Source organism: Salinimicrobium soli, assembly GCF_048323655.1.
GTDB lineage: Bacteria > Bacteroidota > Bacteroidia > Flavobacteriales > Flavobacteriaceae > Salinimicrobium > Salinimicrobium soli.
The window spans coordinates 1-49,567 of sequence record NZ_JBLUWW010000005.1 but is presented as its reverse complement, the minus strand read 5'-3'; the positions used below and the strand labels follow the sequence as shown (position 1 = coordinate 49,567).

Annotated in this window: 40 protein-coding genes and 2 tRNA genes; 17 read left to right on the top strand and 25 right to left on the bottom strand. The window is 42.9% G+C overall.

Going from position 1 to position 49,567, the window contains the following annotated elements; all coding sequences use genetic code 11:
* The 3 genes from ACNORC_RS13575 to ACNORC_RS13565 form a co-directional block, all read left to right on the top strand.
* On the top strand, positions 1 to 1,942 hold a 1,942-nt coding region (locus ACNORC_RS13575), incomplete at its 5' end, for a T9SS type B sorting domain-containing protein (protein ID WP_418336210.1).
* A 20-nt stretch (positions 1,943 to 1,962) separates the two neighbouring features.
* Positions 1,963 to 2,907, top strand: coding sequence for a PorP/SprF family type IX secretion system membrane protein (locus tag ACNORC_RS13570; protein WP_418336209.1), 945 nt, complete (start codon positions 1,963 to 1,965; stop codon positions 2,905 to 2,907).
* An 11-nt stretch (positions 2,908 to 2,918) separates the two neighbouring features.
* A complete protein-coding gene (locus ACNORC_RS13565) occupies positions 2,919 to 4,604 on the top strand; it encodes an OmpA family protein (protein ID WP_418336208.1) in 1,686 nt (561 codons plus the stop codon).
* Positions 4,605 to 4,711: 107 nt separating this feature from the next.
* Here ACNORC_RS13565 and ACNORC_RS13560 read toward each other — a convergent pair whose 3' ends face one another.
* Genes ACNORC_RS13560 through ACNORC_RS13550 form a run of 3 tightly spaced genes read right to left on the bottom strand, consistent with a single transcriptional unit; the run spans position 4,712 to position 7,453 of the window.
* Positions 4,712 to 5,233: a DUF4136 domain-containing protein gene (locus ACNORC_RS13560; RefSeq protein ID WP_418336207.1), complete on the bottom strand. Its 522-nt coding sequence runs from the start codon at positions 5,231 to 5,233 to the stop codon at positions 4,712 to 4,714.
* A gap of 60 nt (positions 5,234 to 5,293) precedes the next feature.
* Positions 5,294 to 6,301 (bottom strand): GTPase ObgE, encoded by a 1,008-nt coding sequence (gene obgE, locus ACNORC_RS13555; RefSeq protein WP_418336206.1) that lies wholly within the window; start codon positions 6,299 to 6,301, stop codon positions 5,294 to 5,296.
* A gap of 27 nt (positions 6,302 to 6,328) precedes the next feature.
* Positions 6,329 to 7,453 (bottom strand): adenylate kinase, encoded by a 1,125-nt coding sequence (locus ACNORC_RS13550; protein WP_418336205.1) that lies wholly within the window; start codon positions 7,451 to 7,453, stop codon positions 6,329 to 6,331.
* A 128-nt stretch (positions 7,454 to 7,581) separates the two neighbouring features.
* Between ACNORC_RS13550 and ACNORC_RS13545 the strand changes: the two genes are divergently transcribed.
* The 5 genes from ACNORC_RS13545 to ACNORC_RS13525 all read left to right on the top strand — a co-directional run bounded on the left by ACNORC_RS13545 (position 7,582) and on the right by ACNORC_RS13525 (position 12,445).
* A complete protein-coding gene (locus tag ACNORC_RS13545; RefSeq protein WP_418336204.1) occupies positions 7,582 to 8,754 on the top strand; it encodes a 5-(carboxyamino)imidazole ribonucleotide synthase in 1,173 nt (390 codons plus the stop codon).
* An 11-nt stretch (positions 8,755 to 8,765) separates the two neighbouring features.
* Positions 8,766 to 9,251, top strand: a complete 486-nt coding sequence (purE, locus tag ACNORC_RS13540; protein ID WP_418336203.1) for a 5-(carboxyamino)imidazole ribonucleotide mutase — start codon at positions 8,766 to 8,768, stop codon at positions 9,249 to 9,251.
* A gap of 212 nt (positions 9,252 to 9,463) precedes the next feature.
* A complete protein-coding gene (locus ACNORC_RS13535) occupies positions 9,464 to 11,500 on the top strand; it encodes a M3 family metallopeptidase (protein ID WP_418336202.1) in 2,037 nt (678 codons plus the stop codon).
* Between the two features lie 113 nt (positions 11,501 to 11,613).
* Positions 11,614 to 12,165, top strand: a complete 552-nt coding sequence (locus ACNORC_RS13530; RefSeq protein WP_418336201.1) for a sigma-70 family RNA polymerase sigma factor — start codon at positions 11,614 to 11,616, stop codon at positions 12,163 to 12,165.
* A 1-nt stretch (position 12,166) separates the two neighbouring features.
* Positions 12,167 to 12,445, top strand: coding sequence for a hypothetical protein (locus tag ACNORC_RS13525; RefSeq protein WP_418336200.1), 279 nt, complete (start codon positions 12,167 to 12,169; stop codon positions 12,443 to 12,445).
* On the opposite strand, the gene ACNORC_RS13520 is transcribed toward ACNORC_RS13525, so the two are convergent.
* Complete coding sequence (locus ACNORC_RS13520; RefSeq protein ID WP_418336199.1) at positions 12,416 to 13,273, bottom strand: UbiA prenyltransferase family protein; 858 nt, start codon at positions 13,271 to 13,273, stop codon at positions 12,416 to 12,418. The two genes, ACNORC_RS13525 and ACNORC_RS13520, sit on opposite strands and share 30 nt — an antisense overlap.
* A gap of 89 nt (positions 13,274 to 13,362) precedes the next feature.
* Between ACNORC_RS13520 and gcvP the strand changes: the two genes are divergently transcribed.
* The 4 genes from gcvP to ACNORC_RS13500 all read left to right on the top strand — a co-directional run bounded on the left by gcvP (position 13,363) and on the right by ACNORC_RS13500 (position 18,952).
* Positions 13,363 to 16,212, top strand: coding sequence for an aminomethyl-transferring glycine dehydrogenase (gene gcvP, locus ACNORC_RS13515; protein WP_418336198.1), 2,850 nt, complete (start codon positions 13,363 to 13,365; stop codon positions 16,210 to 16,212).
* A 226-nt stretch (positions 16,213 to 16,438) separates the two neighbouring features.
* Positions 16,439 to 17,497 carry a 3-oxoacyl-ACP synthase III family protein gene (locus ACNORC_RS13510; protein ID WP_418336212.1) on the top strand — a complete coding sequence of 353 codons (1,059 nt, stop codon included), beginning with the start codon at positions 16,439 to 16,441 and terminating at the stop codon, positions 17,495 to 17,497.
* On the top strand, positions 17,498 to 18,022 hold the full coding sequence (locus tag ACNORC_RS13505; protein WP_418336197.1) for a class I SAM-dependent methyltransferase: 525 nt from the start codon (positions 17,498 to 17,500) through the stop codon (positions 18,020 to 18,022).
* A gap of 81 nt (positions 18,023 to 18,103) precedes the next feature.
* Positions 18,104 to 18,952: a glycosyltransferase family 2 protein gene (locus ACNORC_RS13500; RefSeq protein ID WP_418336196.1), complete on the top strand. Its 849-nt coding sequence runs from the start codon at positions 18,104 to 18,106 to the stop codon at positions 18,950 to 18,952.
* 3 nt (positions 18,953 to 18,955) lie between these two features.
* Here ACNORC_RS13500 and pafA read toward each other — a convergent pair whose 3' ends face one another.
* Positions 18,956 to 20,617: an alkaline phosphatase PafA gene (gene pafA, locus ACNORC_RS13495; RefSeq protein WP_418336195.1), complete on the bottom strand. Its 1,662-nt coding sequence runs from the start codon at positions 20,615 to 20,617 to the stop codon at positions 18,956 to 18,958.
* Between the two features lie 113 nt (positions 20,618 to 20,730).
* Between pafA and ACNORC_RS13490 the strand changes: the two genes are divergently transcribed.
* The gene (locus tag ACNORC_RS13490) at positions 20,731 to 21,471 is read left to right on the top strand and encodes an MlaE family ABC transporter permease (protein WP_418336194.1); all 741 of its coding nucleotides are present in this window, start codon (positions 20,731 to 20,733) and stop codon (positions 21,469 to 21,471) included.
* A complete protein-coding gene (locus tag ACNORC_RS13485) occupies positions 21,468 to 22,235 on the top strand; it encodes an ABC transporter ATP-binding protein (protein ID WP_418336193.1) in 768 nt (255 codons plus the stop codon). The genes ACNORC_RS13490 and ACNORC_RS13485 overlap by 4 nt, the downstream gene beginning before the upstream one ends.
* On the opposite strand, the gene ACNORC_RS13480 is transcribed toward ACNORC_RS13485, so the two are convergent.
* The 9 genes from ACNORC_RS13480 to porV all read right to left on the bottom strand — a co-directional run bounded on the left by ACNORC_RS13480 (position 22,232) and on the right by porV (position 31,635).
* A complete protein-coding gene (locus ACNORC_RS13480; protein ID WP_418336192.1) occupies positions 22,232 to 23,647 on the bottom strand; it encodes a DUF389 domain-containing protein in 1,416 nt (471 codons plus the stop codon). The two genes, ACNORC_RS13485 and ACNORC_RS13480, sit on opposite strands and share 4 nt — an antisense overlap.
* Before the next feature lie 4 nt (positions 23,648 to 23,651).
* Positions 23,652 to 24,737, bottom strand: coding sequence for a mannose-1-phosphate guanylyltransferase (locus ACNORC_RS13475; protein WP_418336191.1), 1,086 nt, complete (start codon positions 24,735 to 24,737; stop codon positions 23,652 to 23,654).
* A complete protein-coding gene (locus ACNORC_RS13470) occupies positions 24,737 to 25,342 on the bottom strand; it encodes a SprT-like domain-containing protein (protein WP_418336190.1) in 606 nt (201 codons plus the stop codon). The genes ACNORC_RS13475 and ACNORC_RS13470 overlap by 1 nt, the downstream gene beginning before the upstream one ends.
* A 1-nt stretch (position 25,343) precedes the next feature.
* Entirely contained in the window at positions 25,344 to 26,024 is a 681-nt protein-coding gene (locus tag ACNORC_RS13465) for an SDR family NAD(P)-dependent oxidoreductase (RefSeq protein WP_418336189.1), read from the bottom strand.
* The gene (locus ACNORC_RS13460) at positions 26,021 to 27,028 is read right to left on the bottom strand and encodes a M28 family peptidase (RefSeq protein ID WP_418336188.1); all 1,008 of its coding nucleotides are present in this window, start codon (positions 27,026 to 27,028) and stop codon (positions 26,021 to 26,023) included. Before ACNORC_RS13460 ends, ACNORC_RS13465 begins: the two co-directional genes overlap by 4 nt.
* A gap of 67 nt (positions 27,029 to 27,095) precedes the next feature.
* Positions 27,096 to 28,760 (bottom strand): pyruvate dehydrogenase complex dihydrolipoamide acetyltransferase, encoded by a 1,665-nt coding sequence (locus ACNORC_RS13455; protein WP_418336187.1) that lies wholly within the window; start codon positions 28,758 to 28,760, stop codon positions 27,096 to 27,098.
* A gap of 3 nt (positions 28,761 to 28,763) precedes the next feature.
* Positions 28,764 to 29,765 carry a pyruvate dehydrogenase (acetyl-transferring) E1 component subunit alpha gene (pdhA, locus tag ACNORC_RS13450; protein ID WP_418336186.1) on the bottom strand — a complete coding sequence of 334 codons (1,002 nt, stop codon included), beginning with the start codon at positions 29,763 to 29,765 and terminating at the stop codon, positions 28,764 to 28,766.
* A 108-nt stretch (positions 29,766 to 29,873) separates the two neighbouring features.
* A complete protein-coding gene (gene cdd / locus ACNORC_RS13445; RefSeq protein ID WP_418336185.1) occupies positions 29,874 to 30,356 on the bottom strand; it encodes a cytidine deaminase in 483 nt (160 codons plus the stop codon).
* A gap of 115 nt (positions 30,357 to 30,471) precedes the next feature.
* Positions 30,472 to 31,635 carry a type IX secretion system outer membrane channel protein PorV gene (porV, locus tag ACNORC_RS13440; protein WP_418336184.1) on the bottom strand — a complete coding sequence of 388 codons (1,164 nt, stop codon included), beginning with the start codon at positions 31,633 to 31,635 and terminating at the stop codon, positions 30,472 to 30,474.
* Positions 31,636 to 32,113: 478 nt separating this feature from the next.
* On the opposite strand from porV, the gene gldJ reads away from it, so the two are divergent.
* Both gldJ and ACNORC_RS13430 read left to right on the top strand, forming a co-directional pair.
* Positions 32,114 to 33,769, top strand: a complete 1,656-nt coding sequence (gene gldJ, locus ACNORC_RS13435) for a gliding motility lipoprotein GldJ (protein WP_418336183.1) — start codon at positions 32,114 to 32,116, stop codon at positions 33,767 to 33,769.
* Between the two features lie 63 nt (positions 33,770 to 33,832).
* Entirely contained in the window at positions 33,833 to 35,110 is a 1,278-nt protein-coding gene (locus ACNORC_RS13430; RefSeq protein ID WP_418336182.1) for a UDP-N-acetylmuramoyl-tripeptide--D-alanyl-D-alanine ligase, read from the top strand.
* Between the two features lie 193 nt (positions 35,111 to 35,303).
* Here ACNORC_RS13430 and ACNORC_RS13425 read toward each other — a convergent pair.
* From ACNORC_RS13425 to ACNORC_RS13385, 9 genes are all read right to left on the bottom strand, one after another.
* Positions 35,304 to 35,378 (bottom strand) — tRNA-Val (locus tag ACNORC_RS13425).
* A 54-nt stretch (positions 35,379 to 35,432) separates the two neighbouring features.
* Positions 35,433 to 35,507: transfer RNA gene (locus tag ACNORC_RS13420), tRNA-Val, on the bottom strand.
* A 105-nt stretch (positions 35,508 to 35,612) separates the two neighbouring features.
* On the bottom strand, positions 35,613 to 36,830 hold the full coding sequence (locus ACNORC_RS13415) for a bifunctional folylpolyglutamate synthase/dihydrofolate synthase (protein WP_418336181.1): 1,218 nt from the start codon (positions 36,828 to 36,830) through the stop codon (positions 35,613 to 35,615).
* A 6-nt stretch (positions 36,831 to 36,836) separates the two neighbouring features.
* Entirely contained in the window at positions 36,837 to 37,658 is an 822-nt protein-coding gene (locus tag ACNORC_RS13410; RefSeq protein ID WP_418336179.1) for an energy transducer TonB, read from the bottom strand.
* A gap of 71 nt (positions 37,659 to 37,729) precedes the next feature.
* Positions 37,730 to 38,122 carry an ExbD/TolR family protein gene (locus tag ACNORC_RS13405; RefSeq protein ID WP_418336178.1) on the bottom strand — a complete coding sequence of 131 codons (393 nt, stop codon included), beginning with the start codon at positions 38,120 to 38,122 and terminating at the stop codon, positions 37,730 to 37,732.
* A 1-nt stretch (position 38,123) separates the two neighbouring features.
* Positions 38,124 to 38,825, bottom strand: a complete 702-nt coding sequence (locus ACNORC_RS13400; protein ID WP_418336177.1) for a MotA/TolQ/ExbB proton channel family protein — start codon at positions 38,823 to 38,825, stop codon at positions 38,124 to 38,126.
* 112 nt (positions 38,826 to 38,937) lie between these two features.
* Positions 38,938 to 40,311 carry a sodium:proton antiporter NhaD gene (gene nhaD, locus ACNORC_RS13395; protein ID WP_418336176.1) on the bottom strand — a complete coding sequence of 458 codons (1,374 nt, stop codon included), beginning with the start codon at positions 40,309 to 40,311 and terminating at the stop codon, positions 38,938 to 38,940.
* 12 nt (positions 40,312 to 40,323) lie between these two features.
* Complete coding sequence (locus ACNORC_RS13390) at positions 40,324 to 41,550, bottom strand: Glu/Leu/Phe/Val dehydrogenase dimerization domain-containing protein (protein ID WP_418336175.1); 1,227 nt, start codon at positions 41,548 to 41,550, stop codon at positions 40,324 to 40,326.
* 69 nt (positions 41,551 to 41,619) lie between these two features.
* Positions 41,620 to 42,753, bottom strand: coding sequence for an anhydro-N-acetylmuramic acid kinase (locus ACNORC_RS13385; RefSeq protein WP_418336174.1), 1,134 nt, complete (start codon positions 42,751 to 42,753; stop codon positions 41,620 to 41,622).
* 20 nt (positions 42,754 to 42,773) lie between these two features.
* Here ACNORC_RS13385 and ACNORC_RS13380 point away from each other — a divergent pair, with 20 nt between their 5' ends.
* The gene (locus ACNORC_RS13380) at positions 42,774 to 43,916 is read left to right on the top strand and encodes an acyl-CoA dehydrogenase (protein WP_418336173.1); all 1,143 of its coding nucleotides are present in this window, start codon (positions 42,774 to 42,776) and stop codon (positions 43,914 to 43,916) included.
* A gap of 123 nt (positions 43,917 to 44,039) precedes the next feature.
* On the opposite strand, the gene ACNORC_RS13375 is transcribed toward ACNORC_RS13380, so the two are convergent.
* Together ACNORC_RS13375 and ACNORC_RS13370 are read right to left on the bottom strand one after the other, a co-directional pair.
* A complete protein-coding gene (locus tag ACNORC_RS13375; RefSeq protein WP_418336172.1) occupies positions 44,040 to 47,702 on the bottom strand; it encodes a T9SS type A sorting domain-containing protein in 3,663 nt (1,220 codons plus the stop codon).
* 487 nt (positions 47,703 to 48,189) lie between these two features.
* Positions 48,190 to 49,567, bottom strand: a 1,378-nt coding sequence (locus tag ACNORC_RS13370; protein WP_418336171.1) for a T9SS type A sorting domain-containing protein, incomplete at its 5' end; no start/stop codon positions are given.

The following is a 49,567-nucleotide window of genomic DNA, read 5'->3' as shown; positions in this document are numbered from 1 at the left end:
GAGTTATTTCAATGCACAGGTAAGCAACGAAACTGATCTCCCATTAGGAGGTACATATAATCCGACTATCCAGGAACTGCTCAGCCAATATCAGAATCAGCCAATTGGAACCCTTACAACCACATATACCGTAACAACCACAAGCGGTGAAGAATCAGTTGTAATTTCTGTAGAGGTTATTCAATCCCAAACTGCTGAAGCTGGAACTATTGCAGATAGAACTGTGGCATGTGGATCAACTGACATCATAATTCTTGATGATTCTATCTTAAGTAATAATGCCACACCGGGAGGAACTTTTTCTGCCGATCCAGGAGTACTGAATGCAGATGGGAATTTTGATCCCACATCACTTGATCCTGACACTTACCTGATTACCTATACAGTAATCGGGTCAGAATGTGTAACAGGAGAGGACTCTGTAACCTTCGAAATAACCATACCTGAAGGAGATTTTGAAGATAATCCTGTTATAGGCGATGTTTGTTACAATGAGATAGAAAATCCCACTGTACAAGGTTTCAGAACCTTCTTTAGCAATTTAGTTAATCTTAACACCGATTTAGCTACTGGAGGATCTTTTGACCCAACTATGGAAACTTTAGTTTCTCAATATGAAAATGATCCTTACAGCATATACAACACCACTTATTCAGTTCCTACAGAATGCGGAACTGCCTCTGTGGACTTGGCAATAACAGTCCTTGAGAACCCAGACGCAGGTCAGGACGGAAACCTGATTTTCGCTGTAGGCGAAACCGACGCAAAAGACCTGTTCACAGGATTGAACGGTACACCTGAAACTGGCGGAACGTGGACAGATTCTGATGGAAATGAAGTAGATGGTTCTTTTGACCCTACTACTGATACTCCGGGAGTTTACACTTATACTCTTACTAATGTAAATGATTGTTCAGCATCTGCAACTGTTACAGTTACTGTTGAACAGGATACTACAGCTTGTCCTGATGTCACTGACACTACTCCGGATTTCTGTCCGGGAGCTACTGTCGCACAACTGGAGCCGGCAGATGCTAACTGGTACGATACTGCTGATGGAACAACTCCATTGTCAGATGATACCGCTCTTACAGATGGAGGTGTGTACTATGCAGGCGATGCTGCTGGAGAATGTCCTGCAAGAGTAATGGTCACCGTAACAATTCTGGATGCGCCAGCCGCTCCAACCGTAGCAGATTTCTCTGACTGCGTAGTTACAGGAGCAACAGTTGCTGACCTGGATATTACCCCAGACACTGATGCAACCTTTACTGTATATACTGATGCTGCACTTCAAACTCCGGCAGCTGATACAGACCTGCTGGTCGACGGAACGTACTATGTAACTCAAACTTCGGCAGCAGGATGTGAGTCCCCGGCCGCAGAACTTGATGTGACTCTTACAGACAGTAATGCTCCAACATTAGTTGCTGGCGGAAATGTCTTCTGTGAGTTCGACCGTGCAACTCTTGCTGATCTGGAAGAGAATGTAAATGCTAATGGTTCCATCACCTGGTATACAACAGCAACTGGTGATGAGACTTACAGCACTTCTGAAGTTCTTTCAAATAACGTGACTTATTACGCATCTGTTACTCCAAATGGAGATTGCGAAAGTTCACAGCGCTTAGTAGTAACTGTTACTCTTGAGTCTTGTGATATAGTCATTCCGGAGATCTTCTCTCCTAACGGAGACTCTATTAACGATACATTCGTGGTGAAAAATCTTGCTGCGGAATATCCAAACTACAAGATGGAGATCTACAATAGATGGGGAGAACCTGTTTACATGGGTAATGCTTCTACTCCGGCATGGGATGGAACATCTACCGAAGGATCTTTTGGAGACGGAGTTTTACCAGTAGGCGTATATTTCTATTTAATATACTTCAACGACGGACAGACCGCACCAGTTCAAGGTAGACTATACTTAAGCAGATAATTTTGAAACATTTGAAATATATGAGAAATTCAATCATAAAAATCTTTATCGTTGCCTGCATTGCCCTTTTTTCTATAAAGGGTAATGCGCAACAAGATCCAATGTATACCCAATACATGTATAACATGAGCGTGATCAACCCCGCTTATGCGATAGACGACCTGGGTATGCTTAACGTTGGAGGCCTTTACCGCAACCAGTGGGCGGGAATGGAAGGAGCGCCTGAAACGGCCAACTTCTTCGCACATACCGGCCTTACCGAAAGACTGGAAGCAGGTCTTTCCATTGTTCATGATGAAATAGGTGGCATTGTCAAGGAAAATAACCTTTACGCTGATGTTAACTACATCCTGCCAGTAACTGAAAGTTCAAAATTGTCTTTTGGTATAAAAGCGGGTGTGACTTTCTTTGATGCCAACCTTACCGGACTTGAAACAGGAAATCCTGATGTTGTGGATCCAGCGGCACAGAACATAAGTGAAGCCTTCCCTAACTTTGGAGTAGGTGCTTACTGGTTCGGTGATAACTATTACGTTGGACTTTCAGCTCCAAACCTTTTTACCTCTAAACACTTAGAGAATGAAACCGGACTGGCCAGATTGGGAGAAGAGAACATCCACTACTTCCTTACAGGTGGATATGTTTTTGACCTCAACCAGAACGTAAAACTGAAACCAGCATTTATGACGAGAGCCGTAAAAGGTGCTCCACTTTCAGTTGATGTTACTGCAAACGTTTTGCTGTACAACCGCTTTGAAGCCGGAATTGCTTATCGTTTTGATGAAACAGTAAGTGGTTTGGTTAATTTCAGGGTTACTCCAGAATTAAGAATTGGGTATGCCTATGACTACACTACCGGAAATCTTGGTGATTTCAATGACGGAACCCACGAGATCATGGTCCTGTTTGACCTGGATCTTTTAGGACTGGCTAAAGGTTATAATGTATCCCCAAGATTCTTCTAAAAACTCGACCTATGAAAAAACTATATACCACACTTTTTATGATAATGGTCGGAATGTCTGTCTTTGCACAGAGTTCCGAATTAAAGAAAGCCAATAAGCTCTTTTTACAGAGAGCTTATATGGATGCTTCTGAACAATACCGCCTGGTCGCAGATAAGAATCAGGAAGTGTTGCAAAAACTTGGTGACTCTTATTTCTTCACAAACCGTATGGCGAATGCTGAAGAGACCTACAGAACCCTGTTTTTGAGACATGAAGGCAATGTTGATCCAATTTATAAATTTCGTTTCTCGCACGCTTTAAGAGCTGCAGGGAAATATGATGAAGCCGCTAAATATTTGAGCGATTATCTTGGTAAGGAAGTTGATTTTGAAGAATGGACTACAAAACTGGATACTGCAGTTTCCCATACCTACAACACAAACCAGGTAATGCAGAATGCTGCTTCTTCTGACTTCGGAATTACTTTTATGGGTGATCGCGTAGTATTCGCTTCCACTAGGAATCAGGACAGACCAATCTACAAATGGAACAGAAAACCATATCTGGACCTTTATGTAGCTGATATTTCTGAAGACGGTAAATTGAGCAACATTTCCCTTTTTGGAGATGAGATCAATACTGATACTCATGAAAGCTCTGCAGCTTTTACGAAGGATGGAAAAGTTATGTACTTTGACCGCACCAACGAAAGAAGAGTTAAGACAGAATGGTCTGAAGTGCCTGTTGCCACTATCAGGATCTATCGTGCAGAAATGGAAGATGGAAAATGGACAAACATTGAAGCCCTTCCTTTTACCAGCGATCAGTATTCTACAGAGCACCCAACCCTAAGTCCTGACGGCTCTACTCTTTACTTTGCCAGCGACATGCCGGGTTCTTTAGGTTCCTTTGATATCTACAGCGTTAGCGTAAACGAAGATGGAACTTTTGGTCCGCCTGTAAATTTGGGACCAAATGTGAATACTGCCAACAGAGAGCAGTTCCCATTCGTAGGAGAAGATGGTACTCTTTACTTTGCTTCTGATGGCCGAATTGGCTTCGGAAACCTTGATATCTTCAAAAGTGAGCCGGAAAATGGTTCTTTTGGAGAAGCGCAAAACCTTGGAAACACTTTAAATAGTGAATTCGATGATTTCGCTTTCGTCATGAAAACAGGTGAAGAAAAAGGATACCTTGCTTCCAACCGAAGAGGTTCAGATAACCTTTATGCTTTCAGCCGTAAGGAATATGAAAAACCAGTACTTCCGAAGGAAGAAATAGAGATCAACCCGGAGACAGGAAGAAGACAGATCGCCAATGTTGGTAACATCTACTTCGATTTTGATAAGGCTACCATTAAACCTGAATCAGAACCAACCCTGAACCGCGTAGTTGAGATCATGAAGAATTATCCAATGTTGAAGATCGAGATAGGCTCACATGCTGATGCACGTGGTTCTAACAAATACAATATGGATCTTTCTCAAAGAAGAGCTGAATCTACTTTAGAATACCTTGTTAAGAACGGAATCAGCCGCGACAGGTTGATGCCTAAAGGCTACGGAGAAGAAGTACCACTTAACGACTGTACGAAACCAAACATGTGTACAGAAGAGCAGTATGCTAAGAACCGTAGAAGTGAATTCACTGAAATAAGTGGAGACAATCCTTACTTTCAGGACAAACCTGAAGCAAAACAAGAAGACAACAACTAAGGCTTCTGACTAACCAACCAAAGAAAATGCCCCGGATATCCGGGGCATTTTTATTTATAAGGTATCAAAAATGGCATTACCAGCCTCTTTTAAATTGCCTCTAAAATTCACTTTTTTGGAGGGTATCCTTTTAGGGCTTGCGCAACAATAGCGTCAAAAGTTGCCTGACGCCTTTCCGGACTAGCATCCCAATCGAATTTAGAGTCCACTACGGCCTGCCATACCAATTCATCTCTCTTAGCGTCAATCAGATCAAAAGTAAGACGTAAGAAGGTCTCAGGGCCACCCAGCGGGATGCCACCGCTCACTCCTACTCCCACATTGCGTCCCGTGCCTCCTACTCCAATACCAACAGAACTTCTATTGGGCTCGCGGTATTCTTCGGAATACACATTGACAAAGAGATCAGGGTTTTCTGAAGGAGATAAATTCTTCTGTTGAAGTTGGTTTTCGAGGCTGTTCAATAACCTTCGGTCATCCAGCTCATTGAGGCCGGTGCGAAGGTCCTGATAGATCGCATAGGAATTATATTGGGAAAAATTGGTCTGTTGGTCGTAATCATAGACCGCTCTGGGCGTATTACAACTCACCAGTAAAATAAAAACCAAAAGTATTTTGAAAGCTTTCATAAGCTTGTTTTCCTTAAAAATAAGAAAAACAGCTTTTTCCAGGCCTCTGATTAACAGGATTTAACCAGCCTCCTGGTTCAGCATTTCCCAGAGTTTGTCCTTCAACTCTGTTAAGCCTTGCTGTGCTACTGAAGAAATGAATAAATAAGGGACGTCAAAGGCAGTATCAAGTTCAGCCTTAAGTTCGGTTTTAAGTTCGCTGTCAAGCATGTCACTTTTGGAAATTGCAATCAACCTGTCCTTATCCAGCATTTCAGGGTTGTACCGGCGTAGTTCATCCACAAGGATCTCATACTGCTTCGGAATATCAGGTGCATCAGCAGGGATCAGGAACAAAAGTGTAGAGTTTCGTTCGATATGTCTTAAAAAGCGATGACCGATACCTTTTCCTTCTGCTGCACCCTCGATTATTCCGGGGATATCTGCAACAACAAAAGTTTTAAAATCACGGTATTCAACGATCCCGAGATTTGGCTTTAAAGTAGTGAACTCGTAATCTGCTATTTTTGGCTTTGCAGCGGTAATTACAGATAAAAGAGTGGACTTTCCGGCATTTGGAAATCCTACAAGTCCAACGTCGGCAAGTATTTTGAGTTCGAGGGTAATATCTCTCTCCTCTCCGGGAATACCGGGCTGGGCATAACGCGGAGTCTGATTGGTTGACGACTTAAAATGCCAGTTTCCGAGACCTCCTTTTCCACCTTCGGCTATCACCAACTCCTGACCATCTTCGGTGATCTCGTGAAGTATCTCCTGAGTTTCGGTGTCTCTTATCACAGTCCCAAGCGGAACTTCAATATATTGATCTTCCCCATCGCCACCGGTACTGCGCTGTTTACTCCCGTGTTCCCCGTGACCGGCCTTAATATGCCTTTTAAATTTCAGATGAAACAAAGTCCAAAGGTTTTGATTACCACGCAAGATCACATGGCCGCCGCGACCTCCATCCCCACCATCGGGTCCACCTTTAGCGACATACTTTTCCCTGTGCAGGTGCGCAGAGCCTTTCCCTCCGTTTCCGGAAGCTACATGTATTTTTACGTAATCAACAAAATTCCCTTCAGTCATTATTCCTCAGCTGTTATAAAATTCTTATTAGGATTGGGGCTCCTCTACCAACTGGTCGATCACATCCTTTAATCTTTCGGTAATTTCAGAAATGCTTCCCACTCCATTAATTCCGAAGTATTTGTTCTCTTTAAGGTAGAACTGCTTTAAGATAGCAGTTTCTTCATAATATACCTTAATTCTTTTTCTGATCACTGCCTCATTGGCATCATCTGGTCTACCTGAAGTCTTTCCGCGTTCAAGAAGACGTTGCACCAGCAGGTCATCCTCGACCTCCAAAGCGATCATTGCACTTACCTGTGTCCCTTCCTCGTTAAGGAATTCTTCCAGGGCTTCTGCCTGAGCCACGGTGCGCGGGAAACCGTCAAAAATGAAACCGTTGCCGTCAAGCTCTGATCGAACCTCAGCTTTTAGCATATCGATGGTTACCTGGTCTGGCACCAACTGGCCTTTATCCATATAGGATTTTGCCATTTTGCCCAGTTCAGTTTCATTCTTGATATTATACCTGAAGACATCTCCCGTTGAAATATGCTTCAACTTGTAATGATCTTTCAGAATTGTAGCCTGTGTCCCTTTTCCGGCACCCGGAGGCCCGAACAGCACAATATTTGTCATCTTATTTTCTTTGAGTTTATAAACCTGTGTAAGATTACGCCCCAAACCATTATAGTCTAAACCATATCCCACAATAAAATCATTCGGAATTTCAATACCCACGTAATCAATTGGCAGAGTTTTCTTGTAGGCCTTTGGCTTATAGAAAAGTGTTGCGATCTTGTATTCCTTCACCTTTTCAGCCTTCAGGATCTTATCAAGACTCTCAAGGGTGTTCCCGGTATCCACAATATCTTCGATCACTACCACACTTCTGCCATCAAGCGGCTGGGTAAGCCCCATCAAAGCGTTGACATCTCCTGTTGAAGTCGTACCCTCATAAGAGGACAATTTCACAAAATTGACCTCACAATCTCCCTGGAAGCGTTTGATCACTTCGGAAGCAAAAAGAAAAGCGCCATTAAGAATCCCTAGAAAAACAGGTGTCTTTCCCGCAAATTCAGAATTGATCTGCGCAGCTACCTTCTCGATTCCGGCGTTGATTTCGTCTTCCGAAATAAATGGAGTAAATCTTAGATCGTGCAGTTGTACCAAAACAATTTATTTTTGGGAAGCAAAGATACATATTCCAACGAACTCCTAAAGGCAATCCTGCCGCATTTATCTGCCAATCTTGCGGCATTTCAGATTTTTAAAATTATTTTTGCTGAAATAGCTATTGAATGACCCGATATTTTTCTTCTGATTTTACAGTAGGGATCCTTGGAGGCGGGCAGCTTGGAAAAATGCTGCTTTACGACACCCGAAAGTTTGACATTCGTACAATTGTTCTGGATCCCAGTCCTGAAGCTCCCTGCCGCATTGCATGCGACCATTTTTTTCAGGGCGATTTAATGGATTTCAATACAGTACTGGAATTTGGCCGCAAAGCCGATGTTGTTACTTTCGAAATTGAAGGTGTGAATGTGGAGGCGCTGGAACAACTGGAAAAAGAAGGAAAAAAAGTCTATCCCTCCTCGGCTACTTTAAAAAAGATCCAGGATAAGTCGGTTCAAAAAAGCTTTTTTGAGAGTCATGGAATTCCTACAGCTCCTTTTAAAAAATACCAGTCAAAAAAGGCACTTTTGGATGCTATTGAAAAAGGGGAAATTCAGCTGCCCTTTGTATGGAAAAGTGCTACCGGTGGATACGATGGTCGCGGCGTGGCTGTTGTCCGTTCCAAAGAAACCGTCAATGAACTTTCTGAAGGCACCTGTATAGCTGAAGAATTAATTCCTTTCAAGAATGAACTGGCGGTGATCGTTGCCAGAAATCCTTCAGGCGATTATAAAACCTATCCGGTAGTGGAAATGGAATTCCATCCTGAAGCTAATCAGGTGGAATATGTGATCTGCCCGGCCCGGGTAGAAGCTTCAGTGGCTGAAAAAGCCCGAAAAATAGCTGAAAAAGTTTCCGAAGCATACCAGCACGTAGGATTACTTGCGGTGGAAATGTTTCAGACCAAAGATGATGAGATCCTTGTCAACGAAGTGGCCCCGAGACCTCACAACAGCGGACACTATAGCATTGAAGCAGCTTACACCAATCAGTTTGAACAACACCTCAGGGCAATTCTTGACCTGCCTTTGGGAAACACAGAGAGCAAGGCCGGTGGCGTGATGGTCAATTTGGTGGGCGCAGAAGGCTATACCGGCAATGTCATCTATGAACAAATTTCTGAAATCATGGAAATGAAAGGAGTTACCCCGCATATCTACGGAAAAAAGGTTACCAGGCCTTTCCGGAAAATGGGACATGTGACCATTATAAATGAAGATCTCGGGGAAGCCCGAAAAATTGCAGAAAAAGTAAAGAACCTGATCAAGGTGACAGGATCTGAAAAAATAAATCCGTAAAAACAGGCTTTATGAGCAAAGTTGGAATAATTATGGGCAGTACCAGTGACCTGCCCGTTATGCAGGAAGCAATCGATATTTTGGAAGAATTTCAAATTGAGGTCGAGGTGGACATCGTTTCTGCCCATCGCACTCCTGAAAAACTATTTGACTACGGAAAAAATGCACACACCAGGGGTATCAGCGTGATCATTGCCGGCGCAGGAGGTGCAGCTCACCTTCCGGGAATGGTGGCTTCCCTCTCTCCGCTTCCGGTGATTGGCGTGCCTGTGAAATCCAGCAATTCGATTGATGGATGGGACTCTGTCCTCTCTATTCTTCAAATGCCCGGCGGAGTTCCGGTGGCTACTGTGGCTCTCAATGGCGCTAAAAATGCAGGAATACTGGCCGCTCAAATTATTGGAAGCTCAAATGACAAAGTACAGAAGAGGATCATTGACTACAAAGAAGGCCTCAAACAAAAAGTCATTGAGGGTGCCAAAAAGGTAAAAAAGTAAAGCCACGTTCTCACGTGGCTTTAGAGTAGCAAAGTTGTTTTAATAGTATTTATTAACCATTCTAAATATATTAATCAAAAACCTAAGTGCTACTTCTCTTTAATGTCGTTTTTAATAGATGACGTTAAAGTAATTAAAAAAGCGAAGAAAATCACAAATTCCAGCCAAAATTTCCTTAAAAAGTCTGGATTTTGGATCCAAACATTAACATTATGACTCACAATAATCCACTTTTAGAATCATTTGACACCGCTCCCTTCAGCAAAATAAAGACTGAGCACTTTAAACCTGCAATTGAAGAAGCTATAAAAATAGCACGGGAAGAGATCGGGAAAATAACTGCTTCAGAAGAGGAACCTACTTTTGAAAACACCGTTGAGTCATTGGAATTTGCAGGAAGCAAGTTAGACCGTATCACCAGCATCTTCTTCAACCTCAATTCTGCAGAGACCAATGAAGAAATTCAAAAGCTGGCCCAGGAGATTTCTCCGATCCTAACTGATTTCAAAAATGATGTGATCCAGGATCCGGAGCTATTCAAAAAAGTAAAGGCTGTCTACGATAAGAAAGACACTTTACAACTCACTATAGAACAGGACACTCTTTTAGATAAGAAATATAAAATGTTCACCAGGAACGGGGCCAATCTCGATGCGGCAAAAAAAGAGGAGCTCAGAAAACTTGACAAAGAACTGGCTTCCCTGAGTCTCAAGTTTGGCGAAAATGTGCTGGCTGAAACGAATCGATACGAGTTACATCTCACAAACGAAAAAGATCTCAAAGGCTTACCAAAAGGCGTTATAAGCGCAGCAAGATCCCTGGCGAAGTCAAAGGACAAAGAAGGTTGGATCTTTAATTTGCATTACCCCAGTTACCTTCCGTTTATGAAGTATGCTGCCAACAGGGAACTGAGAAAAGAAATTTCCATTGCCTTTGGCGCAAAAGGATTCCATGGTGATGAACTTGACAACCGGGAAAATGTTTTGCGAATTGTGAAGCTTAGACATCAGAAAGCGAACTTACTGGGATTCCCTACCTACGCTCACTTCAAACTGGAGGAGCGAATGGCAGAAACTCCTGAAAAAGTAAATTCTTTCATGGACGAATTGCTGGAAAAGGCAAAACCTGCAGCAGAAAAAGAATTTAAGGAACTGGAAAATTTCGCCAAAGAGCTGGAAGGAATTGGCCGCCTTGAAAAATGGGATGGCGCCTACTTTGGTGAAAAACTGAAACAGAAATTATTTGATGTTGATGACGAGCAGCTCAAGCCTTATTTTGAACTCAACAATGTCATAAAAGGGGTTTTTATAGTCGCAGAAAAGCTATACGGACTCAAATTCAAAGAAGTCTTTGATGTCGATACCTATCACCCCGAAGTACGTACTTTCTGGGTTACAGATGAAAAAGGCAGGGATATTTCCCTTTTCTATGCTGATTTCCATCCTCGGGAAGGAAAGCGTGGGGGTGCATGGATGACATCTTATAAATCCCAATATCACCGGCATGAAAAAAATGAGCGGCCGCATATTTCCATTGTTTGCAATTTCACCAAACCTACCGAAGAGGAACCATCTTTATTGACTTTTACAGAGGTGACCACCCTTTTTCACGAATTTGGACATGCCCTGCACGGAATGCTTGCCGATACCATTTACCCAAGTACTTCCGGAACCAATGTTTTCTGGGATTTTGTGGAACTGCCAAGCCAGGTGCTGGAGAACTGGTGCTATGAAAAAGAAGCCCTTCAGTTATTCGCGACTCATTACGAGACCGGAGAGGTCATCCCCGATGACTTAGTGGAAAAGATCAAAAAATCTGCGACTTTTCATGAAGGCATGGCTACCGTTCGGCAGCTAAGTTTCGGAATGTTGGATATGAGCTGGCATAGTATAGATCCTTCAGGAATAACAAATGTCAAAGCTCATGAGGAAAAAGCCTTTGAACCTACAAACCTGTATCCAGAGGTCAAGGAAAACTGCATGAGCACCTCCTTCTCCCATATTTTTCAGGGAGGTTACGCCGCAGGGTATTATTCCTATAAATGGGCCGAGGTTCTTGATGCTGACACTTTCGAATACTTCACCGAAAAAGGCATTTTTGACAGGGAAACCGCCAACAAATTCCGGGAAACCATTTTATCACAGGGAGGAACAGAACACCCAATGATCCTTTACAAACGCTTCCGCGGAAAAGAGCCGGAACCCGATGCCCTGTTGCGACGCGCCGGATTAATTCCTAAAAAGAAGTAGCTTACAGGCAATCAAAATAAAAGATTGCAAAAGTATTCTGCAATACTTCCAATATTTGTCAGGATTTTAACTGAATCTTTTACTAAATTTATAGTAAGAGTGAGGAAGTGGAAATGGCAGAAAATACTTTAGATCCCGAAAAATGGGTTGACAAATATTCCGACTATTTGTTCAACTACACCATTGTGCGGGTAAATGACAGGGAGGTGGCCAACGATATTATTTCTGACACCTTTCTCGCTGGTCTCAATTCCATGAAGAATTTCAAGGGCGAAGCTAGTGAGCGCACCTGGCTGATCTCAATATTGAAAAGAAAAATAATCGACTATTACCGAAAAATAAATTCAACCAAAGGCCGGGCAGAGGTGAAAATGGATTATCCCGAGTCTGAAGAAGGCGGTGAATGGCTGGAAGAAAAAGTAGCTGATCTTTCTGATCGCACTGCAGAAGATGAAATGGAGAACAAGGAGTTGGGGCTGGCGATCCTGGAATGTATGGATCAGTTAACAGACAAACAGGCCGAAATTTTTAAAAAGAAAACAATTGATGGAATAGATACAGAGGCTATCTGTAATGAATACAAAATTAGTCCGTCTAACTTATGGGTAATAATTCACAGGGCCAGAATCTCTCTGGTTAAATGCCTGGAGAAAAACTGGTTTTAAAATGAAGCGAACAAATCTCGTCGGGTTAACTTGCGCAGAAGCTGCAGTGCTCTGCAACAAAGCTGAATATAAAGAAGCAAGTTCTTTAGATAAGTTAAAGTTAAAACTCCACCTCTTTTTATGTAAGACTTGTGATGAATACTATGAGGATAATCGAAAATTGAGTTCCCTTATTAATAAAGCCGATCTTAAATTCTGTACTTCCGAAGAAAAGGAAGCATACAGGCAACGTTTAAAAGAAGAACAGTTATTAACTCTTAAAGATCAAGAGGAAAAGTAACCAGAAGATTGGAATCCCTTCCACCCAGAAAGATGCATAATAGGCAGATTGCCGCTCTTTTGCTTTCCACACCAAAATTCCGGATAATAGTGCCATCAGGACAAAACTTAGTATAGTCGCAGAGCTATAGGTACTCTTGAAAAATTCGGTTAAAACAACAAGACTCAGTAAAATGAGCCCCACAACCTTTGTTCCGGTCACCCCTACCCGCTGCGGAAGTGTTCCCAATTGCTTTAGATCGTACTTAAGATCCCTTATCTCAAAAGGCAGGATCCAGACCAGCACCAGTAAGAATCTTTGAAACAATTCAAGCAATACATCAAGAGACAATATCTCCACAGTATTTACAACCGGCAAAATTACTGTCACTCCGGCCCAGACAAAAGCAATAATAAAGATCTTGATCCCTGAGATACTTCTTAAGTTGCGTTTTTTACTGAAGACCGGGAGAGCGTAAAGCAACGTAAAGGTTCCAAAAATGGCAGTCCAGATCAAAATTTCCACCTCCACCAAAAAGCAAAACCAGATCAAAAAAAAGAAGCAAAAAAGGGAAAAAATCAGGATGATCTTTAAACCACTGGCCAGGCTTCTGTGATGCAATTTTGCAACACCGGCATACTTAACAAAATTGTACCCGGTAATAGTTCCAAAAAAGACAAATCCAAGCAGGGCGATATCAGCCGGGATATCGAAATGCAAAGCTGTGATCACAGCAAGAGCAACAACAGCTAAACCCACATGGATACTACTGTTGATGTAAAAATCGAAAATTTTCTGGAAGAAATTCATTTCAAAGATCTTACGCTCCTGCCATGAGTTTAAATTCATCACAAAAGTTAACAATACTTGGCGGTGAAATCATTAAAATTTAGGTATAAAATGTGTAATTTCGCGTCTCAAAACACAACTTTAATTTGATGAATACTTTTTCTTTTGCCTCTCGACATATAGGCCCCCGTGAGAAGGACCTTCAGGAAATGTTAAACACCATTGGGGTTGATTCCATGGATCAACTTATCTATGAGACTTTACCCGATGATATCCGCCTGAAAAAAGAACTGAATCTCGCACCTGCAATGAGTGAGCATGAATATCTTGCACACAATATAGCTTTAGCTGCCAAAAATAAGATTTTTAAAACTTATATAGGTTTAGGATACCACCAGGCCATTACGCCTGCTGTTATTCAACGCAACATCCTGGAAAATCCGGGATGGTATACCGCCTATACTCCTTACCAGGCCGAAATTGCTCAGGGAAGGCTGGAGGCTCTTCTTAATTTCCAGACAGTGATCGCAGATCTTACCGGAATGGAATTGGCCAATGCTTCGCTTTTGGACGAATCTACCGCCGCTGCCGAAGCTATGTCCCTTCTGTTTGAGGTAAGAGATCGTGATCAAAAGAAAAAGGAGGTGAAAAAGTTCTTTGTTTCTGAAGAAGTATTGCCTCAAACTATTGATGTTCTTAAAACCCGGGCTATTCCGCTGGGAATTGAACTGGTAATTGGAGATCATGAAGCTTTTGACTTTTCAGAAGATTTCTTCGGAATTTTTCTTCAGTACCCGGGAAAACTGGGTCAGGTATTTGATTATGCCGACTTTGTTACCCGCGCAGCTGAAAAGAACATTAGAACTGCTGTAGCTGCAGACCTTCTCAGCCTAGTAAAATTACGTGCACCGGGAGAATTTGGAGTAGACGTGGTGGTTGGGACTTCTCAACGCTTCGGAATCCCTCTTGGATATGGCGGACCTCACGCAGCATTTTTCGCTACCCGTGAAGAATATAAAAGAAGCATCCCCGGAAGGATCATTGGGGTAACCAAAGATACCGATGGTAATTACGCACTTAGAATGGCTCTCCAAACAAGAGAGCAGCATATTAAACGTGATAAGGCTACATCCAATATCTGTACTGCTCAGGTACTTTTAGCAGTTATGGCTGGTATGTACGCCGTCTACCACGGACCAAAAGGCTTGAAGTTCATCGCAACTAAAGTTCACCGTACTGCGGTAACAGTTGCTGAAAGTCTTGAAAAATTAGGTTACCACCAGCTGAATTCCTCATTTTTCGATACCGTACTTTTCAAGGCAGATGCTGCTAAGATCAGGGAGATCGCAGAAAGAAATGAGGTGAACTTCTATTACCCTTCTGCAGATGCTGTTTCCATTTCTTTGAATGAGGCTACAAATTTGGAGGATGTCAATACCATCATTTCAATTTTCGCGGAAGCCGCCGGAAAAGAAACTATTTCGGTTACTGAACTTTCCGAAGCAAATCATATCCCGGGATCTGTAGAAAGAAAAACAGAATTCCTCAAAAATGATGTTTTCAACTCGTATCATTCAGAAACTGAGTTGATGCGTTATATCAAAAAACTTGAAAGAAAAGACCTTTCTCTTAACCATTCCATGATCTCTTTAGGATCCTGTACTATGAAGCTGAATGCAGCTTCAGAAATGCTTCCTATCAGTTATCCGCAATGGGGAAATCTTCACCCGTTCGTACCACTTGATCAGGCCGAAGGTTATCAGATCGTCTTAAAGAGACTGGAAAATCAACTGACCGAGATCACTGGTTTTGCAGCCACTTCCTTGCAACCAAACTCTGGTGCACAGGGAGAATATGCAGGACTAATGGTGATTCGGGCTTACCATGAATCAAGAGGAGAATCACACCGAAACATCTGTTTGATCCCTTCTTCAGCTCATGGTACCAACCCTGCTTCCGCAGTAATGGCCGGAATGAAAGTGGTGGTTACAAAATCTACCGATACCGGAAACATTGATGTTGAAGACCTGAGAGAAAAGGCAATCAAATACAAAGATAACCTTGCTGCCCTGATGGTTACTTATCCATCTACTCACGGGGTATTTGAATCTGCAATTATTGAGATCATCAACATTGTTCATGAAAACGGCGGACAGGTCTATATGGACGGTGCCAATATGAACGCACAAGTTGGATTAACAAGTCCGGGAGTGATAGGTGCAGATGTTTGTCACCTCAACCTTCACAAGACCTTTGCTATCCCTCACGGTGGTGGTGGTCCCGGAGTAGGACCTATCTGTGTGGCCGAGCAACTGGTTCCATTCCTTCCCGGTAACCCGGTTATTCCAACAGGAGGAGATTTCGCTATTACCGCAATTTCTGCCGCTCCATGGGGCTCAGCTCTTGTTTGCCTGATCTCTTACGGATATATCACTATGTTGGGTGCAGAAGGATTGAAAAAAGCAACTCAGTATGCAATTCTTAATGCCAACTACATCAAAGCCCGTATTGAGGAGCACTACAAGACCTTGTACAGCGGGGAACGTGGTCGTGCAGCACACGAAATGATCGTGGATTGTCGTCCTTTCAAAGCAAAAGGAATCGAGGTAACTGATATCGCCAAGCGCCTTATTGATTACGGATTCCATGCACCTACCGTTTCTTTCCCTGTTGCGGGTACGTTAATGATCGAACCTACCGAAAGTGAGAGCAAGGCCGAACTTGACAGGTTCTGTGACGCTCTTATTTCTATAAGACAGGAGATCAATGAAGCCAGCGCAGAAGAGCCTAACAACGTTTTGAAAAACGCACCGCACACGCTGACTATGTTGACAGCCAATGAATGGAACCTGCCCTATACCAGGGAAAAAGCAGCATTTCCATTAGATTACATAGCCGATAATAAATTCTGGCCGTCAATAAGAAGGGTTGATGACGCCTATGGAGACAGGAATCTTATTTGTACCTGTGCGCCCATAGAAGAATATATGGAAGACTAAAATAGAAAACCGAAGGCCAGAAACCTTCGGTTTTTTTATCCAACTTTTTTACCTTTAACTAATTCTTAACTTTCCAACCTCATTTTTGCAAGAATATAAAATGAGACTGGAAAATTTTACTGCAGAATATTGATGTCATAAAAATGAATTTTTATTACTGAAATCCACCAATTTCCGTGGCTGTATTTACTATTTTTGAAAGAAGGACTCTATAATCGAATACATGATGAGCATAAAAATCACAGGCGTGGGAAGCTATATCCCAGAAAGAGTTGAAAAGAATTCCGATTTCCATGAGCACGAATTTCTTTATGAGGACGGCTCGAATTTCAGCCAGTCCAATGCTGTAATTATTGAAAAATTCAAGGCAATTACCGGAATTGTGGAACGTCGTTATATCCATAGCGAACTCAACAATTCAGATATCGCATACCTCGCCGCCATCAATGCGATCGAAGATGCCAAAATAGATCCTGAAGAGCTCGATTATTTAATTGTTGCTCACAACTATGGTGATGTTCTGGACAAGGATGTTCAGAGTGATACCGTGCCCAGCCTTGCCTCAAGGGTGAAGCACAAACTTCGCATTAAGAACCCGAAATGTGTGGCGTACGATATCCTTTTTGGATGCCCGGGATGGATCGAAGCGGTAATTCAGGCGAATGCTTTCATTAAAAGCGGACTTGCCAAAAAGTGCCTCGTTATTGGTTCTGAGACTTTATCAAGAGTGGTAGATAAACATGACCGCGATTCCATGATCTATTCAGACGGTGCAGGTGCAACAGTCATTGAAGCCAGTGATGAACCGGGAGGAATTCTGGCTCATGAGAGTGCTACCTATTCCTTTGAGGAAGCCAATTTTATTTTCTTCGGAAAATCATACAACCGCGACAATGATGATCCGCGGCGATATATAAAAATGCATGGCCGCAAGATCTATGAATTTGCACTAAGCCACGTACCGGCAGCTATGAAATCCTGTCTTGAACAAAGCGGAAAGAATATAAAGGATCTTAAAAAGATCCTTATTCACCAGGCAAACGAGAAAATGGATGAGGCTATCGTCAAGCGTTTCTACAAATTAATGGGAGCTGAAGCACCTGAAGGGGTGATGCCTATGAGTATAAACAAACTTGGAAACAGCAGTGTTGCTACAGTGCCCACTCTTCTCGACCTCATCCTCAAAGGAAAAATGAAGGATCAGGAACTGGTAAAAGGAGATGTGATCATGTTGGCAAGTGTAGGTGCCGGAATGAATATTAATGCCATTGTATATCAAGTCTAGATGTACGAGAAAACCTTTCCGGATAAAAGATATAGAGAAACCCTTCAATTTTTAGAAAATGTCGCTCCTCCCCCGGCTCGAATCCTCGATCTGGGAGTAAGGAACCCTTTTTCTGAAATTATGGAAAAAGCGGGTTATAAAGTGACCAACACCACCGGGGAAGATCTCGATCTTGACCAAAGTGCCGTCCAAACTACCGAACCGGAACTTGTAACGGCTTTTGAGATCTTCGAACATTTGCTGGCTCCTTTTAATGTGCTTCAGGAGATAAAAGCAGATAAAATCGTCGCCAGTGTTCCCTTAAAGCTTTGGTTCTCCCCCGCCTACAAGAGTAAGACCGATATGTGGGACAGGCATTATCACGAATTTGAAGACTGGCAGTTCGACTGGCTGTTGGAAAAAGCCGGATGGGAAATCAAAAAAAGACACAAGTGGACCAACCCGGTTAAAAAGATTGGACTTCGCCCTCTGCTGCGTCTCTTCACCCCACGATACTATATTGTCTACGCTGAACGAAAAAAATAATACTTCCCAAAAATGGCATTTTTGAGACGTCATTCAAAGGAGGCGGTAAAAATTGTAATTTAGCCGAAAGACCTTCTGCTTTTGAGAATTTATATTGTCATTCCGGCGCACAATGAAGCCGAATTTATTGGTCAAACCCTTGAATCCCTTTCGGAACAATCGCTGAAACCGGAAAAAGTTGTAGTGGCCGATGATCAATCTTCTGATGCCACAGCAGAAGTAGCCCTAAAATATTCTGACAAATTTCCTTCTCTTTCTGTCATTACTACAGAATCTTCTGAAGCTCATCTTCCAGGCTCCAAGGTGATCAATGCCTTCCAAAAAGGCCTCGATTCCCTTGACGATGATTATGACATTATCTGCAAGTTCGATGCAGACCTCATTTTTCCGCAGAATTACCTGGAGCAGATCAGCAAACATTTTGCTGAAGATCCAACAGTGGGAATGGTGGGAGGCTTTTGTCAGATCCTTCAGAAGAACGAATGGAAGCTGGAAAACCTCACCAACAAAGATCATATCCGCGGAGCTTTGAAAGCCTATAGAAAAGCCTGCTTTAAGGAAATCGGTGGCTTAAGAGCTTCTATGGGTTGGGATACCGTTGATGAATTGCTGGCACAGTATCATGGTTGGAAAATTGTCACTGATCCTTCCCTACAGGTAAAACATCTTCGCCCCACAGGCTTCACTTATAATAAAACGGCAAAATGGAAGCAGGGAGAAGCTTTTTATAAACTGCGCTATGGACTGTTATTGACAACTATCGCATCAGCTAAACTCGCATTGAAAAAGAAAAAGCCTCTTCTGTTCAAAGACTATCTCACCGGATATTTCAAAGCTGCCGCCAACAACACTCCTCGTCTGGTATCTAAAAAAGAAGGAGCCTTCATTAGAAGACTCCGTTATAATAAGATGCGAAAAAAGGTATTTTAGAACCTACTTTTCCATCACCTCAAAAAGAGGTTTACCGGTCGCCCCGCTTGGGAAGGAAATTCCCAGTAAAGCCGAGATCGTTGGCGCAATGTCAGTCACTTCGGTCCTCTCCAGAGTATTACCGCTTTTTATCCCTTTTCCGTAGAAGATAAGGGGAACATGCGTATCATAATTATGCCCGCTACCGTGTGTGGAGCCGGTCCTGGAGTAAGAAATAACGGAAGGCTCCAGAACAACAATCACATCACCACTTCTCTTTTGATTAAAACCATGATCAATAGCTGAGGCAATAGCTTCGGTATAACTGGTAGCCATCAGCTGATCTCGCGTGAAAACCTCGCTCACCAAATCGTACTGGAGAACATAGTCTGCAATAATTCGCTGTAGGTCTGAAGAATTTAATTCGTGCGTACTTATAACTTCAGCATCTAAAAAGATCTGGTTGTTGGAGATTTCTTTCACCAGACCTTCCACTCCATATTTTCCAGATAACCACGAATCCAAATCCTTCCTGAAAGTTCCGAAATCAAAATAGTTCGCAGGAATTTTCACTGATTGTAAGTAAGAAGGAACGTCTACTCCTCCATGATCTGCAGTGAGGAATAATGTATAGTTACCTTCGCCGACCTTCGCATCAAGAGCTTGCAGTAATTTTGCGAGATCGCGATCAAGACGAAGATAAGTGTCTTCAATTTCCTTGGAATTTACTCCGAAGTTGTGCCCCACATAATCTGTAGCCGAAAAACTAACAGTTAAGAAATCTGTGTCTGCATCCTGGCCAAGCTTTTCGGCTTCTATTGCAGCAATGGCAAAATCGGCAGTCAAACTATTTCCAAAAGGAGTAGCTTTTAAAATGTCATATCCACCGTTGGCATCTTTCAATTTTTTTAGATCATATGGAAAATCAGTTTTTTCCTTTCCGGAAAAACCTCCTTCAAAAAGGTTAATATCCACTCCGCTTTCTGCATAAGTAGTGATATCGTAAAGAGGAGTCCAGGTTTGAACATATTTATCGGCAATTCCGGAGGCATTAAAATCCTGAACCCACTTCGGAAGCTTTTCCATATAAAAACTACTGCTTATCCATTTACCTTCCTTTTTCCCGTTGAACCAATACGCCGCATTGGCAGTATGGCCGGCAGGCAAAATGGCTCCGCGGTCTTTTAAAGCTATTCCAATAGTCTTACCACGGAACTGTGTATACAGCCGGTTTTCATCAGCAACACTGGAGGTGAGTAGACGGTGTGGTGACATTTTACCGGCATCAGAAGTTGTTCCCACAGGTTCCACTGATGAATCACCCACACAATAAACCATTTTATCAGCATACCGGTCATACCAGTCATTCCCTACTATACCATGGGTTTCCGGCGCTCCACCCGAGAAAACGGAAGCATGTCCCGGCCCGGTATAGGTGGGAATATAATTGAAGTGGTGATTGCGGCAATTAAAGCCATCAGAAACTAACTTTTTAAATCCATTTTCTCCAAACCTGTCCCAAAAACGGGTAATATAGTCGTATCTCATTTGATCAACGACCACCCCAACTACAAGCTTAGGTTGCGCCCGAAGGTCTGAATCAGGATCAAAGGCTTTACTGGTATTTTGGGCACTTGAATTTGAAACAATCGTAAGTAGAAGAAAGAATTGAAAGAAATATTTCATTACTAGTAAATTTTGTACTCCAAAAATACAATTCTCTATACTTTTTAACTTTAAGTTAAGCTTAAAAACTTTGGATAAAAATTTTAGTATTTTAGCGCGAACAAAATCCTCAGATGAGTTACCTGCATTCCATTGGCGAATACTTTTTAATGCTTAAAGGCGTCTTTGGGCGAATGACTAAAAGGTCGGTTCTAACCAATCTTATTTTTAAGGAAATTGACGATCTCATCTTCAGCTCGCTGGGGATTGTAGCCTTTATCTCCTTTTTTATAGGAGGTGTTGTTGCAATTCAAACAGCTTTAAACCTGAACAACCCTCTGATCCCACGCACGCTGATCGCATTTGCGGCACGTCAGTCGGTGATCCTGGAATTTGCTCCCACCTTTATTTCTATCATTATGGCAGGAAAAGTGGGATCGTATATCACCTCCAGTATTGGAAGTATGAGGGTAACACAGCAAATTGACGCCCTGGAAGTGATGGGGATTAATTCCCTGAATTACCTCATTTTGCCAAAGATCATTGCTATGTTGACCTATCCGTTTATCATAGCTATTTCAATGTTCCTCGGAATATTTGGAGCATATAGCGCCGGCGTTTTCGGTGGCTTTGTTTCATCGCAGGACTTTATCGCAGGATTACAGGAAGATTTTATTCCTTTTCACCTGGTATACGCTTTTGTTAAGACATTTTTATTTGCCATGATCCTCGCCACTATTCCTGCTTATCATGGATATTACATGAAAGGCGGGGCTTTGGAAGTTGGGCAGGCCAGTACAACATCTTTCGTCTGGACCAGTGTGGTCATCATTGTCGCCAATTACGTTGTCACCCAATTATTGCTAAGCGCATGATAGAAGTTAAGAACATAAAGAAAGCTTTTGAAGGAGAAGAGATCCTTAAAGGGGTGAGCACAGTTTTTCCGAAGGGACAGACCAATCTTATCATTGGACAATCGGGAGCGGGTAAAACGGTATTCCTGAAGTGTCTGCTTGGACTTTTCAGACCCGATTCGGGAAAGATCCTCTATGATGGGCAACCTTATTCCTCTTTTACAGATGAAGAGCAACGGGAGTTGAGACAGCAAATGGGAATGGTCTTCCAGGGTGGAGCCCTCTTTGATTCCATGACTGTTGAAGAAAACGTAATGTTCCCTTTGAAGATGTTCACCAGGCAGAAATATCACGTAATGATGAAGCGGGTAAGAGAGGTGCTGGACAGGGTAAATCTTGCGGAAGGTCAACACCAAAAATTTCCAGTGGAGATCAGTGGAGGGATGCAAAAAAGGGTGTCCATCGCGCGGGCCATTGTGAACCGCCCGAAATACCTTTTTTGCGATGAACCCAACTCAGGTCTGGATCCACAAACCGCTACTGTAATAGACAACCTCATCCTGGAGATCACCCGGGAATATGATATTACCACTGTGATCAATACGCACGACATGAACTCGGTATTGGAAATTGGAGAAAAGATAGTTTTCCTTCAAAACGGAAATCTGGAGTGGGAAGGTGATAAAGATGTAATCTTTAAGACCGACAACAAAGCTGTTACGGAATTCGTTTATTCTTCAGATCTTTTCCGGAAGGTTAGAAAAGCACAACTCCAGGGACTTTAATCCACTGCCTGCACAGAGAGCGTATCAAGAGACAATCTCACCTGCAGCCACTTCTTCAGCTTGTTCATTTCACTTTGTCTCGAACTTCTTGATAGCGATTTTTTCCACCGCACATTGAAAGTAGGCACAGTATCAATTTTAGAGAAATTTGTGACCAGACTATTCGCATAGCTCATTTCTTCCAGATTGCTATAATTGATCTTGGCCTCTTTAGTAACACTTTCGAAAGGAATTCCCGAATTTCGGTAACGCACCAGCTCCTGTTCCAATAGACGGATCCTGGCATCTTTATCTTCTACCACCTGCTGATTCTTTAGGTACAGATCTTCCAGGATCCCGGCTTTTACTTCACTGCTAAGCCGTGCGGCCATTTCGGAACTCTGGTCGGTTCCCTGGTGTATGCGGAGGTTTGCTTCCTCCAACTCCGGAACTTCCTTTAACTCCCGCATCCACGTACTAATTATTGACTCCGGCACCGGTTTCCCAATGAGATAAACATCCACATACTTGGTTTTGTAATTTTGATCGAACTTGACAACTTCGGCACCGGGATAGGTGATCACATTTTTTACGAAATCTTTAGTCTTACTTCGAAATACCTGCTCACTCAGCAGGTTCACAAATAGAATTATACTGGGGATCATCACCAGAATTGCTATTAGCGATGCCAGCCTGGCCGTATTCTTTCTTCTTCTGCTGTTCACATATTTCACCAGCGGAAAACGAAGCAGCTTTGATACTACGAAGGTGGAAAGGGCAATGAAAACTGAATTAATAGAAAAGAGATACAACGCTCCGCCTGCATATTCCCAGTTCGCGATAGCAAGGCCATAACCAACAGTACACAGGGGCGGCATAAGGGCAGTAGCGATCGCCACACCCATGATCACACTCGCAATGGCCCCTTTCTTAGTCTTGGCAATGATAAGGGCTGTACCTCCAAAGATGGCCACGAGTACATCCAAAATAGTCGGATAGGTCCTGGCAACCAGTTCAGGGGTCGCTTCTTTAATGGGCGAAACCAGGAAATAGAGATAGGCAGTAAGCACACTTAAGCCGACCATAACTCCAAGGTTGACCAGAGAACGTTTTAGAGTATCAATGTCATTTATAGCCACCGAAAAACCTACTCCAACAATAGGACCCATCAATGGAGAGATCAACATCGCTCCGATCACCACAGCAGTACTACTAACGTTCAATCCGATAGAGGCTACAAAGATCGAGAACACCAGGATCCACGCGTTGTGCCCCTTAAAGGAAATGTCGCGCTTGACTGTCTCCATGGTGGTATCGCGGTCGGTATCCTCGTGGATGTCCAGAAGCTCCTTCACGAAAGCTCCCGTTTCCTTCAACATAACTTTAAAATTGAATCCCGATCGTGTGGGAAGATCTTGTGGAGTATTTGCCATTTTTCTAACCTAAGTGTTCACCAAATTTTTCCTGTACCCTGGTCCTGATCTCTTTGATCTCCTGCTCCTTCTCTTTCGGCACTATCAACAGCACCTCTTTTTCATCTACCACAATATAATCTGAGAGTCCGTCAACCACTATTACTTTATTTGAAGCAGAGGTAATTATATTTCCGGTAGAATTTTCAGCCATAATACGCGCATTGAGTACAGCGTTGTTTTCCCCATCCTTTTCGCTTTCCGTGTAAATAGAGCCCCAGGTGCCGAGATCATTCCAATCAAAACCTGCCGGAATGACGAAAACAGTTTCTTCCTCCTTTTCAATGATCGCGTAATCAATGGAAATATTTGTGGCTTTGTGGTAGGTGTCTTTGATAAAAAAGCTCTCCCGGGTGGTATTTAAATCGGCTGAACCGGAATTAAAAAGTTCAAAATCCTCCGGAAGATTTTTTTGGAAGGAACGGGTAATGAAATCCACATTCCAGATGAAGATGCCGGCATTCCACAGGTAATTTCCCTGCTTCAAAAAATCCCGTGCTTTTTCAAAAGAGGGTTTTTCCGTAAACTTTTTCACCGGCCGCACCTTCTTTTCTCCTGAAAATTCTATGTACCCGTATCCGGTATTTGGAAAAGTTGGTTTTATTCCAAGGGTTACAATTCTGTCTTCATTCCTGCAGAATTCGAAAGCATTCTTAATATCTGCAGAAAAAGCTTTTTCATCTTCTATCCAATGGTCGCTTGGTGCCATGACCATCACGGCATCAGGATCTTTTTTCTGAATTTTTAGAGCAGCCAGTAAAACTGCGGGCGCGGTATTCCGCATTTCAGGTTCCAGAACGATCTGCTCCTGGTGCACCTGAGGAAGTTGCTCTTTTACCAACCCGTTATAACCCTGATTGGTAAGGATGTAAATATTTTCTTCGGGTACAAGAGTTGAAAGTCTTTTAAAGGTAGTCTGGATAAGGGTTTCTCCGGTTCCTAAAAGGTCACGGAACTGTTTTGGTTTTTGAGCTGTACTTACAGGCCAAAAGCGGGAACCCACTCCCCCGGCCATTAGTACAGCAAAATTACTTTTATTGAGATCTTTCATTAGTTCGCAGTTCTTAATAATTCCACTTCAGCATTGGGCTGAAAAAGGTAAATTCTGCCGGTATTCACTTCCACGCATTCATAGCGTTTGATGCGTTTTTCGCCTTTTTTGAAGATCTTACCATTATATATCCGGAAGATGCTCCCTTTCGGAACTTCAAAAATGTAATTTTTATCATTCTCCTCATCAAACCTTTTAAGAGCTACCGAAAGATGCGCGTCGGTATCACTGCTGGCCTTCGGATTTTTAAAGTGTCGGGCAATTACCGGAAGTAACTCTGAAGGAAAGATCTCCGGCCGAATGAACGGAAGCATCAATTTTTGAAAGGTGCGTTTCCATTCCTGCCCGTGAGGCTTTATCTGGCGACCGTACAGTTCAAAAGCGGCAAGGTGGGCGATCTCATGGATCAAAGTTATCAGGAAACGGTATTTATTGAGGTTGGCATTTACAGTGATCTGGTGACCTCCGGAAGGCATCCTGCGGTAGTCGCCGTGGCGGGTCTTGCGCTCGTTGACGATCTTCAGGTGAATTCCATTGGATTCAATCAGCCCGAATACCGGTTCCACAGAATGTTCAGGAATGTATCTTTCCAGGATATGCTTCATATCAAGGGGTGCTACTAGAAACCTGCAAGAGTTTTCCGTTGTAATATTTTTGACCGCAGAGTGCAAAATCAGCAATGTATTCTGCCATTTCTTCAGGGGACACGGGTGCTTTATAACCCGGAAAGGCTTCGGCAAGCATCTCTGTTTGAACTGCCCCTAAAGCCAATACGTTAAACGAAGGTCCGCTTTCCTTATATTCTTCGGCCAGTAATTCGGTTAGTGTGATCACCGCTCCTTTACTGGAACTATAGGCAGAAAGACCCGGGAATTTCAAACTCCCCTGTACTCCGCCCATACTACTTATCGTGACCACGTGTCCATCGTTCTTCATTAGTGGAAGCACTTTACGGGTAAGAGCTGCTACTCCAAAAACATTGATCTTGTAGACTTCTTCAAATTCTTCGGAAGAAATATCTTCAAAAGGTTTATTTATAATAGCTCCCGCATTATGAATCAAAAGGTCAACAGTCTTCCACTCTTTTTCGAGATACTGCTGCACCTCTTTCAGATGCTTTTCTTTTGTAATATCAAATGAAAAGGTTTTTACCTTTTCCAGGCCAAGCTCTTTTACCGGTTGTTCATTTCGGGAAAGGGCCAGCACTTCATGGCCGGCGGCGGCAAATATCTTGACCAGTTCCAGCCCAATACCCCTGCTGGTTCCTGTAATTATTACTTTTTTCATTTCTCTAGCATCTTAATTTCTTTTTCAGGAGTGTTGGCTAACTCCATCAGAGGCAGCACCAGGCTCTCTGTGAATCTCTCCATATGAGCTGTGTCCATTTCAGAAAATTCATCGTCTACATGGTGGTAGTACTGATAATTCGTGAAATCAAAAGTGGAAACCGTATGGGAGGGCACGCCAAATTCTTTGAAAAAGGCATAATTGTCACTTCTCATAAACAACCTGTATTGAGCGGCTTCCGGAAGGAATCCTAACACCTCTTCCCCGGCAAAAGCATTGAATTTTTCTGCCAGATTTGATTTCTCAAATCCGGTGAGATATCCTAAATAATTTCTTCCCGTCATTGGAACTCCTACCATTTCAATATTGAACATGAGGTAAAGATCAATTTGATCTTTTTTAAGTCGGGCTGCCAATTCTTTAGATCCCAGCAATCCCATCTCTTCTGCTGAAAAAAGGGTGAACAAAAAACTCCTTTTTGGAGGGTGTGCAGCAAAATATTTGGCAAGTTCAAGAACTACGGTAGTGCCCGTGGCATTGTCATTGGCACCGTTGGCCAGAGAATCATCTCCCACTTTCTTACCGCTTCCAATATGATCGTAGTGTGCTCCAACCACAATAAACTCATCTTTGAGCTTAGGATCTGTTCCTTCAACATATCCTACAATATTGTAAGCATCAAGTTCTTTAATAGCGAAACTATCCCTATAGGTCTCAAAAAAGGGTTTTACATTGTTCTTTTTAAAGACCTCCTCTATGTAAGAGGCAGCTTTTTCTATTCCGGCTGTCCCGGCTTTACGCCCTTCCAGTTCATCGGAAGAAAGAAAAGAAAGAGTTTCAGAAATACTGGCTTCAGAAATAGCATTTTCAACCGCGATTTTTTCCGAAGGAGAATTAGAGATCACTCCTTCAGTTCTTATTTCTATTTGGGTGCTAGTTTGAGCTACGCATATTGCAGAAGTTCCAAAGGAAAGCATGAGCCCTAAAATGCTGTTTTTCATCATGAGGCTAAAGATAAAAAAATCCCACAATTAGTGGGATTTTCAATAGTTTGTTTGCAATGGATTTTCCTTATGCCAGCATAGTCACCGGATTCTCAATGTAATTTTTCAAGGTCTCCAAGAACGCTGCTCCGGTAGCCCCATCAACAGTCCTATGATCACAGGCCAAGGTAAGCTTCATAGTATTTCCGACTACGATCTGTCCGTTTTTCACCACCGGTTTTTCCACGATGGTTCCTACCGAAAGAATAGCGCTGTTTGGCTGATTGATAATACTGGTGAATTCGGTAATTCCGAACATTCCAAGGTTGGAAACAGTAAAGGTACTGCCTTCCATTTCCTGCGGCTGTAACTTTTTATTTCTGGCTTTACCTGCAAGTTCTTTCACATTGGCTCCAATTTGAGTCATGCTCATTTGATCGGCAAAACGCAGAACAGGCACCACAAGACCTTCATCTACCGCTACTGCCACACCCATGTGAATGTGTTTCGCAATTTTAGTAGTATCTCCGGTCCACTGTGAATTCACTTTTGGATGTTTTCTCAATGCCATTGCAGTCGCTTTAATGACCATATCATTGAAAGACACCTTTACATCTGGCAGCTCGTTGATCTGCTTACGGTTGGCCATGGCATTTTCCATGTCCACCTCTATCATAAGATAGTAATGCGGCGCATTGAATTTAGACTCTGCCAGTCTCTTGGCAATGGTCTTACGCATTTGAGAATTTTTGATCTCCTCAAAACTCTCTTCTCCAACAGGAGTATATGCTTGAACCGGTGCAGGAGCTGAAGGCTCTTTTCCTTCGGTTGCCGCTACCTGTTTAGTTGCAGCAGGTTTTTCTGAAGGTTTGTAAGCTTCAATGTCTTTTTTGACGATCCTGTTATTTTCTCCGGAACCTTTTACATCAGCAAGATTAATTCCCAGCTCTTCTGCCATTTTCTTGGCGAGAGGAGAAGCGAAGATGCGCTTCCCGTCTGAAGTAGTAGCTGAACTCTCAGAAGACTTCTCTTCCTGAGCCGGCTCTTCTTTTTTCTCTTCTGACTTCTTAGCAGCAGGTTTATCGGCGCCACCAGATTTCAGAATTGAAGAAACATCAGTTCCTTCAGGACCAATAATGGCAAGAATACTGTCTACCGGAGCAGTTTCACCTTCCTCAACTCCAATGTAGAGAAGAGTTCCGGAATAAAACGACTCAAATTCCATGGTAGCTTTATCAGTCTCGATCTCAGCAAGTATATCGCCTTCCTCAACTTTATCGCCTTTTTTCTTGATCCAGGTAGCAACAGTTCCTTCTTCCATGGTGTCACTTAGACGTGGCATTTTTACCACCTCAACACCTTCAGGAATTTCAGCCTCTTCTGAAGAATCCTCTTCCGAAGAAGTATCTTCAGATTCCTCTTTTTGAGTATCCTGTTTTTCTTCTTTTGCTTCTGAAGTTTTTTCCTCCTGTTTACTATCGTTCTCACCATTCAGAAGTCCGGAAATATCTTCTCCTTCTTCCCCAATGATCGCTAATAGAGTATCTACAGGAGCCGTTTCACCTTCCTCAATTCCAATGTGCAACAAGGTTCCTTCATAGAATGATTCAAATTCCATGGTAGCCTTATCTGTTTCGATCTCTGCCAGGATATCTCCCTCTTCTACTTTATCACCTTTTTGCTTCAGCCACTTTGCCACCACTCCTTCTTCCATGGTGTCGCTCAACCGCGGCATTTTAATAACTTCTGCCATAGCTTAGTCTAATTTATGAGGTAAAAACGGATAATCTTTTTGTTCATATACAACATCGTACATGGTTTGGATCTCTGGGAAATCTGATTCTTCAGCGAATTTTTCACATTCGGCAACCAGGTCCTTCACCCTCTTATCAATTTCTTTGATCTCTTTATCTGTAGCGTACTTGTTCTTTTTAATTATATCCTTCACCTGGGTAATAGGATCAATTTTTTGATATTCTGCTACTTCTTCTTTGGTACGATACTTTTGAGCATCACTCATGGAGTGCCCGCGATACCTGTATGTTTTCAGCTCCAGGAAGGTTGGGCCTTCTCCTTTTCTCGCTCTGGTGATTGCTTCATCCAAAGCTTCGGCAACCTTTTCAGGATTCATAGCGTCAACAGGACCGCAAGGCATATCGTAACCTAATCCCAGTTTCCAGATCTCGGTACTTTTTGAGGTACGCGCCACTGAAGTTCCCATAGCATACCCGTTATTCTCTACACAGAAAACCACCGGTAAATTCCATTTCACAGCCATAGTGAAGGTCTCATGAAGAGAGCCCTGTCTTGCAGCACCGTCACCTAAAAAGGTAAGGGTAACAGCATCACGCTTGAAATATTTATCTGCAAATGCAAGTCCGGCACCTAGAGGAATTTGACCTCCTACAATCCCATGACCTCCATAGAAACGGTGTTCTTTAGAGAAGATATGCATAGAACCACCCATTCCCTGTGAAGTTCCGGTCTTTTTCCCGTAAAGTTCTGCCATCACCCTTCGTGGATCCACGCCCATCCCTATTGGTTGTACGTGATTACGATATGCGGTGATCATCTTATCTTTCGAGAGGTCCATCACGTGCAGGGCACCAGCAAGAATAGCTTCCTGTCCATTATATAGGTGTAAAAACCCTCTTACTTTCTGCTGAATATAAACCTGGGCAAGTTTATCTTCAAACTTCCGCCAGAACAGCATGTCCTCATACCACTTCAGGTAAGTGGCTTTTGTAATTTTCTTCATTAACAACTAATTTTTTAAGGCTAAGCAATGCTTGCGCCAAGCGAACCACAAAAATACTATTTTCAACAGGAACTGAAAACAGTTTCTCCTGTAAAAACCTCGAAAACGTTATAAGTAGGAATTATCAAAGATCAGCGGCAGGAGATCTGATATGGAATTTGCTTTTACCACCTTCCCCTTTTCACCCATAAAATATATCTCTATAGGCTGCTTTTGCTTCACTTCGTATTCCGCAATTGCCTGTCTGCAAGAGCCACAAGGCGGGGTTGGAACCTCGACCGTATGATTTCTAGATCGGGCAGAAAGCGCCATTTTCAACATCTTTACTCCGGGGTATTTTGCCCCCGCATAAAATATAGCGGTCCTTTCTGCACAAAGTCCGGCGGGATAAGAGGCATTTTCCTGATTACTTCCGGTTATGACCTCTCCGTTTTCAAGGCTGATTGCAGCACCTACACTAAATTGTGAATAAGGAGAATAGGAAGATTCCCTTGCTTCTATTGCCTGCTGCATAAGATGCTGCACATCTTTAGGTAGCTCGTCTACCGAATCATAGACCTGAAGATCTGCACTAATTGTAATTTGTTTCATTTATTTTCTTTCTGAAGATAAAATCTCCCGCAACTTAATAAGCCCGGGAGTAGATCTGCTCAAATTTGGGAGAGCAAAGTTAACTAATATTGAGATAATTGAAGGTTCCTTCTTATTAATATACTTCGTTATAAGTTCTTCCGAAGTTAAAAGTAAGACCAAAGCGAAGTGTTCCCTCTAAAGGACTCACCACTTCTGAGGTAGAGAAAAGGTAAGAAATATCAATATTTACAACAGTGTATTTAAATCCGGCTCCAAAGGAGATGAACTGCCGGGAACCTTTTTCCGGGCTTTCGTGAAAATAACCTGTTCTTAAAGAAAAGACATCCTGATACACATATTCACCACCCAAAGCCCAGGTAATTTCTTTTAATTCTTCACTAAAACCATCAGGCGCATCTCCAAAAGATTTAAAGATCCCTTCTATTGCACCTATAGAATTGTATTCCTGATTATCTTCAGCATCTATATCACCGTCGCCGTCAAAGTCCTGCGGAGTAGGCACCAGGAATTTATTGAATTCGAGATAAGTTCCAATTCGATTATCGGCATCAAGAATAAAATCAAAACCACCTCCTAATTTTAGGTTTGTTGGAATAAAGTTCTCCTGACCTCCCTCATCGTATTTGATCTTGGGCCCGATATTCGAAATATTGATCCCGGCTCTCCACCGGCCGTCAAATTTTGTAAAATCTATTTGGCTGCTTCTATAAAAGGCAGCTACATCAACTCCAAAAGTATTCGCAGCAGTAGCATCGGGATCTACCGGAGCCAGTTTAAGATCAGAACGCAAATATCTTCCTGCAACGGCCATTGAAAAATGATCGCTCAATCTTAAGGCGTAAGACAGATCTAAAGTAAATTGATTAGGACTCAGGATAAGAGGATAAATTTCTTCCGGAGTATCACGGGCTTCAATGTTCCCCATACTAAAGTACCTGAAACTGGCTCCAAAGGCACTTCGGTCGTTAATTCTGTTGTAATAGGTAAGATTTCCAAGAAAAATATCATTTACCAGTTCACTCAGGTATGGAGTATAAGTTACTCCAAAACCTTGCTGGCTTTCAGCAAATACATATTTCGCAGGGTTCCATTGCTGAGAATATGCATCTACGGGAGTAGCTACTCCCTGGTCTCCCATCCCGGCCGCACGTGCATCAGCTGCAATTAAAAGAAACGGTACTGCTGTTGTGATCACCCGATCCTGCTCTTCCTGCGCAAAAGTCTTTGCATGGAACAAGAACACTGCACTAAGAAGTAAGAGTGATATTTTTTTCATAGAAATAGATAATTATTAACAAATATACCGGAAATCCCGTGACAAAATAATGAGAACCCCCAATTTCTAAATTTTATACTAACTTAACGTAAAAATTAACAGATGCTTGTGTGGGAAATTATAATTATTTCATAATATCCTCACATCAAACATATTAGTTGTTAATAAAGTAAAAATGAACAACTTAAAACGCATGTTTTTCTTCTGAATTTTGCTCAAAATATTATGCCGTGCACTAGTACCTCATTTTAAAATGGATAGCACAAAATTAGAAAATTGAGTTACTTTTGCTTTTTAAAGAATCAGGAGTGATTTCCTGAATTAAAAGACTGAAATTAAACAATAAACAAGGTAAGCAGGCGTTATTGTAAAGATTTACAGGAGAGTACGCTTATTTCAATATGCGGAAATAATCTTGAAAGTTATACGTTAATTACTATATTGCAAAGCCTAAATTGCTACAAAAGATATTGTGAATATGAGAAATAGTGTTGCCGTAAAAGCCTTTATGGTCCTCGCAGTCAGTGCCGGACTGTTTAGCTGTAACAACTCAAAGGACTATAAGAACAACTCGCGTGCTACCGGATGGGATATCAATTCCAAGGAAGGCGGGTTTACCTACAATGCCGATTACGACGAACAGGACGCAGGTCCCGGCCTGGTGTTTGTTGAAGGAGGTACTTTTACGATGGGAAGAGTCCAGGATGACGTAATGCACGATTGGAACAACTCTCCCACACAGCAACATGTCCAGTCCTTTTACATGGATGAAACTGAGGTTACAAACCTTATGTACCTCGAATACCTGGATTACCTTAAACGGGTCTACCCTCCAAGTGAGGAGCGATATAGAAACATCTACCACGGCGCACTTCCAGATACTCTCGTTTGGAGAAACAGATTAGGCTACAATGAGACCATGACCAACAACTACCTGCGTCACCCGGCTTATGCAAACTATCCGGTAGTGGGAGTTAGCTGGATCCAGGCGGTTGAATTCAGTAAATGGAGAACTGACAGGGTCAATGAGTTGAGATTGGAAAAAGAAGGATTTACCCTTGAAGGAGCACGTTTTGCTGCTGAACCGGGAGAAACATTTAATTCGGAAACCTATCTTAATGCTCCAAGCAAAGTTTATGGTGGAAATGATAGTATTGTGAGGGGTGGAAAGAAAGCCGATCGCTTCATGACCAAAGACAGCACCAACTTATATGTACAACGCAAGCATGGAGTTCTACTTCCTGAATACCGTCTTCCAACTGAAGCCGAATGGGAGTATGCAGCCCTTGCCCTGGTTGGTATCAGAAGCTATAATGTTTACCGCGGAAGAAAAAAATATCCATGGGACAGCCAGTACACTAGATCCGGAAACGCGAAGACCCGGGGAGACCAAATGGCCAACTTCAAACAAGGAGATGGGGATTATGGTGGAATTGCCGGTTGGAGCGATGATGGTGCTGATATCACTGCGGAAGTCAAATCTTACGAACCTAATGATTTCGGACTTTACGACATGGCCGGAAACGTTGCCGAGTGGGTAGCTGACGTCTATAGACCAATCGTAGATGACGAATTCAATGACTTTAACTATTATCGCGGAAATGTTTATACCAAACACGCCATCACTGAAGACGGAACCGTTGAAGTTTTAGGTGTGGATCAGATTGAGTATGATACCTTGAGTAACGGAAAGATCGTAGCCAGAAATCTTCCCGGAGAGATCAAAACAGTACCTATTACTAAAGAAGACACTTACCTGAGACCAAACTTCAACGAAAGTGACAACAGGAATTTCCGTGACGGTGATCTAAGTTCTACGAGATACTATGACAACTTTGAAGAGGTAAACGATCCAAATAAGAGGATGTACAATTCTCCTGTTCACACCGCTACAGTTGACAGCACCGGAGGCGCTAGCCTACAGTATGACACTTCGACTGCGAGAACAACATTGATCGATGACAACGTTAGGGTCTTCAAGGGAGGTTCGTGGAGAGACAGGGCTTATTGGTTAGATCCGGCGCAGAGAAGATTCTTCCCTCAAGATATGGCTACAGACTATATTGGATTTAGAAATGCAATGTCTCGTGTAGGATCAAAATCCCTTAAAAAGAACAAAACAGCAAAGAATTAATTCCTGCTAAAATATACTTCTGAAGCCCTAATTAAATTAGGGCTTTTTTTATAGCTTTATTTTATGAACATACAAGAACTACACGGCCTGTTCCTTAACAGTTCCGGAATAAATACCGATACCAGAAAGATCCAGAAGAACAGCGTTTTTTTCGCTTTAAAGGGAGATAATTTCAATGCGAACGAATTTGCCACAGAAGCCCTTGAAAAAGGAGCCGCATACGCAGTGATTGATGAAGAACCGGCAGAGAAGGATCCACGTTTAATTCTGGTTCCCGATGCACTTCAAACGCTTCAGGAACTGGCAACTTACCATAGAGACTATCTGAAGATCCCAATACTAGCGCTTACGGGCAGTAATGGGAAAACCACTACGAAAGAACTCATTAATGCGGTTCTTTCAAGCAGCTTTAATACCGTTGCCACTGCAGGCAACCTGAACAATCATATTGGTGTACCCCTTACCCTCTTATCCATGACAGATTCCACAGAAATAGGAATTGTGGAGATGGGAGCCAATCATCAAAAGGAAATTGAATTCTTATGTGAGCTGGCAAAACCGGATTACGGCTATATCACTAATTTCGGAAAAGCCCATTTGGAAGGCTTCGGTGGCGTAGAGGGGGTGGTCAAGGGAAAGAAGGAACTTTATGTTCACCTGAAGGCCGCCGGAAAAAAGCTTTTTTTGAACCTCGATGACCCAAAGCAACGGGAGGAGCTTTCTTATAAGAACACCTTCAGCTTTGGAGAATCTCTTGATGCCGATATCCAGTTATCATATCTCTCAAAAAGTTCCTTTGCCGGAATCCAGGTTGGCGATATGGAAATACAGGGGCAATTGATCGGAGCCTATAATGCACGCAATATGGCAGCCGCATATGCTATAGGAGCCTTTTTTGAAGTACCCGTAGCAAAGATCAAGACTGCACTCGAAAATTATGTTCCTGCCAATAACCGCTCTCAAATAATCAACAGGAACAGCAACAGGATCATCCTTGATGCTTATAATGCGAATCCAACCAGCATGGCCGCTGCCCTGGAAAACCTTGACAGCATGGAAGGAGATCATAAGGTGGTCATCCTTGGGGATATGTTTGAATTGGGACCGTCAGCTGAAGAAGAACACCAGCAAATAGCAAATAAACTGGAAGGTCTGAAGTTAGAAAAGATCTATCTGGTTGGCGAAAATTTCTTCAGAACCCAAACCTCAGAAAAGATCTATAAATACAGATCCTTTCAGGATTTCAGCAGCAATTTCCACCCGGAAGATATCTCGGGTTCCTTGATGCTAATTAAAGGGTCCCGCGGAATGGCCCTGGAACGGGTACTGGAACTACTATAGAAAAATAAAAAACCTCACAGGTTTTGAAAACCTGTGAGGTTTAGAACTAAATATTCTCCACAAAAAAACCTCCCGAAAAGGAGGTTTTTTTGTGTGGGTGATACTGCCCCGATAGCTATCGGGGGAACCAGTGACCCAAAAAATTCAAAAATACTCCACAAAAAAACCTCCTGAAAAAGGAGGTTTTTTTGTGTGGGTGATACTGGGTTCGAACCAGTGACCCCTACCTTGTCGAGGTAGTGCTCTGAACCAGCTGAGCTAATCACCCGAATCCTTGACAAATATAATCAAAAAAGGCCTCCTTAAGGAAGCCTTCTTCTTGTGGGCAATGAGGGATTCGAACCCCCGACCCCCTCGGTGTAAACGAGGTGCTCTGAACCAACTGAGCTAATTGCCCTCATCATTTTTGTGAACTTTCGCTTTCTTCGAGTATGTCTCTCTCTGAATGCGGATGCAAATATAGACTACATTTTCAATTATGCAAAGAATAAAATCAAAAAAATTAAATTATTTCTGCCACTGTAAAAGTACTGCCTCCCACGTACACCACATCTTTGGGTGACGCCTTATGCAGTGCGGCTTCATAAGCATCTGTAACCGAATTATATGCCTCTCCAAAAAGGCCTTTTTCAGCTGCCATTTTCTGAAGGTTTTCAGCATCCATTCCGCGGGGAATATTGGGGCGACAGAAGTAAAAATATGCTTTTTTAGGTAGTAAAGGCAAGACCGAATTAAGATCTTTATCACTCACCACCCCTATGACCAAATGTAATTCTTCAAAATCCTCCTCCTGCAATTGTTTCATTGCATATTCCAAACCTTCTTTATTGTGAGCAGTATCACAGATCACCTTCGGATCTTCCTGCAACACTTCCCAACGTCCTCTAAGACCGGTATTCCCTATTACATTTTCCAGGCCTGACCTTACTGCTTCCTTACTCAGCTGCCAATTATGTTCACGCAGCACTTCCACGGCAGCAAGTACCGTCTTAATGTTCTTTACCTGATAAGCTCCTTTTAGATCTGAAGTAAAAGTTCCCCCATGGTAATTCTCGGCCAGCACCATAGGAGCCTTTTTTGCCTCAGCGATCCTTCTAAAGACCGGAAGCGTTTCGGGATGGGTCTCCCCGATCACCACAGGTGTGTTTTCTTTGATGATGCCGGCTTTTTCCCCGGCTATTTCCGGCAGGGTATTCCCCAGAATTGCTGTATGATCATAACCGATATTAGTGATCACAGAAAGTTCAGGAGAAATAATATTAGTGGAATCCAGTCTGCCTCCAAGACCGACTTCTATAACGGCGATATCTACTTTTTCTTCAGAAAAGTACTGGAAAGCCATTCCTACCGTCATCTCAAAAAAGGAAAGTTGCTCCCTTTCAAAAAACTGCTGATTGGCTGTCACAAATTTAATGACTGCTTCTTCAGGAATTTCTTGCCCGTTGATCTTGATGCGTTCCCGAAAGTCCTTTAAATGAGGTGAGGTATACAACCCAACCTTCAACCCGCTTTCCTGAAGTATGGATGCCAGCATATGGGAAACAGAACCTTTTCCATTAGTGCCGGCAACGTGGATAGTACGGAAAGTCTTCTCCGGATTGTGGAGGTGCGACGAGAGCTTCTGAATATTAGTAAGATCGCTCTTATAAGCCTTTCCTCCTATTTTTTGATACATGGGTAACTGGCGGAAAAGCCATTCCACCGTTTCCTGGTAAGTCATCAATGTTTATTCTGAAAGTTTAAAATAGTATACAATAGTCCCTTCCTGAACGGCAGGCGCATTGGAGTCGCTATTGAAGCGCGTAGCCATAGCAGCTCTCTTGGCAGGATCATAAAGACAAGCAGCACCGTTTGTAGTTCCCTTGACCCCGGGCTCGGCACTGATCACCTTACCACTGCGGTCAACTTTGATCTTCACAACCACTACTCCCGCTTCATTACAGTCTTGCTGGAATTTTTCTTTGGAAAGGGCTTTTCTTCCACCAAGGCGGTAGTTCCCATCTCCATCCAGTCCTTTCCCGGACCCATAGTAAGCTTTGGCATTCGGATCTCCGTCAGGGCTTCCCTTATCTCCGGCCTGAGTGTCATTTCCCTCCCCTCCGGTAGCTTTACCGTCTCTTTCAGGACCATTCAAGATACTACTAAGGGCGTCTGTTGTTGATTTATCCGGTTTTGGATCCGGTTTTTTTACCTGCTCCTTCACCTCTTCCTTCACAGGTTTCTCAGGTTGCTTGACCGGTTCCTCTTTCTTCTTTTTCTCCACCACAGGTGCTTCAACGACTTCCTGAGTCACCACCTCTTCTTTAATGTTGGTCTCTACCGGAGTAACCTCTGGCGTAGTTTTTTGTGGGGCTGATTTGATCTCTTCTACAGGCTGTTCTGCACCCGACCCTACTTCGGAAGTTCCGAAGTTAATAGCAATACCGTTTTCTGGTGGGGGATCCAAATAGGTGAACCCAAAGAACAACAAAAGCAGAATCAACAGCACATGCAACGTTACCGTGATTGCCATTGATTTCTTTTCGTGTTTTGTTTCGAGTAGTCTCACCTGAGATAGTTTCTTTTATTGATGTAGCAAACTTGGTTCCATTTTACAACAGAAGAAGAAAAAGAAGGGAATTATTCCGGTTTTACCGCTAAAACGATCTTATACCGGTTTCTGTTGGCAATGTCCATCACCTGAACGGCCTTTTCAATAGGCACTCCCTCTTCTGCCCGGAGAATTATGGTAGGATCTTCCACCCCGGACAATTCTTCTTTCAATCGCTGCTCCAGTGCACTGTTGCTAACTCTTTCCTTATTGATATAGACCTGCAGATCTTTGGTAATACTTACCGAAATATTCTGCTTGGTAGTCGTTTTACCCTTAGCCTTCGGAAGGATAAGGTCCAGTGCTTCCGGGGTAATAGCCGGAGAGGTTAGCATAAAGAATATCAGTAAAAGAAATACGACATCTGTCATGGAACTCATACTGAATTCCGGACTGATCTTATTTCTGCCTCGTAGATTCATATTATGCTGGTTCGTTTAGAAGGTCAAGGAAATCTACTGCAGTTGCTTCCATCTGGTGCACCACTTTATCGGTCTTTACCACGAGGTGGTTATAACCTATATAAGCAATAATACCTACAATAAGTCCGGCAACGGTAGTTGTCATCGCAGTATAGATACCTTCAGCCAATGCTCCCATTTCTGCCTGCCCACTGCTGGTAGCCAGTTCATGGAACGCGATCACCATTCCTATTACAGTTCCGAGGAACCCGATCATAGGTGCTGCACCGGCTATAGTCGCCAGGATACTAACGTTCTTTTCCAGTTTATAAACTTCGAGTCGGCCGGCATTTTCGATAGCGGTGTTTATATCTTCCAACGGGCTTCCAATACGGTCCAGACCTTTAGCGGTCAATCTCGCCACGGGGGAATTGGCCTGGGCACAACGAATACGTGCCGATTCAATATTACCATGCACCACGCTATCCTTGATCTGATGCATAAAGTTGCTATCAGTTTCCGAAGCAGCTTTGATCGCAAAAAGTCTTTCAAAATAAATATAGACGGCAACAAAAAGCAGAATGAATAGTATGGCAATAATGATCTGGCCTCCTACTCCGCCACTTAAAAAAAGGTCCATTAAAGAAAGGGTTTTCTCTTCAACTATTGGTTCTGCCTCCTGGGCTGCCTGGGCGAGACCATCCTCCTGAAAAAAGTATAGCATGTGATAGATTTGTTTTTTATGTAACGTGAGATTGTATAATTAATTGTAACAGCAACAGAGTTCCGGTTTTAAAAACACCGAATAAAAGTAATAAAAAGAAAATGTCCTGCAATTAAAATATGAAGCCGCTTAAAATAAAACTGAGAGCGCCGGCCAAGAAACCGAAGAGGGCCAGCGGCGCAATGTTTTTGAGGTACCACATAAAGTCGATCTTTTCCATTCCCATAGCAGCGACCCCTGCTGCAGATCCAATCACCAGGAGGCTTCCGCCGGTACCTGCACTATAAGCAATAAAATGCCAGATCTTGTCATCCATGGGAAAATCATACATAGCCATAGATGCCGCTACCAAAGGCACGTTATCAATAACCGCCGAGAGCCCTCCAAGTATTATCACAACGGTATTCATACTGGGAACAGCTTCAGAAAGAGAATTGGCAGCATAGAGTAAAGTTCCTGCCTGTTCTCCATTAATTTCACCAAATACAAGACTTTCTAAACCTGCCACTGCCAAAAGAATTCCCAGGAAGAACAGGATCCCCGAAAATTCTATATTAGAAAGGGCCTTATGAGTAGAGTAAAGGTACTTATCATTCTTACTCAGGTTTTTAACCGGCTTCACATATTCCGATACCAGCCAAACAACTCCAAGACTAAACAACATTCCAATGTAAGGAGGCAATCCCGTTACAGCTTTGAAGATTGGCACAAACAATATTGCACCCAATCCCGTATACAGCATTTTCTTACTACTTAAAAGCCGCTGGGAATCATCATCGATCACTTTTTTCTTCAACACAGTCTCTCCCCGAAAGGCTTTCATTCTTGAAGCAATAATAAATGGAACGATAAAACAAACTACTGCAGGAAAGATCACATGTTCAGCGAGTCCCGGTGCGGTTACCTTGTTATTGATCCATAACATGGTGGTGGTTACATCTCCAATTGGAGACCAGGCACCACCGGCATTGGCAGCAACAACAATCAAAGCTGCGAACCAAACCCTGTAATCCCTTTTTGGAACCAGTTTTCTCAGAAGAGTAACCAGGATAATAGTAGCAGTAAGGTTATCTATGATAGCCGACAGTACAAAAGCCAGTACTCCCAGTATCCACAGAAGACGAACCTTATTGGTGGTCTTAATGGCTTTTTTAATGATCGCGAATCCGCGGTGAAGGTCAATGATCTCTACAATTGTCATGGCCCCGATAAGGAAGAAGAGGATCTCACTCACCATGCTAAAATGGTGGATCAAATTACTCCTGAATCCCCAAAGCTGCTCTGAAGTATCTGCAAAATTGATATTGAATACCTCCCCCTCATAATTGATGATCGATAACCAGCCTTCGTTAAAACCAACCGAAATAAAAGCCCAGATCAGCGTCGCCATTAAAAGTGCAGAAACTGCTTTATCAAGCTGCAGCGGGTGTTCGAGGGTTATAGCGAGATAACCCACCACGAAAGTGAAGATTATGATAGAGATCATGGGGACTGAGGTTTAAACCAGCTTCTTCAGTGCCACCTCAAAAGCTGTTTTGCTTATATTAACTTTTTGACTGTTGTTATTAAAGGTATTCTGGATCGCGTTCTTAATGGTAATGGAAGTATCGTTGAAAATAGCTTCATCAGTCATCTGCACCCTTCTCTCCATAAAATAAGCGAAGACCCTTGCCATTCCGCAGTTGGAAATGAAGTCCGGGATCAGGCTTACGCGTTCATCGGTATATTCCATGATAGGTCCAAAGAAAATCTCTTTATCGGCAAAAGGAACATTTGCTCCACAGGAGATAACTTCCAGCTTGGTATCTATCATTTTTGTGATCTGCTCTTTAGTGATAAGGCGGGAAGCGGCACAAGGCGCAAAAATCTCAGCCTCCAGGCTCCAGATCTTTTCATTGATCTCTTCAAAAGGGATCATATTCTCAGCCACCAGGGTATTACCCTCTTTCTTCAGGAACAGATCTCTTATCTCATCAAATGAGAAACCTTCCTCTTTGATCAATCCACCATCCCTGTCAATAATTCCAACTACTTTAGCACCCATTTGAGCCAGGTAATAAGCTGCTGAAGAACCAACGTTCCCAAAGCCCTGCACAATAGCTCTCTTTCTTTTCACGTCACCTCCGTAGATATCGTAGTAATGACGCACAGCTTCAGCCACACCATAACCGGTGATCATATCGGCAACTGTATATTTACGGGTGACATCAGGAGAATATTTACTGTTCTCAAGAACCTTGATCACTCCCTGTCTCAGCTGACCAATCCGGTTGATCTTATCAGCTTCGGTTGGTTTGAAGTGTCCGTTGAACACCCCTTCCTGCGGATGCCAAACCCCGGAATCTTCTGTGATGGGAATTACTTCGTGAATTTCATCCACATTAAGATCTCCACCCGTTCCGTAGTAACTTTTCAGAAGCGGAGAAACTGCTTTATACCAACGTTCCAAAACCCCTTTTTTGCGAGGGTCGTTCGGATCAAAATTAATTCCCGATTTCGCGCCTCCAATAGCAGGACCCGAAACGGTGAACTTCACCTCCATGGTCTTTGCCAATGAAAGTACCTCGTTCATGTCAAGACCTTTTCTCATCCTGGTGCCACCCCCGGCAGCACCACCTCTTAACGAGTTGATCACTGTCCAGCCTTCAGCGTCGGTTTCAGGATCTTTCCAATTAAATACAATTTCTGGAGCTTTATTTTGATATAAATTCAATAATTCTTTCATAATGTGGATTAAAATTGTTGCAAATATAAAAAAGTTAGGTGCGTATTAACGTGATAAAAATCAGGATTTTTATGGGGAATAGATAAATCCGGAGCTGTGATCTTTTTGCGCTCCGGTGACGGATTTCAGAACATTGATCTCTCCTCTCATTTTTAAAACTCCCAAAAAAGCGAAAATGAGTGCTTCTTTAAAATTGACCACTTCTGCGGAAGGGATAATAACTTCTACATCAGTCCTTTTTTTGATCTCTTCAATGAGAAAAGAATTAAAAGCACCACCGCCGGTGACAAGCACTTTTTCTTCGCTAGTTCCGTGCAGTTCTTTGGCAATTTGTGTGGCTGCATGTTCTGTATATGTCCGCAAGGCAGAAGACGCAGAAACTGAGGTGTCAAAAAGGGGAAAAATACGATCGTTTACCCATTCAATACCCAGAGATTTTGGAGGTGGCTGCCTGTAAAAGGGCAAAGAATTCAGCTTTTTCAGAAGCTCATCATCCGGCTTTCCGGAAGCCGCCATTTCTCCATTTCGGTCAAATGCCTTACCCATTTTACCCGCCAAATAATTAAGCACGGTATTGACCGCACAAATGTCATATGCGATACGTTTACCGGTCTTGCCTGTGGAAATATTTCCGAAGCCCCCAAGATTGAGACAATATTCGTATTTATGGAATAGCAGTTCATCCCCAATCGGCACCAGCGGCGCACCTTGCCCTCCCAGCTGCACATCCTGCACCCGAAAATCGCAGACCACAGTTTTATCCAACAGAGTTGCCAGCTTCGGAAGGTTACCAATCTGCAGCGTGAAACCATGCTGCGGTTCATGTTTAACGGTATGCCCATGACTGCAAACGGCGTCAAGATCTTTAATGGAATGCTTCCGAAGAAAGGAAAGAGTAACTTCAGCCAAAAGTGCGGTATACTCTTCATTTAAAGCCTGTAGCTCCTTCCCTTTCAAAAATGAGGATTTTGACAACTTTTTTTCCCAGTCGGCTGAATACGGAATGGTCTCAGCTGTTACAATTTCATAGCTCCAGGAGGCATTTTTTTGGAAATTCACCAAGGCCAGATCGATGCCGTCAAGTGAGGTACCCGACATAATTCCTAAAACGTTGTAGTTATTTTTGAACATTGGCGTAAAAATAGCGAACCGGATTGAAAAAATGCCTTTAAAACGGTATCTTTGGGCTCCAAAATTCAACATTTTTAAAACTTTACAACCGAATGGATTTCAAGCTAACTGAAGAGCACTTAATGATACGTGATGCGGCCCGTGATTTTGCAAAAAGCGAGTTGCTTCCCGGCGTAATAGAAAGAGACGAAAAACAGGAATTTCCGAAGGAACAGATCAAAAAAATGGGGGAACTCGGTTTCCTCGGAATGATGGTCTCTCCCGAATATGGCGGCGGCGGAATGGACACCGTGTCCTACGTGCTGGCAATGGAGGAAATTTCAAAGATCGATGCATCTGCGTCTGTAGTGATGTCTGTAAACAACTCACTGGTGTGTTGGGGGCTTGAAAAATTCGGAAATGAAGAGCAAAAACAAAAATACCTGACCAAACTGGCCACCGGGGAAGCTCTGGGTGCTTTTTGTCTTTCAGAGCCGGAAGCAGGAAGTGATGCCACTTCTCAAAAAACCACGGCTATTGAAAAAGATGACCATTATGTGTTGAACGGAACCAAGAACTGGATCACCAATGGAGGTACTGCAGATTATTATTTAGTGATCGCACAAACCCATCCGGAGAAAAAACATAAAGGGATCAACGCCTTTATTGTAGAAAAAGGATGGAAAGGTTTTGAAATTGGGCCTAAAGAACAAAAATTAGGGATCCGCGGAAGTGACACCCACTCCTTAAACTTCAATGACGTGAAAGTCCCAAAGGAGAACCGTATTGGCGAAGACGGCTTCGGATTTAAATTCGCGATGAAGACCCTTTCCGGAGGACGAATAGGAATTGCAGCTCAGGCATTGGGTATTGCCGCCGGAGCATACGAACTTGCAAGGGAATATTCTAAAGTGAGAAAAGCTTTTGGCACCGAGATCATGAACCACCAGGCCATCGCTTTCAAACTGGCGGACATGCACACTTCTATTGAAGCTGCCCGTCACCTTGTTATGAAAGCTGCCTGTGATAAGGATAATGGTGAGAACTATGACCTTTCCGGAGCCATGGCAAAACTATTCGCTTCTCAAACCGCGATGGATGTGACTGTGGAAGCAGTACAGGTGCACGGTGGAAACGGATACGTAAAAGAATACCACGTAGAGCGATTGATGAGGGACGCGAAGATCACCCAGATCTACGAGGGAACTTCCGAGATCCAGAAGATCGTTATCTCCAGAAGTATTTTGAGGGATTAGATTTTTTGGCCACGAATACACGAATGTCTTTTTTGCATTTTTCGTAAAAGGAGACCCCAAAAAAATGGATATAAAAAAGCAGCCTTTTCGGGCTGCTTTTACTTTTTAGAATGGTTAATAAACCTATTTCGAGACTACCTGTTTAACAAATGTTTCCTGATCAGTAGTAATTCGAAGCAGGTACATCTGTTTTCCTTTCGTCCTAAAATCCAATCCAATAGTAGTAACAGAGTTTCTGGAGACATCGGTGTCCTGTGCGGTTTGCAACAGTTTTCCTTTGAAGTCATAGATCTCGATCTGCACATCTGAGGTGTAATCAAAATCGTAGCTCACTGTTAGCGAGTTGGTAAAAGGTACCGGAGAAAGATTTACATCACCGCCACTTAAAGAAGCAGAACCAGTAGTAGAAATACTCGTTTTATTAGCGGAACCTTTTTGTTGATCGCAAACATATTCCAGGGGTTTATTGGGTTTGGCCGTGTAGTACTCTACCTCCTCGTTATCTACAAGTATGGGATACAACCAGAGTTTATCACTCGTACAAACATTGGCGTGAGCGATCACATAAAAAGTACCCGTTCCCACGTCAATTGGGTCGGTCACGAACCGATCAAAATATCCCGAACTGCTTCGGTTAAAAGGATACTTTCCAGGAGCCACAGTAGGCTCTGAAGTTTTACCTTTTTTCTTCATAGGGTATGGCTCACAACCTACATACAGGTGAACTCCGTTCATGGCGTAACCATATTTGGTTATGTCATAGGTAACTTTAACCGTACCTTCAGAAGCATTATAGTCTAAAATGACATTTCCCACCATTTTTTCTTCCGAAGTCACACATTGACCTGCACCTGCATACAATTTCATGGTAGCCTGAAAATCACCGCTACTGCCATTGAACTCATTGGTCCAGCCCCAGCGCTCACTCGTAGGATTATCCTCAAACGCGTCATCAATGAAACAGGTGGGAGAGCCTACTCCTTCTGCTTTAGCAAACGCAGTTTCACATACTATACAATTCTCAACGGTTACTTTTATCGGATCACTGACTCGTTCACACTCAGTACCGTTTAGAATGGCTGTAGCCACACGTCTGTACCAGTGATCACTATAAAGCACTCCCGGAGCATAAGTTTCAGTTTCTCCATTTGTAGGCACGTCTGTAAAATGAGTGCCATCTGTTGATACCTGCCATTGATAGGTAATAGTAGCATCCCCAGAAGCTGGAGTAAGAGTGGTTAACGCACCCGGAGTCTCACCTTCACAAATAGTTTGGTCAGATCCAATTACTCCCGGGGTAAGGTTATTAACAGTTATTCTAATCGGATCAGTTACTGCCCTACAGGAAACTTCTCCTATGGTAGAAACCGCCCCTCTCCTATACCAGTGATCCTGGGTCAATTTACCCGGAGAATAGGTTTCGTCTTCGGCATTTTCAATGATCTCAAAGTTTTCACCATCGGTGGAAGAAAGCCAGTAGTAGCTAAGTCGACCATCTGCAGTAGCAGAACGCGATCCAATTTCCGCGGCATCTTCACCTTCACAGATGGTCTGGTCCGGTCCAATAGCACCGGCAGTCACATTGTTTTTAGAGATCTTTACAACATTGCTTTCTTCGGAGCAATCCAGGTCTCTCACAGTAGAAGTAGTCACCCGCTTGTACCAGCGTTCATCTTCAGGAAAAGGCGCCGGATCATAATCTTTTCCGGTAGCACCTTCGAGGATCCGGAAAGTTTCCCCATCAACAGAAGCCCACCACTGATAAGACAACTCACCGTCACCCGAGCCGGTCCTTCCGGAGATCTGTTCCGGGTCTCCTCCAACGCAGAGAACCTGGTCTCCTGCTATGTTCCCTGCTGTTACATTATTAACGTAAATAAGCACCGTGTTGCTTTCTTTTACACAATCTTTATCATTAACAGTAGCAGTGGTAAGTCTTCGGAAGTAGGTATCTTTCTCCAGTTGTCCCGGATCATACACCCGACCTGTAGTGGAATCAATATTTTCCCATTCCTCTCCATCAGCAGATTCCTGCCACTGGTATTTAAAGCTGCCGTCTCCGGATGCATCTGTACCCCGGAAAACATCGGGATCATCACCCGCGCAGATCAGCCGGTCGGGACCAATTTCCCCGGGCAGGAAATTAATAACCGTGATCTTTATCACATTACTTTCAGCGGAACACTCCACTTCATTAAGGGTAGAAGTCACCACCCGTTTATACCAACGATCTGCCGTCAAAACTCCGGGGTCAAAAATGGGATTTTTGGCCTCTTCTCCGGGAATCTCCCTCCACACAGAATTATCTGTCGAAGCCCACCACTGGTAACTGAGATCACCATCGCCTTCATCGGGACGAGCGAGCAATGGAGCGGGATCATCACCTTCGCAGATGGTCTGGTCTGCACCAATAAATCCAGAGGTAATATTGTTCACTGTGATCTTTACCGGATCTGTAGTCGCTGAACATTCTACGCCTTCGAGCGTGGAGGTGGCCTTTCGCCTGAACCAGCGATCTTCAGTTAAAGGTTCGGAATCAAAGGTTTCGTTGGTAGCGTTCGTATAGGTCCGCCATTTTTCACCATCCAGAGAAACTTCCCATTGATAAGAAATAGTTCCGGTTCCATCTGCGGCTACCGAGCGGAAAGCCGGAGGATCATCCCCTTCACAAATGGTGAGATCCGGTCCTATTCGCCCGGGAGTTACTGAATTAATTTGGATATCGACCGGACCAAACCTGGTAAAACATTCCGATCCCGGAACATAGGCTTTTACGTAATAAGAACCACTGGCCAGGTTGTCAAAAACCAGTTCTTCCCCTGATCCTCTTTTGGGATCTCCAAAATCTGTATACAAATCAGTATTTGGATCATATTGCTGAAGCTGGTAACCTATTCCCATTTCAGAATCGGCAAGGGTTACTGTGCCACCACCCCGGGTACCTTCACAAATAATGCTGCCTGTAAGATCTTGAGATAGTGGTTTATTTCCATACTTACCATGCACAAGGTCCTCGAGGGAGGCATTCTGAGATTGGGAATTCCCTGTTGAGATCACAAAATAAGAAAAACAGGGATCGAGATTCAAATCTCCTAAAGCAGTAGCCAGTGCATCCAGGTCCAGAAAGCCTTCAACAAAAGAATTAGGAGGATACATTTGATCTGTTCCTGATTTTGGAGAATAGGTCCAGGGGGAGGGTACCGCAACTTCGGTGGTATTAGTAAAAAAGTTAAGGGCTGCAGGAGGGAGAGTTACTTCCATTAAGCTTCCGCTCATCCATATAAAAATACCACGATCAGTTGCTCCTCCTCCATTCACAAAATGCGTACGGATAAGTACATCTCCATCCTGATGGGCACCATTAAAGCCGGTGCCATTTTTGGTCACGGGATCTTGAAGCAACCAATAACCCAGATCTGCATCACCTCCATTGGAATACCTGTCGGCAGCAAAAAAGATAACGTTATCAATGGTTACGGCCGCTGTATTACGAAGGTCATTTTTGTCATTCGGCTCTCCGACTTTTGTGGTCCAATTTGAAACAGGATTGACATCAGCTGATCCCTGATCCCAGATATCATCTGAAGAATCGTTCACGGGATCTTCAATGTAAATACCATTAACACCTGGTTGGGCTAAAACGCCAGGCCACTCTGCCGGATATCCATCCATAGCTGGTGGAGTTTGTGCCTGTACATTAAGGGTAAACAACAGAGTCATTAACATTAAACAGGGGGCAAGTGGAAGAAAAATTTTCACCCCTTCTTCAGTAGTGCTTACTTTCATAATCAGTTTGGTTTTGGTTAGTAATGACCAAAACACGAGTGGGTAAAGAATTTAGCTGACCCGGGGCGGGCTTCCTGCAAAAGCAGGCTCAAAAAGGGGGAGATCGCCACCTGTTTGGTAGCATTAAGAAAAAATATGTAAGAATAGTTTAAAGGGGGCACACCAGACACCGGGGCTAGCGCTGTAAGGCTCAAGGGGGAAAAAATGGGGGAAGAATAATCTTAATAAAACAGCCTAAAAACCGTAGGGAAAGAATGTAGGATTTTCCGCTTTTTCATTAAACTTAGCTTAAATGTAAAACAAAAATCGAATCATAATTAACTGATTATTAGAAAGTTTTGTTAAAAACATCATTTTTGACATCTTCCCCTTGAAAGTCCTACAAAATTTTAGGTGAATGGTATTAAAGCAAAAAGAGGTGGAAAAAACCTTAGCAAAAAAAAAGCAGCCGTCGCCGGCTGCTTTAGTTTTAAGGGTTAATTAAATTTTATTTCTTAGAAACAATTTGTTTCACGAAAGTCTCTCTGTCGGTTGTCACTCTCACCATGTACATTTGATTTGCACTGATGGAGAAGTCCACTCCAATGGAAGTTGAAGAACCTCTGGAGACATTGCTGTCTTTCACAGTTTTCAGCAAGTGGCCACCGAAGTCAAAGATCTCGATGCTCACATCTGAGCTATAGTCGAACTCATAATCCACATTGATCACATCGCTGAACGGCACAGGGTACACGGCCACATCAGTCTCAACACTTTCAACATTCAGGCTTTCGGCCTGGATGGATTGGGCGGATTGAAGAATGGAGGTTGTTACGGAAGTACAGTCTTTTCCAGGAATAACAGCTGGATTAGGGTTACATCCAGGTCCCGCATTTATGTCTATAATACCGGTACTATTCGTTACATAACTATCTTGTGGAAGTTTGGTAAATGTATTTGTTCCTTTTGAATAAGTACCATAAAACATTTTAAAAGTAGCTTCTTCTGAGCCGGAAAATAAAGCACCTAAAATTGTTTTCACGTCATATTTGACGGATACAATATATTCCTCCCCGGGTTTTGATTTAAAAGAAACTACAGCATTACCATTGGTCAATTCTTCAACTGTCACCTTAAGTGAACCACAAGATTTGCTGTACACCCTTACATTACTCTTATTCTGAGGATTAAAATAATAATTGGTGAGATCGTTATCTTGTTCAATCAGAATAGTTGTGGAACCACCACTTTGACCTACTGCCCATCCATAGTAGAAAAACACTCCTGGAACGGCATTAGTAATGTAATTGTTGCTATCCAGAGTTATACAAACATTGGGTAGGACGTATGACTCTACACATTCTTCATTTTTGAAATCCTCACAAGTCATTTGAGTTGGGAAGATGTGCGCGCAGTTTTCTACTGTTATTTTAACTGAAGTAGTACCTTCACAACTAAAACCGGTGTGTTGAACAACACTTTTTATGTAATAAGTGGTTGTGACTTGCGGAGTTACATCTTTACTTACTTCACCAGTAAAATCATCTTTAGTGTAGTATTTAACTGTACCTCCGTCTCCATCAATTAAGGTAGAGAGATCAACACTATCCCCTAAACAAATAGTTTTCGGATTAGCAGTTACGTCTGGATTATCATAGGCAGTAACTTTAAAGGTTTTGGTAGTTGTACAGTCCAGAGTCCCATCCGAAGAATTCTCTAAAACTGCATAAATGGTCACCTCCTTAGATGCACTGCTACCAAAATTTACCTGGTAAGTGCCCGGAGTAGAAATAGCCGTTGGCGCAGGTAAAGTGGTAGGATCCACATCATAAAAGGTTGGCGTGCCATCCTTGTTGCTAATTGCACTGTTTAAATTAAATACAGCA

What these genes read in the sequence shown, in the direction of transcription:
- ACNORC_RS13570 (WP_418336209.1), top strand. Translation starts at nt 1,963, where the DNA reads ATGAGAAATTCAATCATAAAAATCTTTATCGTTGCCTGCATTGCCCTT.
- ACNORC_RS13565 (WP_418336208.1), top strand. Translation starts at nt 2,919, where the DNA reads ATGAAAAAACTATATACCACACTTTTTATGATAATGGTCGGAATGTCT.
- ACNORC_RS13560 (WP_418336207.1), bottom strand. Translation starts at nt 5,233, where the DNA reads ATGAAAGCTTTCAAAATACTTTTGGTTTTTATTTTACTGGTGAGTTGT.
- obgE (WP_418336206.1), bottom strand. Translation starts at nt 6,301, where the DNA reads ATGACTGAAGGGAATTTTGTTGATTACGTAAAAATACATGTAGCTTCC.
- ACNORC_RS13545 (WP_418336204.1), top strand. Translation starts at nt 7,582, where the DNA reads ATGACCCGATATTTTTCTTCTGATTTTACAGTAGGGATCCTTGGAGGC.
- purE (WP_418336203.1), top strand. Translation starts at nt 8,766, where the DNA reads ATGAGCAAAGTTGGAATAATTATGGGCAGTACCAGTGACCTGCCCGTT.
- ACNORC_RS13535 (WP_418336202.1), top strand. Translation starts at nt 9,464, where the DNA reads ATGACTCACAATAATCCACTTTTAGAATCATTTGACACCGCTCCCTTC.
- ACNORC_RS13530 (WP_418336201.1), top strand. Translation starts at nt 11,614, where the DNA reads ATGGCAGAAAATACTTTAGATCCCGAAAAATGGGTTGACAAATATTCC.
- ACNORC_RS13525 (WP_418336200.1), top strand. Translation starts at nt 12,167, where the DNA reads ATGAAGCGAACAAATCTCGTCGGGTTAACTTGCGCAGAAGCTGCAGTG.
- ACNORC_RS13520 (WP_418336199.1), bottom strand. Translation starts at nt 13,273, where the DNA reads ATGAATTTAAACTCATGGCAGGAGCGTAAGATCTTTGAAATGAATTTC.
- gcvP (WP_418336198.1), top strand. Translation starts at nt 13,363, where the DNA reads ATGAATACTTTTTCTTTTGCCTCTCGACATATAGGCCCCCGTGAGAAG.
- ACNORC_RS13510 (WP_418336212.1), top strand. Translation starts at nt 16,439, where the DNA reads ATGAGCATAAAAATCACAGGCGTGGGAAGCTATATCCCAGAAAGAGTT.
- ACNORC_RS13505 (WP_418336197.1), top strand. Translation starts at nt 17,498, where the DNA reads ATGTACGAGAAAACCTTTCCGGATAAAAGATATAGAGAAACCCTTCAA.
- pafA (WP_418336195.1), bottom strand. Translation starts at nt 20,617, where the DNA reads ATGAAATATTTCTTTCAATTCTTTCTTCTACTTACGATTGTTTCAAAT.
- ACNORC_RS13490 (WP_418336194.1), top strand. Translation starts at nt 20,731, where the DNA reads ATGAGTTACCTGCATTCCATTGGCGAATACTTTTTAATGCTTAAAGGC.
- ACNORC_RS13485 (WP_418336193.1), top strand. Translation starts at nt 21,468, where the DNA reads ATGATAGAAGTTAAGAACATAAAGAAAGCTTTTGAAGGAGAAGAGATC.
- ACNORC_RS13480 (WP_418336192.1), bottom strand. Translation starts at nt 23,647, where the DNA reads ATGGCAAATACTCCACAAGATCTTCCCACACGATCGGGATTCAATTTT.
- ACNORC_RS13475 (WP_418336191.1), bottom strand. Translation starts at nt 24,737, where the DNA reads ATGAAAGATCTCAATAAAAGTAATTTTGCTGTACTAATGGCCGGGGGA.
- ACNORC_RS13470 (WP_418336190.1), bottom strand. Translation starts at nt 25,342, where the DNA reads ATGAAGCATATCCTGGAAAGATACATTCCTGAACATTCTGTGGAACCG.
- ACNORC_RS13465 (WP_418336189.1), bottom strand. Translation starts at nt 26,024, where the DNA reads ATGAAAAAAGTAATAATTACAGGAACCAGCAGGGGTATTGGGCTGGAA.
- ACNORC_RS13460 (WP_418336188.1), bottom strand. Translation starts at nt 27,028, where the DNA reads ATGATGAAAAACAGCATTTTAGGGCTCATGCTTTCCTTTGGAACTTCT.
- ACNORC_RS13455 (WP_418336187.1), bottom strand. Translation starts at nt 28,760, where the DNA reads ATGGCAGAAGTTATTAAAATGCCGCGGTTGAGCGACACCATGGAAGAA.
- pdhA (WP_418336186.1), bottom strand. Translation starts at nt 29,765, where the DNA reads ATGAAGAAAATTACAAAAGCCACTTACCTGAAGTGGTATGAGGACATG.
- cdd (WP_418336185.1), bottom strand. Translation starts at nt 30,356, where the DNA reads ATGAAACAAATTACAATTAGTGCAGATCTTCAGGTCTATGATTCGGTA.
- porV (WP_418336184.1), bottom strand. Translation starts at nt 31,635, where the DNA reads ATGAAAAAAATATCACTCTTACTTCTTAGTGCAGTGTTCTTGTTCCAT.
- gldJ (WP_418336183.1), top strand. Translation starts at nt 32,114, where the DNA reads ATGAGAAATAGTGTTGCCGTAAAAGCCTTTATGGTCCTCGCAGTCAGT.
- ACNORC_RS13430 (WP_418336182.1), top strand. Translation starts at nt 33,833, where the DNA reads ATGAACATACAAGAACTACACGGCCTGTTCCTTAACAGTTCCGGAATA.
- ACNORC_RS13415 (WP_418336181.1), bottom strand. Translation starts at nt 36,830, where the DNA reads ATGACTTACCAGGAAACGGTGGAATGGCTTTTCCGCCAGTTACCCATG.
- ACNORC_RS13405 (WP_418336178.1), bottom strand. Translation starts at nt 38,122, where the DNA reads ATGAATCTACGAGGCAGAAATAAGATCAGTCCGGAATTCAGTATGAGT.
- ACNORC_RS13400 (WP_418336177.1), bottom strand. Translation starts at nt 38,825, where the DNA reads ATGCTATACTTTTTTCAGGAGGATGGTCTCGCCCAGGCAGCCCAGGAG.
- nhaD (WP_418336176.1), bottom strand. Translation starts at nt 40,311, where the DNA reads ATGATCTCTATCATAATCTTCACTTTCGTGGTGGGTTATCTCGCTATA.
- ACNORC_RS13390 (WP_418336175.1), bottom strand. Translation starts at nt 41,550, where the DNA reads ATGAAAGAATTATTGAATTTATATCAAAATAAAGCTCCAGAAATTGTA.
- ACNORC_RS13385 (WP_418336174.1), bottom strand. Translation starts at nt 42,753, where the DNA reads ATGTTGAATTTTGGAGCCCAAAGATACCGTTTTAAAGGCATTTTTTCA.
- ACNORC_RS13380 (WP_418336173.1), top strand. Translation starts at nt 42,774, where the DNA reads ATGGATTTCAAGCTAACTGAAGAGCACTTAATGATACGTGATGCGGCC.
- ACNORC_RS13375 (WP_418336172.1), bottom strand. Translation starts at nt 47,702, where the DNA reads ATGAAAGTAAGCACTACTGAAGAAGGGGTGAAAATTTTTCTTCCACTT.